This window comes from Solirubrobacter deserti, assembly GCF_027587175.1.
GTDB lineage: Bacteria > Actinomycetota > Thermoleophilia > Solirubrobacterales > Solirubrobacteraceae > Solirubrobacter > Solirubrobacter deserti.
Map to the genome: position 1 here is coordinate 1 of NZ_JAPCID010000042.1, position 54,689 is coordinate 54,689.

A 54,689-nucleotide genomic window follows, 5' to 3' on the forward strand; every position below is an offset into this window, starting at 1 on the left:
GGCGCGGTGAGCCCGTGCGGCGGCGCGGTGAGCCCGTGCGGCGGCGCGGCGAGCCCGTGCGGAGCGGGCGCGCGCCGAGGGCGGCGCTGACGTGTTCGCGCCGGCGGGCGCCCATCACGGGCGTGACCCGGGACGGCGGCTCGCGCCGCGCCGCGTGACGGCCGCTCCCGCGGCCCTGCCGGTGCTCGTGCGCGAGATGGTCGAGCCGCGCTGGCCGGCGTTCCGGCTCGCGCCGCCGACACTGGACGGGCTCACGCGCCGGCACGGCAACGGGCTCGTGCGGCTGCTGCACGTGGACGGCGCGCCGGTCGTCGTGGCCGTCTCCGGCACCGTGTTCGCGGCGCGCGCCGCCACCGAGGAGGCCGCGCGGGAGGGGATCGCGCGGATGCGCTTCGCCACCGGCATCGACGACGACCTCGCCGGCTTCCACGCGCGGTTCCGCGACGACCCGCTGCTCGGCCGCGCGATCCGCGCCCGCCCGTGGCTGCGTGTGCGCCGCAACCCGACCCCGTTCGAGGCGCTCGCCTGGGCGATCACCGAGCAGCTGATCGAGCTCGTGCGCGCGAAGGCGATCCAGCGCCGCCTGATCGCCGCGCACGGCCCGCGCCACGGCGCGTTGCGGGACGCGCCGGACGCCGCGACCGTGGCCGCGCTCGCGCCCGCCGAGATCGACGCCTGCGGCCTGGCGCCGAAACGCACGATGGCACTGCGCCGCGCCGCCCGCGAGGTGGCGGCGGGACGGGCCGCGCTCGTGCGGGCTGGGTTTTCGACCGCCACGGTGGAAAACCCGTCCCACGGGCGCGACTTCGCCCGGTTACTCGCGATCCCCGAGATCGGGACGTGGACGATCGAGATGCTCGCGCTGTACGGGCTCGGGCGGCTGGACGTGGTGCCCGCCGGCGACCTGGGCTACCTGAAGCTGGTCGGGCGACTCGCGACGGGCAACCCGCGCGCCGTCGCCGATGAGGACGAGGTGCGCGGGTTCTTCGCGCCCTATGCGCCGTACGCGGGGATGGCGGCGCTCTACCTCAGCCGCGCGATCCCTGCCCAAGCCCCTCGCCCGGCAGGAACTCGTTGGTCACCGGGCTCGCCTCGGAGGGCGGCCGCGTGAGCAGGTTCTCCGCGCGCATCCAGCGCTCGTAGGCGGCCCACTCGACCGGCTCCTGCCAGCCCCACGGCAGATCCCCGGTGCGCTGGGGCGCCAGGGACGGCGCGGCGCGGTCCTCGCGCGCCGGGACCGTCGGGAAGAACACGGGCAGCGTGGCCTTGATCTGCGCTTCGAGCAGCTCGGGCTCCAGGCCCTTGTCGGCCTTCACCAGCGCGTCCACGCCCGCCTGCGGGGTCTTGCGCAGCAGGCGATGGCCCGCGGCGGTCGTCGACAAGAAGCGCCGCAGTCGCGAGGCGCCCGCCGCGTCCAGGTCCTGCCGGCGGGCGACGAAGATCAGCTCGTTGTAGGTCGGCACGCCGATCTCCTCCATGCGCAGGATCACCGGCTTCTGGTCGCGGCGCTGCAGGTCGACGCCCTCGACGTTCCAGAACGAGCCCAGTGACGCGTCGGCGCGCTTGGAGAGCATCGCCTGCGTGAGGTTGAAGCCGACGTTGATCGTCTGGACCGCGTTCGCCTCCACGCCCGCCGCCTTCAGGATCGTCTTCAGGTAGGCGTCCTGGTAGGGGATGCCGGCCGTCGCAACGCGCTTGCCCGACAGGTCCTTGGGCGTCCGCACGCCGCCGCTCGGCAGCGCCATCAGCGAAGTGAGCGGCTTCTGGACGAGCGCGCCGACCGACACGATGTTCTCCTCGCCCTGGTCGCGCGCGAGCAGCAGCTCGGGCTGGTAGGAGATCGCGACGTCCGCGCGCCCCGCGGCGAGCAGCCGCAGCGGCGCGGCCGGGTCCGGCGGCGGCTGCAGCTTGACGTCCAGCCCGGCCTGCTCGTAGAGCCCGGCCTCCAGCGCCGCGTACAGCCCGGCGTGGTCGGCGTTGGGCACGTAGTCGAGCATCACCGTGAAGGGCTCGAGCGGTGGGGCCTCGTTCCCCGTCGGCTCGGACTTCTCGCCGCACCCCGCGAGCACCCCCGCGACCACCGCGAGCAACAACAAACGCTTCATGAGACCGTCCTTGGCGACCAGGAGACAACCCGCCGCTCCAGCGCGCTGAACAGCGCGTACAGGACGACGGCTTCGAAGATGAGCAGCGCGGTGGCGGCGAACGCCCGCGCGCTTTCCAGCTGTGCGTTGGCGGTGACGACGAGGTGGCCGAGCCCGGAGGTCGAGCCGGCCCACTCCGCCAGCACCGCGCCGATCACCGCGACCGCGGCGGCGATCTTCAAGCCCGTGAACCCGGACGGCAGCGCGGACGGCGCCTCCAACAAGCGCAGCCGCTGCCAGCGCGAGGCGTGCAGCGACGCGAGCACGCGGCGCGCGTCCGGGTCGGTGTCGCGCAACCCGTCGGCCACGTTGACCACGATCGGGAAAAAGCACACGAGCGCGACGATCAGGATCTTCGGCGCCAGCCCGAACCCGAGCAGCAGCACCACCAGCGGCGCGAGCACGGGGATCGGCACGGCCTGCGAGCCGACCACGAGCGGGCGCAGCGCGTCCTCGACCGCGGGCACGAGGTGCATCGCGACCGCGAGCGCGACCCCGACCACCAGCGCGGCGGCGAGCCCGAGCACCACCTCGTAGCTCGTCACGGCCAGGTCGGGCCCGAGAATCGATCGGTCCTCCCACAGTGTGCGGGCGACATCACTCGGCGCGGGCAGCAGCAGCTCGTTCACGACGCCCGCGCGCACGATCAGCTCCCACGCGCCGCACAGCAGCGCGAGCACGATCAGCGGCGCGATCACGGCTGCAGCCCCAGCGCGGTAAGCGCCCGCTCGCGCAGCTGCACCACGGCGGCGTCCGTGCGTACCCGCGGCCGCGGCAGCGCGACCTCGAGCACGGACACCACCCGCGCCGGCCGCGGCGAGAGCAGCACGATGCGGTCGGCGAGCAGCACCGCCTCTTCCACGTCGTGCGTGACCAGCAGCACCGTGCGCGGGTCCCGCGCGAGCGCCTCGGCCAACCACGTCTGCGCCTGCGCGCGGGTCAGCGCGTCGAGCGCCCCGAACGGCTCATCAAGGCACAGCAGCGGCCGTCCAGCGAGCAGCGTGCGCAGGAACGCGACGCGCTGGCGCATGCCGCCACTCAAGGCCGCCGGTCGCGTCTTCTCGAACCCCTCGAGCCCGAAGCGCACGAAGTGCGAGTGCGCCGCGGCCCGCGCGGCCGCCTTCGACGCGCCACCCACCCGCAGCGCGAGCGCCGCGTTGTCGAGCGCGCTCAGCCACGGCAGCAGCCCGTCGCGCTGCGGCATCAGCGAGGCTTCCGGAGCATCCACGGTTCCCGCGTCCGCCGCGTCCAGCCCGCAGACGATCGACAGCAGCGTGGACTTCCCGCACCCGCTCGGCCCGACCACCGCGACGACCTCACCCGCCGCCGCCCGCAGGTCCACGCCGTCGAGCGCGACGACGTCCCCGTACGCCTTGCGCACACCGGACACGGTCACCCCGGCTTGAACACGAAGAGGCTCCGTCGACGGAGCCTCGACTTCAGTCTGCATCCGCTCCCTCCGCGGGCATTACCCCGACCAGGTTCTAAGGGTCAGCGCCGGTGCGGGGCGCTATCTCAGCCGGGCGATCCTCCCAGCCCCCCTGTTTGACGAAAAACGCCCGCATAGCCTACCGTGGCGCCGATGCTCCCCGACCGGCTCCGAGAAGCGTTCGACTGGATGGAGACCGTGGTCGCGCTGCCGCCCGCGACCGCGGTGGAGGTCGAGTGCCCGCTCGTGCACCGGCTCTACACCACGCGCGAGTGGGAGCAGACGCGCCCGATGCTCGCCGACGACTTCGTCCTCATCGGCCCCAACGGCGGCCGTGCCGGCCTCGACGCGCTGCGCCGCACGAACGAGCTGATGGCCGGCGCCTACGAGGACCTGCACGCCGAGATCGAGACCGTCGTGTCCGACCCGGCCGCGCCGCGCGTGCTCTACGTGCGCGACCACTCGCGCGGTCGCGCGAAGGACTCCGGCGAGCGGCTCGACGTGCGCGCCTGGTCGCGCGTCGTGCTCACCGAGGACGGCACGCAGGTCCGCGAGCTCGGACCATCCAGCGTCATCAACCGCGCATGAGAGATACCGTCCCGGTCCGTGGACTGGGACGCCGAAGGACTCTGCGAAGGGCTCGAGGACGACCGCGCGCGTGAGGCGCGCCGGCGCCTGCTCGACGAGCTGCACGAGCAGGGGATGGACGTCGAGGAGCTGCGGCGCGTCGTGGCCGAGGACAAGCTCGTGCTCGCGCCCGTCGCGCGGGCGCTGAGCTCGGAGGCGCGTTACACCGCGCGCGAGATCGCCGAGCAGGCCGGAATCGAGCTGGAGATGTTCACCGCCAGCCGGCGGGCACTGGGCCTCCCGACCCCCGGCGATGACGAGCGCGTGTACGGCGAGAAGGACCTGGAGGCCGCGCGCCTGGGCACGGCACACCGGCAAGCTGGCTTCGCCGACGAGGACGCCCTCGAGGTCGCGCGCGTGCTCGGCCAGGGCATGGCGCGCTACGCCGAGTCCACCCGCGCGCTGGTCGCCCGCACGTTCCTGGAGCCGGGGCTGGACGAGTACGAGCTCGCGCACCGCTACCGGGTCGTCGCCGAGCAGCTGATGCCGCTCGCCGGCCCGTGGCTGGAGCACGTCTTCGCGCTCCACCTGCAGCAGGTGCTGCGCTCCGACGCGCTCACGCAGGAGCAGCGCCGCTCCGGCCGGCTGGACGACACCCAGCAGGCCGTCGTCGCCTTCGCCGACCTGGTCGGCTTCACCGAGCTCGGCGAGCAGCTGCCGGTCGAGGAGCTGGGCAGCGTCGCGGGGCGGCTCTCACACCTGGCGGGCGAGGCGCTCGAACCGTCCGTCAAGCTCGTGAAGCTGATCGGCGACGCGGTCATGCTCGTCGCGCCCGAGCCGGAGCCGATGCTCGAGAGCACACTCCGGCTCGTGGAGATCGCCGAGCGCGACGAGAACTACCCGCCGCTGCGCGCCGGCGTCGCCTGCGGCCAGGCCGTGCACCGCTGGGGCGACTGGTTCGGCACGCCGGTGAACCTGGCGAGCCGCCTGACCGCCAAGGCGCGCCCGTCCACGGTGCTGGTCTCCGCCGAGATCCGCGACTCCGTCAACGACGGCTTCGAGTTCTCCGACGCGGGCCGCAAGCGCCTCAAGGGCTTCTCGGCGCCGGTGCACGCGTACCGAGCTCGGCGCGTCTGACCTCGTCCATCGAGCCGTAGACGGCGTCCGCCGCCGACAGGTCCTCGGGCGCGTGCGACGTCGTGACGGCGACCACGCGCATCCCGGCGGCCCGCGCCGCCGCGATGCCCGCGGGCGCGTCCTCGATCACGAGGCACGTGTCCGACTCGGCGTTCATCGCCGCCGCGGCCTTCAGGTACGGCTCCGGGTCCGGCTTGCCGCGGGTGATGTCGTCGGCGGAGATCAGCACCTCGGGGATCGGATGGCCGACCGCGCGCAGCCGCCCGAGCGCGAGCTCTCGCCCGCCGGACGTCGCGATCGCCCACCGCGGCGCGGCCTCGATGCACTCGCGCGCGCCCGGGATCGCCCGCAGTGCGCCCTCCTCGGCCATCTCGTAGGCCGTGATGGTCGCGACCTCGGCCTCGACGTCCAGCGCGGGCGCGAACTCGGCGACGAGCTCGCGCCCCGGGCGCCCGTGCAGGACCGGCCGCAGCGCGCCCCAGTCGACGTTCCGCTCACCGGCCCACCGGCGCCATGAGGCCTCGACGACGGGCGCGGACTCGACCAGCACGCCGTCGAGGTCGAAGATCACCACCTCACGCATGCATCGGGCGCGTGAGCGCCTTGACGAAGTCCTCGAGCTGCTTCGTGGTCCAGCACTCGTGCGCTTCGCAGTAGGGCTCGTAGGCGGAGATCACCGAGTCGCCGTAGTTCCAGTACAGGCGCGGCTCCGGGTTCAGCCAGAACGTGCGGCCGGCGCGCTCGGCCACCCGGGCGAAGATGTCCGCGCGCGGGTCGCGGCCGTTGGTGCGCGCGTCGCCGAGCACGATCACCGTCGCGCGCGGGTGCAGGTCGTCCTCGACCTGCTCGAGGAACTCGCGCCACACGCGGCCGTAGTCGGTGTAGCCGGACACGTCGGCCACGCCGGCGTCCTTGGAGATCGCGTCGCTCACGGCCTTGAAGGAGCGCTCGGTGGCGAACACGTCCGTCACCTCCGAGATGCGCTCGACGAACACGAACGAGCGCATGCGCCGGAACGAGTCGTGCAGGGCGTGCAGCACGCTCAGGAAGAACACGCTCGCGCTCGTCACCGAAGTCGACACGTCGCAGAGCACGTACAGCTCGGGCCGGCGCGGGCGCTTGGGCTTGTACTTCAACACGACCGGCACGCCGCCCGTCTCCAGCGAGGCGCGCATGGTCCGGCGCACGTCCACGTGCGCGTGCCGCTTGTTCCCGCGCGCCTGATGACCCTGCGTCGCGAGCCGACGCTTGAGCTGCATGACGACCCGGTGCACGGCCGCGAGGTCCTGCGCGGGCCCACTCGGCAACGCGCGGTCGAGCTCGTTCAGCGGCCGCGCCGCCGGGAGCGTCTGCGTGCGCTCGATCTGCGCACGCTCGAGCTCGCGCCGCAGCAGCGTCTCGAAGCGCCGGATCTGCTCGCGCGTGAGCGGGAACTCGACCGAAGCGCCCTCGCCCTTGGCGAGCTGCCCCGGCTCCGATTTCAGGCCAAGCGCGCGCCGGATCCGCTGGACGTCGACGCCGAGTACGCCCGAGCCCTGCCCCTGACGGCCGAAGGCCGCGATCGCCAGCCGCGCCAGGTCGCGCAGCGCCGCCTCGTCGCCGGCCCGAATCGCCTCCATGATCTGCTCGCGCAGGGCCTCATAGTCGATGCGCTCGGCCCCTTCCTCCGACAGGCCGCCGCCCGGCGCGTCCGCCTCGCGGATGCCGGCCTGCAGCGCGGCGCCCTCGGTCGCGCGGAAGAAGTAGCGCTCGAACACGAGCTCGAACACGCGCCGGTCGTCCGGCGACTTGGCCAGCGTCGCGGCCAGCGCCTCGCGGAACGGGCCAGGGGAGGTCCAGCCGACCTCGCCGAGCGCGGCGAACGCGTCGTTCAATTCCGACGTCCCGATCGCCACGCCCTCGCGGCGCAGCTCGTCGCCGAAGCCGACGAGATGCCGCGGCAGGCTCATCTACGCCGCCAGCCGGACGCCGACCCGCTCCGCGACGGTGTCGAGGTCCGTGCGGTGCTTGACGATGATCGACATCGTCTCGCGGAACATCTGCTGGTCGATGTCCTCGGCGCCGAGCAGCAGCAGCGCGCGCGCCCAGTCGATCGACTCCGCGATCGACGGCGGCTTCTTGAGGTCGAGCTCGCGCACCATCCCGACGACCTCGACCAGCCGCCGCGCGACCGTCTCCGGCAGCTCCGGCGCGTGCATCCGGACGATCTCCAGCTCGCGCTCGGCGTCCGGGTAGTCGAGCCACAGGTACAGGCAGCGGCGCTTCAAAGCCTCGGTCAGCTCTCGCGAGTTGTTGGAGGTGAGCAGCACGACCGGCATCGTGCGCGCCTCGACGCGCCCCAGCTCCGGGATCGTGATCTGGAAGTCGCTCAGCAGCTCGAGCAGCATCGCCTCGAACTCCTGGTCGGTCTTGTCGATCTCGTCGATCAGCAGCACGACCGGCTCCTCGGAGGAGATCGCCTGCAGCAGCGGGCGAGTGAGCAGGAACTCCTCGCCGAAGATGTCGTCCTGCACGGCCTGCCAGCCCGTGCCCTCCGCTTCGGCCTGGATCCGCAGCAGCTGCTTGCGGTAGTTCCACTCGTACAGCGCCTTGGCCTCGTCCAGGCCCTCGTAGCACTGTAGGCGGACCAGGTTGCGGCCGAGGTACTCGGCGAGCTTCTTGGCCAGCTCGGTCTTGCCGACGCCCGCTGGCCCTTCCACGAGCACGGGCTTGCCGAGCCGCGCGGCGAGGTAGGCCACCAGCGCCGTGGACTCGCCCGGGAGGTACCCGGCGGCCTGCAGGCCGCCCGAGACGTCGTCGACGGAGCCGGGAACGATCACCGAACTCAGTCTATGAGGCGCGCGATGAGGTCCTCATACGCGGTGATCAGGGCGTCCAGCGACAGCCCACGGACGTGGCGGTGGTAGATGAACGTCGTCGCGGCGAGCGGAGCCATCAGCACGTCGGCGAGGTAGGGCGCGGAGTCGCCGCAGTCGGCCTCGCGGAGCAGCAGCGTGAGGTGCGTGCGGTAGAGCGTGTAGACCGTGCTGATCAGCCGCACGCTCTCCGTGCCCTCGGCGTGGCGCACGAGCGCGGAGTGGCGCTCGAGGAAGCGCAGATAGGCGATCCCGAACGCGATCAGCCGCTGACGCGCGGGGGCGCCCGGGCCCAGCGGCGGCGCGCCGCGGATCATCTGCTCCTGCATCTCGGCCTCATAGGGGGAGATCACCGCGCGCGCGAGCCCTGCGCGGTCGCCGAAGCGGCGGAAGACCGTGCCCTTGCCGACGCCCGCCGCGGCTGCGACGGCCTCCATCGTCACGCCGTCCGGGTCCTCCTCGAACAACCGCTCGGCCGCCTCCAGCACGCGCTGGCGGTTGCGCGCGGCGTCCGCCCGCTCGGGCGGCTCGGCGTTCAGGACGGGGAGGGCGGTCACGCCTCAACATGATAACTGGACCACGGTCCACTTCCTGTGCTACGCTCCCTCCAACAGAAACGGACCACGGTCCACTTCGAGAGGAACACCATGACCGCCATCGCCACGAATCCCGTCCCCACCAACTCGACCTGGACCGTGGATCCGGTCCACTCGAACGTCGGCTTCGCCGTCAAGCACATGATCGTCTCGACCTTCCGCGGCCGGTTCGAGGACTACGACGCCACGCTCACGGCGGCCGAGGACGGCACGCTGCGACTGACCGGCCGCGTCGCCGCGAGCTCGATCGTCGTCAAGGACCCCAACCTCGCCGCCCACCTGCAGAGCCCCGAGTTCTTCGACACCGAGCGCACGCCGGACATCACGTTCGACTCCACGCTCGTCCGGGCCGAGAACGGCGAGCTGATCGTCGACGGCGAGCTCACCATCAAGGGCGTCACCCGCCCGATCGAGGCGCGCGGCACGATCACCGAGCCGGCCGTCACCTTCGACGACCTCGAGAAGATCGGCGTCGAGCTCGAGGCGATCGTCGACCGCACCGAGTACGGCCTCAACTGGAACGCGCCGCTGCCCAAGGGCGGCTTCGCGCTCGCCAACGAGGTCAAGCTGGTGGCCACCCTCGAGCTCGCACGCGCGTAAGGAAGCCATGAAGGTCCTCGGTCTCTCCGGCAGCCTTCGCGCCGGCTCCCACAACGCCAAGCTCCTCCGGGCGGCAGGCGACCTGCTGCCGCCGGAGGCCGACCTGACCATCTTCGACGGCCTCAAGGCCATCCCGCCCTTCGACGAGGACGACGAGCACACGCGCCCGGACGCCGTTCAGGCGCTCTTCGACGCGATCGCCGAGTCGGACGCCGTGCTCGTCGCCACGCCCGAGTACAACCACTCGATCCCGGGCCAGCTCAAGAACGCGCTCGACTGGCTGTCCCGGCCCCTGGCCGAGTCGCCGCTGCGCAACAAGCCCGCTGCGGTGGTCGGTACCTCGACCGGCCTGTTCGGCGCCGTCTGGGCGCAGGCCGAGGCGCGCAAGGTACTGACCGCGATCGGCGCCCGCGTGCTGGACCGTGAGCTGCCCATCGGCTTCGCCGACGACGCCTTCCACGAGGGAGGCCTGGCCGATCCCGATCAGGCCCTCGCGCTTGCGGGCATCCTCGCCGAGCTCGCCGGCGAGGCCAAGCCGGCCGCTAGGCCAGCTCTAGCTGCTTCGTGAGCTCGGACAGCGCCTCGGACTGGCTCGAGAGCTGCGCCACGGAGGAGACGATCTCCTGCGTCGCCGCGTTGGTCTGCTGCGTCGTCGCCGACATCTGCTCGGCCGACGCAGCGGTCTCCTCGGCGTAGGCGGCGATGTCGGTCGTGAACTGGCTCATGCCACCGAGGCCGAGCGTGATGCGGCCGACGGCGCCGTCGATCTCCTCCAGCGCCGTGCGGGCGCGGTCCGAGGCCTCGGTGCCCGCGTGCGTGCGGTTGGCGGCGTCGCGGACGAGCTCCACGGCGTCGTTGGTCTCGGCCTGGATCCCGGCGATGATCCCACCCGCGTTGGCCGCGGACTGGGCGGCGCGCTCGGCGAGCTGACGCACCTCGTCGGCCACCACGGCGAAGCCCTTGCCGGTCTCACCCGCGCGGGCGGCCTCGATCGCGGCGTTCAGCGCGAGCAGGTTCGTCTGGCGCGCGATCTCCTGGATGGCCTCGACGATCCCGCCGACCTGCTCGGAGCGACCGGCGAGCGCGGTGATCGCCGTCGCGGCCTCCTCGATGCGGCCACGCGCGTCGTTGAGGGAGGCGGTCGCCTCCATCGCGGCGTCGATGCCGTTGCGCGAGAGATCGGTGGCGCCGGTCGCGGCCGCGGAGGCCTCGTCGACGGCCTGGCGACCCTGCTGGGCGATGTCGGCCTGGCGCGCCGCGCCCTCGGCGACCCGCTGCGCACTCAGCGCGAGCTCGTTGACGGCCTGGCCCGTCTCGCCCAGCGAGCGGTCCATGCCCGAGCACATCTCCTGCACGACGAACGTGGAGTCGTTGAAGCTCTTGAGGGTGTCGTGCATGGTGTTGCGCACGTGGGCGAACAGGTCGGAGATGTCGCGCCCCGGGCCCGCCTCGCCCATCGTCTTGAGGTTCACGCCCATCGCGGTGAACGTGTCGTAGTAAAAGGACTCGACGATCGCCTGCGAGTCGTAGTTGAAGACCCGGCTGACGGCGCGCTCGATGTCGGCGATGACCTTGTAGTCGACGCTTTCCGAGCTGCGGCCGAAGCTCTTCTTGCTCACGCGCGCGGGCTCGGGCACGTCGGCCAGCATCGCCTCGTGGACAAGGTCCACGAACACGGGGTAGGTGCCGAGGAACCACTTCAGCGGCAGGTTGATGCGGCTGTGCAGCGCACCGACGCCCAGCAGACCTTCGAAGTAGGCGACGCCGAAGCCGCCCGGCTTGCCCGCCTCGCTGAAGATGGCCTTGAAGTGGCCGGCCTGCGCCGCGCCCCAGCCGCGCTGGAGGTCGGACACGCGCATGCCCTTGCCGTTGGCGTAGTCGGTCAGGAACTGGCCGGAGGAGCTGTGGCCGAAGGTGTGCTCGGCGAGCTTGGCGCCGATGGCGTCGGCGTTGCGGGCCGCCCACGCCTGCATCCCGGAGAGCAACTCGAGCTCGGCGGCGGTCATGCCCATGTAGGTGCGGCGCAGCTCGAGCCCACGCTCGTCGATCTGGTACAGGGTGGCGGAAAGGTTCATCTCGCTCCCCTCATCGGCAGATCGGCGTGAGGTTTGAAGCCCTAATGTTCGGTTTCGTCCTCCCAGAGACGTTCGGTGACCTCCGGGCGGCGTTCGCGGCGTGTCGGCGCTTCGGAGGGATCCTCGGGCAGGCGCGTGGTCGGCGCGTCGTCCAGGCGGGTGGTGCGCTCGTCGCCGAGGCGGGTGGTCGGCGCGTCGCCGATGTCGCCCTCCCACGAGGGACGGTCGCGCAGGAACTCGGTGACGGCGGTCGCGTCACGCGGCTTGCGGTCCGGCGTGCGCGGACGCTCGCGGCGCGGAGGTGCGACCCAGCCGGCGTCGTCGGCCGCCGGGTTCGGCGGCTCGGGCGCGTCGATCGCCTTCACGCGCAGGCCGGCGGCGATCAGCAGGCCGGCGGCGGCCATCGCCCCGAAGATGCCCCACTGGATGCCCATCGTCGCACCCACGCCCTCGATGTCCGGCTTGTCGAACAGGCGGTAGACGAGCAGGAGCATGGCCCAGCCGCCGGCGAGGACGATCGCGACGCCGTCACCGCCCGGCAGGTGGAAGCCGCGCTTGCGCAGGCGCGCGTAGACGAGGAAGCCGATCGCGACGGCGACGAGCAGGATCGCGGCCTCCACGAACGTGAACGCCCCGAGCGCGGACACGTTGCTCTGCACGAACTGGCTGTTCTCCGCGACCGACTTCTGGTACCAGGGCAGGATGAAGCTCAGGACCAGCAGGCCCGCCGCGGCGGCGGCGAGCTGCAGCTCCTTCGGCAGGCGGAACTCCTCCCGGCGCGGGCTCATGTGATCGGGATGTCCTCCACGTCGCGTGGCTCGGGCACGGGCCGTTCGAGCTTCTCGATCGAGTGGTCGAGCACGGCGCGCAGCGCGATCAGCAGCTCGCGCAGCGCGTCCGCGACCTGGCGCAGCAGCTCCGGTGGCAGCGTGCCCTTGGCGGCGTCCAGCAGCGCGAACAGCGCGGTGAAGTCCGGCGTGTTGGTGGCGGCGGTCGCGGCCCAGCCGTTCGCCGGCGCGGCGGCGGCAGCGGCGCGCGCGGCCTCCTCGGCCTTGGCGTGCGCCTCGCGCACGAGCCGCTCGGCGGCTTCGTAGGCCTCGCGCTCAGACATAACTGGAGGTCGGATGATCGGGGTGGGGTGGAGGGGCTGCGTTGCCTTCGAATTGGACGGTCAACGCGCCTTCTTCGAGTGTGGCACTCGTCGGCTTGTACCCCGCGAGCGCGCCCGGGAGGACGATCGTGCGCTTGTGCGCGTCCACGCGGACGATCAGCTCCAGCCCGATCTTCTTGAGCTGGATGTCGCCCTTGGTCGCGAACGGGAGATCCAGCTCGAGCGTCGCGTGGCCGTTGTTGACCGACAGCCGCTGCGCGAGGCGATCGTGCAGGACGGCGGCGGGCTCGTGCTGGGTGAAGAGCGCATCGGCGAGCTCGTCGAGGCGGGCGGTGCCGATCACCTCGTGCGCGAAGTACGGCGCGTGCAGCACCGGGACGGGGGAGAAGCCCGCGCCGACACGCTCCAGCTGATCGCGCTGGGCGGCGTGCCAGGCGCCGAAGTAGCCCTCGGCCAGCTCGTCCGGGAAGACGCGGTTGACGATCACGGCGTCCGTCAGGTACCCGTACAGGTTCAGGTAGGTGAAGGTGCGCATGGCCTCGGCGACGACCATGCGGTCCGGCGTCATCACCAGCCGCATGGACACGCGCGTGGTGTCCCGCAGCAGCTCGTGCATCGCGACGAGATTGCCGACCAGCCGCTGGACCTCGGCGATGACCTTCTCGTCGGGCAGCTGGACGTCCAGGAACATGCGCGCGAGCGGGCGGGCGGCGTTGAGCATCGTCTGCTCCTTGCCGAGCACCTTGTCCAGCCACCAGCGGGCGGCGTCCGGGAAGCTCAGCAGGCGCAGCGTCTCGCCGGTGGGCGCGCAGTCGACGACGATCACGTCGTACTCGCCGGACTCGACGTGCCCCTTGAGCACGAGCAGGCTGAACAGCTCGTCGCCGCCGGGCGGGACGGTCAGCTCCTCGGCGGCGATCCGGTCGGTCCCACGCTCCATCAGCAGCGTGCCGAACCAGTCGCTGACGGCGCTCCAGTGCGCCTCCATCTCGTCCTGGGCCTGCACCTGCTGGGCGTGCAGGTGCGGCGCGACCGCGGTGGGCCGGCGCTCGACGGGCGCGTCCAGGACGTCCGCGAGCGAGTGGGCGGGGTCGGTGGAGACGACGAGCGTCCGGGCGCCCGCGGCCGCGCACCGGCGGGCGGTGGCGGCCGCGACCGAGGTCTTGCCCACCCCGCCCTTGCCTGTGTAGAGGATTGTCCGCGGCCGCATCCGGACGTCTACTCTACGGCGAGCATGCCGACCGGCTGCGCCCGTGGCGATGGTCGCTTTGGAATCGCTTCGCGGATTCTCTAGCCCCGCTTCTTGACGGTGATCACTCCGGTCGTGGTGGCGGCGTTGTTGTTGAGGTCGGTGGCGCTGATGGTCACGTCGTAGTCGCCCGACTCCTTCGGGGCGGTCCAGCGCACGGACTTGGTCCCGCGGTACAGGACGCCCGGGCTGAGCACGGCGATCTGCTTGCCGCCCTTGGTGATCCGGAGCGTGACGCGCGAGATCTTGTCCAACTTGAAGCGCACGTTGCCGGCCTTGCGGGCGGTGATGGTGCTCGTCAGCGACTGGAGCGTGGGCGGCGTGGCCAGGTACTCGCTGAAGTGCTGCTCGGCGGCGCAGTACTCGACCGCGGTCGTGCGCTTGCACAGCTGCGTCAGGAAGTCGCGCAGAAGCTTGTGGTAGCCGAGGTCGGACTCCTTGGTGACGGGCGCGCCGCGGCTGTAGAGGCTCCAGGCGCCGGTGTCGAACGTGGCGATCTCGGCGCGGCCGGCGCGGTCGCCGTCCTCGAACAGGGACTGGGCGGTCGGGTCGCCGGTCAGCTGGGCGAGGTCGAACAGGCCGTTGAGCGACTGGATGAAGCCGTTGGCGACCTTGAACTTCGGCAGGCCGGAGTACTGCAGGTAGTGCGCCCCGGTGCCGGAGGGGATCCGCACCCCGGCGGGCGGCTCGGTCTTGAAGATGCCGAGGCCGGCGAGCGCGACCGGGAAGACGTCGGCCTGGCGGTTCAGGCGCGTCGCGGAGCGGGCCATGGCCTGCAGGCCGGTGCCCTGGGCGAGGGAGGAGACCCACGGCGGCTGCTGGCCGTCGAACGGGAACAGGTACTCCCACGCGAGCCCGCCCGCGCGCTCGGCCGCCAGGCCCTTGATCTCGTCGAGGAGGGAGGAGGCGCGGGCGTCGAAGCGCTTGCCGCCGCTCCAGTAGCCGTTGAGCTTGCCGAACGTGCCGAGCCACTGGATCTGGATGCCGTGGCCGGGATAGTGCTGGAAGACGAGCTCGGAGCCGCCGAAGCCGACGCGCTCACCGCTTGAGAGGAGGCGCTGCGTCGTCCACCACTCCACGTTGCGCTGGAGCGTGAGGAAGAGGCTCGGGAGCCTTGAAGCCGTGAGCTGGCGCCGCGCCGCCATCCCCTCCAGGTCGGTGACGACGCCGCCGAGCTCGACCTTGCGCGCGCCGGTCAGCCGCTTCACGCGCGCGCGAGCGTCGGTGTAGGTGGCGCGGTAGGTGCCGATCGCCGCCGGATCGACGCCTTCGGCCTGTAGACGCTCGAGCTCCTGCGTGACGGTCGGCTTCTTCTGCGCGTGCGCGGCCGGCGCCGCCAGCGCGAAGAGGCTGCACAGAATCGGCACAAAAACTGAACAAAGTGGGCGTCTCACGCGGAATCTCCAGTGGTAACTTCGTCGCATGCGTTTCCTCGGTGTTCTGCTTGCAACCGCTCTGGTCCTCGTGGGTTGCGGTTCTGATGGATCTGAGCGTGCGAGTGCAACGTCCGATGCGCGTCAGCTGCTGAGCGCGACGGTCGACAACTTCGCGCAGCTGCGTTCCGCCACCCTCGACGCCTCGGTGCAGGCCACGGCGGGCGCCGAGCAGTCCACCGTCAAGCTGCGCGGCCCGTTCGAGGTCGGCGAGAAGGGCGAGGCGCCGCGCTTCGCGCTGTCCGCGGACATGACCGCTGAGGGCCGTACCGAGTCCGCCGGCGTCGTCTACACGGGCGAGAGCGCGTTCGCGACGCTCGACGGCACCACCTACGAGGTCCCGTCCCTGCTGGCCGGCCAGGTCACCGCCGGGATCGAGCAGGCTTTGGCCAAGGGCGGCCCGCTCGTCGGCATCGACCTCAAGCGCTGGGTCCCGAACCCGACCAACGCCGGCACGGCGAACGTCGCGGGCACCGAGACGATCAAGCTCACCGGCCAGGCCGACGTCAAGCGCGTCATCACCGACATCAACCTGCTCGCCGGCCAGCTGGGGACCATGCAGGTCCCGGGCATGAGCGGCGCGCCGAAGCAGATCCCCGCCGACGCGGCCGACCACGTCAAGGATCTGACGGTCTCGATCTACACCGGTGCGGACGACCAGATGCTCCGCCGCCTTGTCGTCGACGGCACCGTCGCCGAGGGCGCGCAGTCCGGCAACGCGCTGCTGGACCTCACCCTGACGAAGGTCGGCGAGGACCAGGACATCGAGGCCCCGGCCGGCGCACGGCCGTTCAACGAGCTGCTGCAGCAGTTCCAGACCCGCTAGCCGCGGGAACGGCGAGCACACCGTCTGACGGCGCGCTCCTGGGCTGGCCAGGCCGTGCGCGCCGGGGTGGTCGACGCTAGTCGCGCATAGCGAGAGTTTCGTCCTCCACCCCCACCTTGCCCGTCGTCGTTCACGGCGCTCGTGGTCAGACGATCTCTCACCCAAGTCTCATCTGGCACAAGACTCCTAAGCTGCCGCTCCAATGAGCGCGACGGCGGAGCCCTTCAACCTGCGGCGGTTCCTGTTCAGCGGCTCCGGGTGGCCGTATCTGCTGGTCCCGTTCATCGCGATCGCGGTCGTCCTGGACCTGCTCGAAGCCGACGCGATCCTCGTGTTCTTCGCGTCCGCGCTGGGCGTCGTGCCCACCGCGGCGCTCATGGGGCGCGCCACCGAGGAGCTCTCGCACCGGGCCGGGCCGGGCATCGGCGGGCTGCTGAACGTCACGTTCGGCAACGCGCCGGAGCTGATCATCGCGCTGTTCGCGCTCAACGCAGGGCTGCACGAGGTGGTGAAGGCGTCGATCGTCGGCTCGATCCTCGGCAACCTGCTGCTGGTGATGGGCGCGGCGTTCCTGATCGGCGGGTGGGGGCGGGAGCGCAACCGGTTCGTGGCCGAGGCGGCTTCGGCGCAGGCGTCGATGTTGCTGCTGGCGGTGGTGGCGATGGTGCTGCCCGCGATGTTCCTGCTCGCGCGCGGCGACGAGCTGCCGGCGCTGGGCGAGGAGGCGACGAACTTCCCGGCGAGCGTCGAGCACATGTCGTTCGCGGTCGCGATCGTGCTGCTGCTCTCCTACTTCGCGGGGCTGTGGTTCTCGCTGCGCACGCACCACGACGTGTTCAATCCCGACACCGAGGAGGAGGCGCCGGAGGGCGCGTGGAGCGTCCGGCGCTCCGTGCTGATGCTGGCGGGCGCGGGTGTCGCCGTGGGCCTCATGTCGGAGATCCTCGTGGGGTCGATCGAGGAAGCGTCGGAGGGGATCGGGCTGTCGCCGTTCTTCGTGTCGCTGATCATCGTCGCCGTGGTGGGCAACGCGGCCGAGCACTGGGTGGCCGTGTACTTCGCGGCGCGCAACAAGATGGACATCGCGATCTCGATCGCGATCGGGTCCAGCGCACAGATCGCGCTGTTCGTGATGCCGGTGCTGGTGCTCGTCAGCTTCCTGATCGGGCCGTTCCCGCTCGCGATGGAGTTCAGCTCGATCGAGATCGGGGCCGTGCTGCTCGCGGTGCTGATCGCGTCCCACGTCTCCCAGGACGGCGAGTCGACGTGGTTCGAGGGCGTGCAGCTGCTCGCCGTCTACGTCGTGCTCGGCATCGTCTTCTACTTCGTCTGAGCGCGTTCGAGCGCGCCCAGGATCAGGTCCAGCCCGAAGGCGAACTCGGTCGCGTAGTCGTAGCCGGCGCGCGCCATCTCGGTGAAGACCTCGACCAGGTACGGGAACGGCGTCAGGTCCGGGACCGCCGCCTGCTTGGCCTCGACGACCTCCGCATGATCCTGCGCGGTGTCGAACGGCAGGCTTGCCTCCTGCAGCGCGAAGCCGTAGATGTAGGCGTCCAGCAGCGAGGAGGCGTGCACGGCCGCGCGGAACGCGAAGCCGGCCTCGCGCAGGCACCCCATGACCGCGTTGTGGCTGCGCAGGTTCGCCGGCCCGGGCCGCATCCGTGACTCCATCAGCCCGACCGCCCAGCGGTGGCGGTTGAGCACCTCGCGCACCGACACCGCCCGCCGGCGCATCTCGCCCTTCCAGTCGGGCGCGCCCGGCACCGGGAGGTCGATCTCCGCGAACACCAGGTCCACGAGCCCGTCGACCAGGTCCTCCTTGTTCGCGACGTGGTTGTAGAGCGACATCGCCTCCACGCCCAGCGCGGTCGCGACCTTGCGCATCGACAGTGACTCGAGCCCGCCGGCGTCGGCGAGCTCGAGCGCGGCGGCTAGCACGCGCTCGCGGGTGAGTGGCGCACGTCTCATCGCTTGACAACCTTACGGCGTAAGCGTACCTTACGCCGTAAGCATACAGCGTAAGTCAGGAGCCGCCATGACCTCTCCGAAATCCACCGGGCGCCTCGTCGGGGTGCTCTTCGCCCTCACGTTCGTCACCGGGATCGCCGCCGTCGTGCTCTACACGGACGACCCGCGCGGGGTGTCGGACACCCGCCTCGCGTTCGGCGCCGTGATCGAGGTGCTGCTGATCGCGGCCAACCTCGGCACCGCGCTGGCGCTGTTCCCGCTGCTGCGCCGCCGGCAGGAGGCGCTGGCGCTGAGCTACGTCGCGGCGCGCGTGGTCGAGTGCACGTTCATCGCGGTCGGGCTGCTCGCGCTGCTCGCGATGACCGACGCGCGCGGGGACGGCGCGGTCGCCGACGCGCTGGTCGCGATCAAGGACTGGACGTTCCTGCTCGGCCCGAACTTCGTCGTCGGCCTCGGCAACGGCCTGCTGCTCGGAGTCCTGCTCTATCGCTCCGGCCTCGTGCCGCGGCAGATGGCGCTGGTCGGCATCTTCGGCGGCCCCGTCCTCACGCTCGCGGCCGCGGCGACCGTCGTCGGCGTGTTCGACAGCATGCCGTCGATCGCGGCCGCGCCCGAGATCGTGTGGGAGGGCTTCCTGGCGATCTACCTGACCGTCAACGGCTTCAAGGCCGCTGCGGTCGCGAGCGACCGGGCTCCGATGGTCCCGGCCGTCGCCGTCTAGTACTCGTCGTCGTCCGGATCGGGCTCGAGGTCGTCTTCCTCGTCGACCTCGTCCTCGTCCGGATCCTCGCGGGCGGAGGATCGGGCGCGACGGGTCTCGAACGCCTCGACGATCTCGTCGCGCTTGTGTTCATCGATGGCCGGGTCGTCACCGAGGAGAATCCACTCGGCGCCGTCCTCTTCTTCCTCGAGCAGCTCGAGGTCGACATGAGCCGAGTCGTCCACGATCAGGACGATCTCGGTCTCCGGGTTGAAGTAGGTCCCCGGGCGGGTGAGGAGCTCATCCACGTCGAAGCGGCGCAGGGCTGGCATGCGCGGGAGGCTACCCGTCTCGGCGATCTAGGCGCAGCTCGACCTCGGCCTCGACGTCCAGCGGCGGCTGGCCGCGCGCGATCCGGCGCTCGTTGGCGGCTTCCACGAAAGCCCGGACTTCGGCGCGTAGGTCGTTCGTCGACCGCTCCGCCTCGTGGTCGAACGTGATGTCCGAGCGTCCGATCTGGTCGTAGGTGCCGCGCGCGGTGAACGCCAGCGCGACGGCGACCACCCCGGCGAGGAGGACGACGGCCACGGTCACGATCGGCAGCAGATCCTGCACGAAGGTCGATTGTGCCAATCGCCTCCAGACCGGCTAACCTAATCCCGTGTTGACTGACCAGTCAATCTGGACGCTTGGCAAGGAGTTCCGATGGTCGATTTCACGCTGACCGACGAGCAGATCGCTCTCCGCGAGATGGCCCACGACTTCGCGGAGAAAGAGATCCGCCCGGTCGCCTGGGAGTTCGACAAGGACGGCACGTGGCCGGCCGCGATCCTCGAGAAGGCCTGGGAGCTCGGCCTGATGAACTCCCATGTCCCCGAGGAGTACGGCGGACCTGGCGTCTCCTACCTCGAGGGTTGTCTGATCGAGGAGGAACTGTGCTGGGGCTGCTCGGGCATCGGCACGTCGATCGGGGCCAACGGCCTGGCGACGGCGCCGCTCGCCCTCGGCGGGTCCGAGGCGCTCAAGCAGAAGTACTTCGGCATGCTGACCGAGGAGCCGCTGTTCGCCTCGTTCTGCCTCACCGAGCCGGACGCCGGCTCAGACGTGTCGGGCATGCGCACGACCGCCACGCGCAAGGGCGACAAGTGGGTGATCAACGGCTCCAAGTGCTTCATCACCAACGGCAGCCACGCGTCGTTCTTCACCGTCTACGCCAAGACGGACAAGGAGAAGGGCCACCGCGGCATCTCGGCGTTCATCGTCCCCAAGGACGACACGGTCACGGTGGACAAGAAGGAAGACAAGATGGGCCAGCGGGCGTCCGACACCGCGACCATCACCTTCAACGACACCGAGATCCCGCTCGATCACCTGATCGGCGAGGAGAACAAGGGCTTCAAGCTCGCGATGATGACCCTCGACCGCACACGCCCCGGCGTGGCGGCGATGGCCACCGGCATCTCCCGCGCCGCGTTCGAGTTCGCGACCAACTACTCCAAGGAGCGCGTCCAGTTCGGCGTGCCGATCGCGATGCACCAGGGCATCCAGTTCATGATCGCCGACATGGCGACCAAGGTGCACCTGTCGCGTCTCGCCGCCTGGCACTCGGCCGTCCTGCTCGACCAGGGTCGCCGCAACACGCTCGAGTCCTCGCACGCCAAGCGCTTCGCGGCCGACTCCGCGATGGAGGTCACCACGGACGCCGTCCAGGTGTACGGCGGCTACGGCTTCATCAAGGACTACCCGGTCGAGAAGCTGATGCGCGACGCGAAGATCATGCAGCTCTACGAAGGCACGTCGCAGATCCAGCGCCTGGTGATCGCGCGCGAGACGCTGCTCCCGCGCCGCATCGAAGAGCCGACCGCGGTCTAGTCCAGTAGCTCGAACTCAGGCCACGACCGCGGCGGTCAGTCGCTGCGGTCGTGTGAGCACGGGCATGTCCTCGTGGTGGCGTCCCGCGCGCCGCGAGGCCAGGGTGAAGCGCTGGCGCAGGTCGGGATCGGGGACGCGGCGGTCCTCGATCGTCAGCGCCCGGCCGAGCCGGCGCTCGGCCGCCTCCGCCGTCCGCTCGGCCGCGCGGCGCGCCGCGACGACGGCTTCGGCCAACAGCGTCTCCATCAACGGCCCGGCCTCCGGATAGAGCAGCGCCGGACCCGCCAGCTCGTCCGCGCCGGCCTGGAGGGCGGCCGTGGCCAGCGCGCCGGCGTCCGCGATCGGCGCGATCGCGCTCACGGACCCGCTGGCCGCGCGGCGGCCGGTCATCTTGCCGGAACGGTCGTCGTATTCCTCGCCGACCTCCACGGCACCGGTCGCGACGTCCGCCGTGTCGAGAGCGGCGGTGAGCGCGGCCAGCCGGTCGGCGCAGCGGCCGAACGCGTTGCGCGCGTCGCGGTCGACGGCGTGCACGGTCAGCGTCCACAGCACGCGGTCCGGCTCGAGCTCGCCGCTCGCTTCGCCCAGGACGGTCAGGGTCATCCGCGTCATCCTGTCAGCCATGAAGCCGGTGCGCGCCCAGTTCGTCGTGGAGGCGCCCGGCGTGGAGGCCGAGCAGCTGTGGCACGACCGGTCGCGCTGGGCGTCGTGGATCGACGGGTTCACGCACCTGGAAAAGCTCGAGGGCGAGTGGCCGCTGGAGGGCGCGCGGCGCGTGTACTCCTCGCGCGTGACGGGGCGGGCGCTCGTATCCGAGCGGGTGTTGCGCTACACCGCTGGCGACGGGCTCACGTTGATGGTCGAGGACGAGCGCACGACCGCCACGCAGCGCGTGCGCTTCGAGACCGACGGCGTGCGCACGCGGATCACGGTCGAGGTCGAGGCCGAGCCGAAGGAGAAGATGCCGCCCGGGCAGCGCTGGTGGTGGCGGCGCAAGCGCGGAGAATCGCTGCAGCGGACGCTTCAGCGCTTCTCCTACGAGCTGGCGGCCGAGCGCTAGGGTCGAGGCCATGTTCGTCTTCAAAGCGGCGGTGGTGGGGACCGGCGAGCTGGGCGAGGAGATCGCGGGCGCGATCCGTGCCGCCGGGGTCGAGGTCGTGCACACCGACGGCTTCGACGGGCTGGGCGACGTCGACTTCGCGATCGAGGCCACGGGCGGCGACCTGGACGCGGCCCACGAGGTGTTCGCCGCGCTGGACGCCGCGACGCCCGGGCACTCGGTGCTGGCGACGGCCACGTCCTCGCTGTCGATCACCGAGATCGGCGAGATCACGCTGCGGCCGGACAAGGTCGTCGGCTTCCACTGGATCGCGGGAACGCGGCTGGTCGAGGTCGTCGAGGGCGACGACACCTCCGCGGAGACCGTCCAGTGCGCGCTGACCTTCGCCCAGGCGCTCCGCAAGAGCGCCGTGCGCTGCGCCGACGCGCCCGGGTTCATCGTGCAGCGCGTGACCGCCGCGGACGATCCGCTCGTCGAGGCGTGCCTGGTGCTCGAGGACGGGGTCGCCGGCCTGCGCGAGATCGACCTGGCGCTCGCGCTCGGCGCGGGGATGAAGCCGGGCCCGTTCGCCGCGGCCGACCGCGAAGGGCTTGGAGCCGTCCTGGCGCGCGTCGGCGACCCGCCGGTCACGCTGCGCCGGCTCGTCGCCTCGGGGCGCACGGGCGTGCAGGCCGGGCAGGGCTTCTACCCGTACCCGCAGCCGGAGCCGGGCTACGAGGACGCGGCCGTCAAGCTCGACCTGCGCGGCCGGGTCGCGGTCGTGTGGCTGCAGAACCCGCCGGCGAACTCGCTCTCGCCGGCCGTCATCGCAGGGCTGCGGCGGGCGTGGGAGGAGTTACAGGGCCGCGCGCGGGCGATGGTGCTCGCGTCGGCCAACCCGGCGCTGTTCTGCGCGGGCGCCGACATCAAGGCGTTCACCGAGTGGGACGCCGAGTCCGGGCGCGCGCACCTGGAGGACATCCACGCGCTGGCGCGCGAGTGGGAGCGCTCGCCGATCGTGACGATCGCGGCCATCAACGGGCTCGCGTTCGGCGGCGGCTGCGAGATCGCGATGGCGTGCGACCTCCGGCTCGCCGCGGGCTCCGCTTCGTTCGGCCAGCCCGAGATCAACCTCGGCATCATCCCCGGCTTCGGCGGCACCCAGCGGCTGCCAAGGCTCGTCGGCGCCGCGAAGGCGCTGGAGATGAACCTGCTCGGCGAGCCGATCTCCGCCACCGAGGCGTACGAGTGCGGGCTCGTCAATCGGGTCGTCGACGACCAGGACCTGTTCGACGCGGCGCTCGCCTACGGGCGCAAGGCCGCCGGGCAGGCGCCGATCGCGCTCGAGCAAATCAAGCGCGTGAGCGGGCAGGCGGACCTCGACGAGGGCCTCGCGGTGGAGGTCGCCGGCTTCCTCGACGCGTTCACGTCCGAGGACGGGGAAGAGGGCATCCGCGCCTTCATCGAGAAGCGCGCGCCGGAGTTCAAGGGCCGGTGACCGGCGCCGAGCGCCTGGCGGAGCTGATTCGGACCAGCGGCCCGGTCGTCGTGCTCACGGGCGCCGGCGTCTCCGTGCCGTCCGGCATCCCGGACTTCCGGACGCCGATGACCGGCATCTGGGAGAACGTCGACCCGATGGAGGTCGCGCACATCTCCGTCTGGCGCCGCGATCCTGCACGGTTCTGGTCCTTCTACGGTCAGCGCTTCGCGGCCCTCGAAGGCAAGGCGCCCAACGGCGCCCACCGCGCGATCGTCGAGCTCGAGCGGCGCGGGCTGGTGACCGGCGTGATCACGCAGAACATCGACGGCCTCCACGCCCGCGCGGGCACCGAGGACCCGATCGAGGTCCACGGCTCCATCCGCACCGCCTCCTGCCTGCGCTGCGGCGCCTCCTACCCGCTCCAGGAGACGCGCCGGCGGCTCGGCGAGGAGGCCGACGGCGTCCCGCGTTGCGACTGCGGCGCGCCGCTGAAGCCCGACGTCGTGCTGTTCGGCGAGCTGCTGCCCGAGGACGCGATCAACCGCGCGACCGCGCTCGCCGCGACCGCCGGCCTGATGCTCGCCATCGGTTCGTCGCTGGAGGTCCACCCGGTGGCCGGGCTGCCGCAGGACACGCTGCTCAACGGCGGCCAGCTGGCGCTCGTGACCATGGGCCCGACGCCGTACGACGCCCACGCCGCCGTCAAGCTCTCCGGCGACGTCGTCGAGGAGCTAGACGCCGTCCTCGCGGCCCTCGGCTGAGTAGATCGCGCGGGCCCGCAGCGCCGCTTCAAGCGTCTCGAGCGCGCGCGTCAGCGCTGGGAGCGTCTCGGGCTCGAGCCGGCCCTCCCGCGCCGCAGCCGCCGCTGCGGCGACTATGTCGGCGCAACCCTCAAGCTCAACTAGACGCTGAGCAAGGTCGCCGAAGGACCCCCAGGCCGCGAGCTCGGCGCGGGCGGTGGCGAGCGCGGCCTCCAGCTGGATCGCCGCCTCGCGAGCGCGCGAGCGGTCGAGGTCGAGCCGGGCGCGCAACGTCAGCTCCTCGCTCGCCAGGATCGCGTCACGGGCCGACAGCAGCGCGACCAGGCGGTCGGTCCGGCGCTGCTCGGCGCGGCGCTCCTGAGGCGAGACGGTCAGCGGCGGGAGCTCACGCGCCTCGGTCCACTCGCCCTCGGCCACCTGCTCGCCGCTGCCGTAGCCGATGCGCGTCCGCCACGCGCGGGCGACGTCCACATCGGCGAGCAGCGGGTCCGCGGACGCGACGCGGAACGCCGCCACGAGGCGGTCGAGAACGGCGGTGAAGCCGGGCGTGACGTCGGCGGTACGCAACCACTCGCCGGCGGTCGCGTCGTCGGTGAGCGGCTCCGCGTCGATGATCGTGATGCGCGTCACCGGGACGGTGTCGCGCGGCTCACGGCGCCGGACGCGGCGCGGGGCGACGCCCTCTCCGATCACCACGACCGACTGCGCGTCGTCCCCGGCGTAGCGGCGGACGACGTAGCGGCCGGGCGGCGGGCCGAGCCGGCCCGGAAGCTCCCATTGGACGAAGCGGAAGCGCTGCTCGGACGTCAGTCGGTGCCGGTCGGGTCGGTGACGCGCAGCGCGGACTTCGACGGGTTCAGCGGGACGATCGGGTTGTCGATCTCGCCCAGACGCTGGATCAGGCGGTCCCACTGATCGGGCTTGAGGACCGCGGACAGCTGCTCGGACGCCTCGGCGTTCTCGCCGTACTGCGGCTTGAAGCCGACGTGGATGTGATCGTCGTGATCGCCCATCGCCAGCGTGTTGTCCGCGCCCTTGAACTTCATCAGCGAGATGATCTGGTCGGGCTTCATGTTGCCCTGCAGCGTGAGCAGCGACTGGATGACCTGCTCGGTGATCGAGCCCTTGCCCTGCGTGGAGGGCGAGATGATCTCGCCGTTGACGGCCGCGATGTCCACCGCGCTGCCGACCGAGTGCTGGGAGACGTTGCCCGACGCGGTCAGGTAGGAGTGGCCGCACTGCAGGGACGAGATCGTCGGGTTGAAGCCGTTGGCGACCAGGAACTCGAGCATCGCGAGCACGCGGCGGTCGATCTGGCCGGCCTGGATGTCCTGCCGGCCGCAGCCGTAGATCTCGATGCGCGGGTTGTTCAGGACGCGCTGGATCAGCGTGTCCTTGTCCATCAGCAGGATCTGGCCGACGGTCGCGGCGGCGTCGGCGGCGACGAACGGGTTCGCGCCCTGCGCGCGGTAGATCGCGGTCGACTCGAGCAGCTTCCAACCGTCGAGGATCGGCTTCGGGTCGATGCGCGGGGCGCCGGAGCCGGCGGGGCGGACCTCGAAGCGCACGTGCGGGTGCTTCTTCGAGGACGCGGTGCCGATGCGGCCGAGCACCGTGCCGGCCGGGACCTGCGAGCCCTCGCGCAGCTTCTTGATGACGATCTGGTCGCGCGCGAGGCCGAGCGCCAGGCCGGGGGTGAGCGCGCCGTCGACGCGGCCCGTGCGCAGGAACTCCTGCTGGGCGCCGCCGGCGGCGGCCGCGTTGGCGCGCTTCGGGTTCGCGAACAGGCGCTGCTTGACCGGCACGCCGGCCGCGGCCGCGGCCGCGGTCGTCGCCGGCGTGGCGTCCGGCGTCGCCTCGACCGTGGTCGACTTGGGCGCGGGACGGTCGGTGCTGGACGCGGCGCGCGTCGGCTTCTTGTCCTTGGGCGCCTCGGCGACCATGCGCTTGACCTCGGCCGGGTCGACCTTCTGCGGCTTGGGCGCGGCGTACTGCTGCGAGATCTTCGCGAGGCGGCCGTAGGTGTACGTGTTGCCGTACGCGTCCTGCACGCGGATGAAGCGGCCGAGGCGCTCGCTGACGCCGATCTTGGTCACCTTCACGTCGCTGACCGCGATCACGGGCGCACCCGCGTCCGCGTAGACCGACACGCCGGTGCGGTTGGCGTCGCCCTCGACCGTCAGGTTCTTGGCCTTCTTACGCTTGCCGCTCAGGTCGCGCGTGGACACCTCGTCGGCGTAGGTGGCCTTGGCGGCGACCGGGAAGCGGCCCTCGGTGAGGCCGGTCAGCGACGACACCAGGCTCGTCGGCATGCCGCCGATCACCTGGGCGCGCATGATCACCGAGTCCACGTACCAGTCGGCGTGGTTGTAGGCCCAGATCGCGGCGCGCAGGTCCTTGTCGGCACCGGCGGCCTTCAGGTAGCGCGCAGCGGAGAAGATCGCGTCGACCGGGTTGTACGGGTCGGCGAGGCCGTCCTTGTTGCCGTCCACGCCGTAGGCCTTCCACGTCGCGGGCATGAACTGCATCCAGCCCTGCGCGCCGGCGCTCGAGGTGACGTTGTTGAGCCGGCCGTAGTTGGTCTCGATCTCGTTGATCGCGGCCAGGATCTCCCAGCGGATGCCGTACTCGGTGCCCGCCGCCTGGTAGATCGGCAACAGGAACGGCGGGATCTTGAACCGGTCGATGAAGAAGTTCGGGACGCCGGCCTTCGCGGGGCCGGGCTCGGCCAGCGAGAACGTCGGATCGTCCTGCGAGGGCGGGTCGACCTGCGAGTCCGGGACGGGTGTCGGCGTGGGGGTCGGCGTCGCGACCTTGCCCGTCAGCGACTCGGTGTTGGCGTCGCCCGAGGCCTTGTTGGCGTTCTCCTGCTCCTCGGCGGCCTGCTGCGTGTCCTCGGTGACCGGGTCCTCGGCGGGCTTGTCCTTGGAGTCCTTCTTGGACTCGGTCTTGCCCTTCTTGGAGCCCGGCGTGGCGCTCGGGGTCGGGGTGGGCGTCGCGGTCGCCGTCGGCTGGACGGTCGGGGACGCCGTGGCGGTCGGCGTCGGCGTGCTGTCGGTCGACCCGAGATCCACGATCGAGGCGATCGGGGCCGGCAGGCCCGGGATCTGCAGCTGGTCGAGCGGCGTGCCCGGCGGGATGTCCACCGTGATCGTGAGCTGCTGACCGTTCGTCAGGGTCACGCGCACGTAGTGCGTCTGGGCGTTCGCGTTCGTCACGAAGATGCCCGCATAGAAAGCGGACGCGGCGAGCGCGATGGCGATCGGTCGGCGTGAGGTCATGAACCGGCTTCGGGAGGTTGGCCCTCCCGAGTTGTTGGGCAAGCTAGCGACAGCATCAGTGTGACTGCAACACTTGTGAACGTCACATCGTGACGGCTCTGACGTTCACGCGCCGCAGTTGAATTTGGTCTTTCGTACAGCTCAACCTGCAGTCGAGGTCGAGCTACCTCGTTCCTCGGCGCCTAAGCTACCGTCCGCTACATACAGGTTCGATAAGGAGTTGTGTACGCGATGGCAGACGATGAGGGCGCCGGCCTCCGCGACCGGCTGTCCAAGCAGGGCGAGGAGGCGCTGGGCAAGCTCGCCTCCGACCTGCTCGAGAACCCGCTGATCAACTCCGCGATCGGCCGCGCGTTCACCGCGCGCGAGAAGGCGGTGCAGGCCCAGGAAGCCGCCATGGGCGCGCTCAACCTGCCGTCCGCGGCGGACATCGACCGGCTCACGCGCCGGCTGCGCACGGTCAGCAACCGGCTGGAGGGCATCGAGGAGGCGATCGATCGCCTGCAGGAAGGCGTCGACCGGCTCAGCGCCAAGTTGGGCTCCGACGCCGCGCTCGTGGACCGCCTGGCCGCGCTCGAGGGCCAGTTGGCCAAGCTCACGCACGACGTCTCGCACGTGTCAGACGCGATTGACGCGGTGCCGCCGCCCGTGCCGCGCGAGCAGGAGCGGCTGGCCGTCGACGAGACCCCGGCCCCGAGACCCGCGCGCAAGCGCGCGGCAGCGAAGAAGAAGTCCTAATAAGGTTCGCTCGTCATGGCCAAGAAGGACAAGGACAAGAAGAAGAAGAAGGACGACAAGGGCGCCGACGATCCCGTCGCTGCTCTGCGTGCCGCGGTGGAGGGCACCCTGCGCGCGTCCGCCGAAGGCGCCTCCGCCACACGCGAGCGCACGCGCGAGATCGTCGACGAGATCGCCGCGGCGGCCGGGCGCTTGCGGCACACGCTCGAGGACATGCGTGTCCTCGACGAGGTCAAGCGCCTGCGCAGCGAGGTCGAGGGCCTGGCGGCGCGTGTCGCTTCGCTCGAGCTCAAGCCGGGCGGCGCCAAGCCCGCGGCGGCCGAGCCCGCTGCGCCCGCGCCCGCGGTGAAGAAGCCGGCGGCGCGCAAGCGCTCGGCGGCCAAGAAGCCGGTCGCGAAGGCCCCGGCGGCGACGCCCACCGTCGCGGCCAAGAAGGTCGCGGCGCGCAAGCCGGGTGCGGCCAAGAAGCCGCCGGCGCCCAAGCCCGCGATCGCCAACAAGCCGGCGGCGGCGAAGAAGTCGGCCGCGAGGAAGCCGTCCGCGGTGGCGAAGAAGGCCGCGGCCAAGAACCCGGCGGCGCCGAAGCCCGCCGTGACCAAGCCGGCGGCGGAGTCCGCGAAGCCGGCGGCCGAGGCCCCGAAGCCGAAGCCGACGCCGTAGCGATGGGCGCCTCGTTCGAATCCGCGAAGGAGCTGCGTGAGGTCATCGACGCCGTCTTCTCGATGATGGACGCGGACTCGGAGATGGGGCCCAAGCTGCGTGACGCCGACACGCCACAGCGCTTCGAGTTCAGCGACTTCGACGTGGTGGTCAACATCCGCGCGGCGGGCCAGGACGAGGAGGGCAACCTCCACTGGGAGTGGTCCGACGACGTCGACTGGAAGTCCAAGGTCCAGATGACGATGTCGTCGGAGGTCGCCAACCGCTACTTCCAGGGCAAGGAGAACGTCCCGATGGCCGTCGCGCGGCGGCGGATCAAGACCGGCGGCGACATGAAGGCCGCCCTCGCGCTGATCCCGATCACGAAGCCGATCTACGAGCAGTACCGGCAGTACCTCGAGCGGGAGAAGCCGCACCTGCTCGTCTAGCTTGGGGCGCGCCATGGCGGACTCGCTGACCGACGTCGCCCGCGCGCTCTCCGTCTCGCCCGCCACCCTGCGCCGCTGGGTGGCGGAGGGGATCGTGCCGCTGCGCGACGGGCGGTGGACACCGGCGGCGCTTGCCCAGGCGCGGATCGTCGCGCGCATGCGCTCGCGCGGGCACTCGCTCGAGCAGGTGCGCACTGCGGCCAAGACCGGCCGGCTCGCCTACGGGTACCTCGAGCACCTGTTCCCGGACCGCGGCGGCGCGGCGCGGACGCTCGAGCAGGCGGTCGACGAGACCGGGATGGAGGCCGAGCTGATCCGCCGCATCTGGGCCGCGGCGGGGTTCCCGGCCGCGTCGCTGGCCGCGCTCAGCGAGGACGACGTCGAGCTGCTGCGGCGCTTCGGCGCGGTGCTGGACGCCGGGCTCCCGCTGGTCGCCTTCCTGCAGATCGTGCGCGTGTACGGGCAGGCGCTCGCCCAGATCGCCGACGCCGAGGTCAAGCTCGTGCACCTGTACGTGCACGAGCCGATGATCCGCGACGGAGCGCCCGTGCTCGACATGGCGGAGGAGCTGTCGGACCTCGCGAGCGAGCTGCTGCCGCTGGCGGGGCCGATCATGGAGTCCGTCCACACGCGGCTGCTGCACCACTTCATCGAGCAGGACGTCGTCGGGCACCTCGAGGTGGTCGCGGACGAGGCGGCGCTGGGACGCATGCGAGTGGCGATCGCGTTCGCCGACCTGGCCGGCTACACGCGGCTGACCGAGGAGGTGGGCGAGGAGGAGGCGCTGGAGGTCGTCGAGCGCTTCGTCGAGCTCGTGACCGAGACGCTCCCCGACGACGCGCGCGTGATTAAGACGATCGGCGACGAGGTGATGGTCGTCGGCACCGACCTGGGCGCGCTGGCCGACTGGGCCGTCGGGTTCCAGACGATGCAGACCGAGCGGCCGCTGCCACGGATCGGCCTGCACGCCGGGTCGGTGCTCTACCGCGACGGCGACTACTACGGGCGGGCCGTGAACCTCGCCTCCCGAGTGGCGGCGCGCGCGACCGGCGGCGAGGTCCTGGTCACGCGCGAGGTGCGCTCGGCCGCCGGGCGTCACCTGGTGTTCCAGCCGATCGGCGAGGTCAAGCTCAAGGGGTTCGACGAGGCGACCGAGCTGTTCCTGGCGGCGCAGCGATGACCGACGTCGCGGCACGGGTCGCGGCGGGCGGGTTGCTGGCCGGGCCGGTGGTGGTGCTGCTCTCGGGCGGGCGCGACTCGGTCTGCCTGCTCGACCTCGCGGTGCGGCTGGCCGGGCCGGTGGTGGCGCTGCACGTCAACTACGGGTTGAGGGAAGCGGCCGGCGCTGACGAGGCCCACTGCCGCGCGCTGTGCTCGCGCCTCGGCGTGCCGCTCGAGGTCGTGCGCGCGGGCGACCCGGAGGGCAACGTCCAGGCGTGGGCGCGCGAGGTGCGCTACGCGGCGGCCGAGCGGCTGGAGGGGGCGATCGCCGTCGGGCACACCGCGACCGACCAGGCCGAGACCGTGCTCTACCGGCTCGTCGCTTCGCCGGGCCGGCGGGCGCTGCTCGGGATGCCGGCGCGCGCGGGTCGCGTGATCCGGCCGTTGCTGGAGCTCACGCGCGCGGAGACGACCGCGTACTGCGAGGTGCGGGGGCTCCCGTGGCGCGAGGACGCGAGCAACGCGGCGTCGGCGCGCGGTCGGCTCCGCGAGGTGCTCGCGCTGCACCCGGCCGCGGAGGCGAACGTCGCGCGCACGCTCGCGCAGCTGCGCGACGAGGCGGCAGTGCTGGACGCGCTGATCGACGTGGACGCCGACCTGACGACGCTCCCGCCCGCGCTGGCGCGGCTGACGGTCCAGCGGATCGCCGAGCCCGCCCCGGTCGCCGAGCACATTGACGCGATCCTGGCGCTCGCCGCGCGAGGAGGGACGGGGCACGTCGACCTGCCCGGCGGGCTCCGCGTGACCGTGGAGTACGGCCGCGCGCGGGTCGCACGCCGCGAGGGCGCGGTGGCCCCCTCCGTGCGGCTCGGAGTGCCCGGGCGGGTGGCGTGGGGCGAGGGCGAGGTCTCCTGCGAGGTGGGCGCGTTCGCGATCGCGGACGGGACGCTCGACGCGGCGGCGCTCGCCGCCGACCTGGAGGTGCGCCCGTGGCGGCCCGGCGACCGGATGCGGCCGCTCGGCCTTGGCGGCTCCAAGTCCCTGCAGGACCTGTTCACCGATCGAAAGATCCCGCGGGAGGAGCGCCACCGGCTGCCCGTGGTGGTCTCCGACGGGGACATCGCATGGGTTCCGGGCGTCGCGACGGGTGAACGATTCCGTGCGCGCGGCGACGGGCCGCGCGTGCGACTCACGTGGTGCCTAGACTCCGCGGCCGATGAGCGAAGAGATCGGCGAGATCCTCGTCCAGGCGGACGACCTCCAGCACAAGATCAAGGAGATGGGTGAGCAGATCACCCGCGACTACGAAGGCAAGAGCCTGCTCCTCGTCGGCGTCCTCAAGGGCGCCGTGCTGTTTCTGGCCGACCTCATGCGCCACCTGGACGTGACGTGCGAGATCGACTTCATGGCGGTCTCGTCGTACGGGTCGTCGACCGAGTCCAGCGGCGTGGTCCGGATCCTCAAGGACCTCGACGCGCCGCTCGAGGGGCGTCACGTCCTGGTCGTCGAGGACATTGTGGACAGCGGTCTGACACTCCAGTACCTGCTGCGCACGCTCGAGGCGCGCGGGCCGGCGAGCCTGGAGGTGTGCGCGCTGCTGACCAAGCCGAGCCGCCGCACCGTGGACCTCCCGGTCCGTTACACCGGATTCGAGATCCCCGACAAATTCGCCATCGGCTACGGGTTGGACTATGCCGAGCGCTACCGGGGTCTGCCGTACGTGGCCACGCTGACCCTCACCGACGACTAGCTGAACGTTCGATTAGCCGCGCCATAGGAAGGCGCACCACACTGCGCCAACCCCCTTAGGACCCGCGATTCCCCTGGTAGCCTTGATTCCCTTGACTCGCCGTGCCACCCCCGCGCGCTGGATGCGCGCTCATTCATGAGTCGTTTCTTCAAGAGCGCGGCCTTCCCGATCTTGATCGTGATCGTGTTGGCCTTCTTCGCCTCCAAGCTCATCCAGAGCGGCAACGAGGCGCCCAAGACGCCGTACAGCGAGTTCATCACGCAGATCGACTCCGGCGCGATCCAGACCGTCACGCTGCGTACGAAGGACTACTCGGCGGAGGTGACCCTCAAGGGCGCCGACCCGAAGAAGTACACGACGGGCTACGTCCCCGAGAACGGCGACGAGCTGATCGCCCGGCTCTCGAGGGCGAAGGCGGACGGCAACATCGCCGACTTCGACATCAAGCCGGCCCGTTCGAACGTGCTGCTGTCGCTGCTCACGTACGTCTTCCCGATCCTCATCTTCATCGGCTTCTGGATCTTCCTGATGAACCAGGTCCAGGGCGGTGGGTCGAAGGTCATGTCGTTCGGCAAGTCGCGCGCCAAGCGCATGAGCGTGGACTCGCCGAAGATCACGTTCCGCGACGTGGCCGGTGCGGACGAGGCCGTCGAGGAGCTGCACGAGATCAAGGAGTTCCTCGAGAACCCGAAGAAGTTCCAGGCGCTCGGCGCGCGCATCCCGAAGGGCGTGCTGCTCTACGGGCCTCCGGGCACCGGCAAGACGCTGCTCGCGCGGGCCGTCGCGGGTGAGGCGGGCGTGCCGTTCTTCTCGATCTCCGGCTCGGACTTCGTCGAGATGTTCGTCGGCGTCGGCGCCAGCCGCGTCCGCGACCTCTTCGAGCAGGCCAAGCAGAACTCGCCCTGCATCATCTTCATGGACGAGATCGACGCCGTCGGCCGTCACCGCGGCGCCGGCATGGGCGGCGGCCACGACGAGCGCGAGCAGACGCTCAACCAGCTCCTGGTGGAGATGGACGGCTTCGAGGCCAAGGACAACATCATCATGATCGCGGCCACCAACCGGCCCGACATCCTTGACCCCGCGCTGCTGCGCCCCGGCCGCTTCGACCGTCAGATCACCGTGGACCGCCCGGACCGCAAGGGCCGCGCGAAGATCCTCGAGGTTCACACGCGCGGCAAGCCGCTGGCCAAGAACATCGACGTGGACACGCTCGCGGGCCAGACGCCGGGCTTCACCGGCGCCGACCTGGCGAACCTCGTCAACGAGGCCGCCCTCCTCGCCGCCCGCACGGGCAAGAAGGAGATCACGCAGACCGAGCTCGAAGAGGGCATCATGCGCGTGGTCGCCGGCCCGGAGAAGAAGACCCGGGTCATGGGCGAGAAGGAGCGCCTGGTCACCGCGTACCACGAGATGGGCCACGCGATCGTCGGCCACTTCCTCGAGCACTCCGACCCGGTCCACAAGATCTCGATCATCGGCCGCGGCCAGGCGCTGGGCTACACGATCAGCATGCCGAGCGAGGACAAGTTCCTCACGACACGCGCCGAGCTGCTGGACACGATGGCGATGACGCTCGGCGGGCGCGCCGCGGAGGAGATCATCTTCCAGGAGATCACGACCGGCGCGTCCAACGACCTCGAGAAGGTCACCGCGACGGCCAAGCAGATGGTCATGCGCTTCGGCATGAGCGAGAAGCTCGGCCCGCGCGTGTTCGGTCACGACCACGGTCAGCCGTTCCTGGGTCGCGAGTTCAACTCCGAGCCGGACTACTCGGACGAGATCGCGCGCGAGATCGACGACGAGATCCGCCGCATCGTGGAGTCCGCGCACCAGGTCGCGCGCAACATCCTCGAGCAGCATCGCGAGCACCTGGAGTCGATCTCCGAGCTGCTGCTCAAGCGCGAGACGATCGAGTCGCACGAGTTCCAGGCGCTGCTGGAAGGCGCGACCGAGCTCGAGGTCTGGGGCGAGGAGGCCGAGGAGCTTCCGGCCGGCCCGGAGCGTCCCGAGATCCCCGGCACGGTCACGCGTGACCGTGAGCAGGCCAAGCGCCCGGGGCTGCGCCCCGGCCTGGCCGGCGGCGCCGCGGAATACCGCGCGCATCCGGAGAAACCGGATCTCGCCTAGCACTGAAAGGGCCGCTGCTAGCGGCCCTTTCTTGTTCTAACCCCAGTTGCGGCCACTGAGTTCACCGCGGAAGGTGGCGATCTCGGTGACGGCGGCGCCGACGAACGCCGCGTGCGAGCGGGCGATGTCGGCTTCCAGGTCGGCCATGTAGGAAGCGATGTGCGCCACGCCGGTCTCCTCGGCGAGCGCGCGCTCGGCGCGAAGCTCGAGCAGCTGGTTGTGGAGGTCGTAAGCGGTCATCGTGGGATAGAGCATCGCGCCCGGCCCCGTGATACGGCAGGGGGCGACCCCGCGTCTTCACGCGGAGCGACCCCACTCGCCAGGTGTGGCTAGCGCTACTTGACCAGCAGCTGCTGCGCGGCGGCAGACAGCTGGAGGACGACGTCCGCGTGCTGCGCCGGCGTCGTGGCGTGGGCCTGCTGCGCCTGGGCGGACGCCATCGTCTGGCGGACCGCGTCCAGGCTGTTGGCCTGGATCATGAGAGCGGCGCTGGCTTGGATCTCCATGCCCTGAAGATCGGCGGCGGCGCTACGACGCTCGACGCGATTGGACGGATGTAGCACGCAGCGGCAGCGGCGATGAAGGCTTGATCTCGCCGAGTCGCAGCAGCGTGATCAGCCGCTGCGCGCCTGCGCGCGTGGACAGCCGGGAGAGCACGACCTGGAGCTCGGCGACGTCGCGCGCGGCGATCATCAGCAGCGCGTCCGTCTCGCCGGCCACCCCGTCCGCAGCGATGATGTTGTCGATCGCTGCCACTTCGCGGTTGAAGCGGTTCTCGGCCGCTTCGTCGTGACGGGCGAGCGTGACCATCACGTAGACCTGCAGCGTGAACCCGGCCGCGGCCGAATCCAGCCGCGCCGCGATCTTGCGGATCACGCCCGACTCCTTCAGCCGCCGCACGCGGTTGAGCGTCGCCGCGGGCGAGAGCCCGACGATGCGCGCCAGCTCCACGTTGGGCCGGTCGGCGTCCGCCTCCAGCTCCCTGAGCAGTCGGACGTCGATTTCGTCAAGTTGGACCGCCATGTCACCAAAGGATATTTCGTCTAAGCGGGTATCCAAGTGATCCACACAAGTCGCAAGCGCTTGGCGCCGATAATCGGCTTGTCATGAAGCTGGTCCGCCGTCATTCCGCGCTTTTCGCGCTCATCGCCGCCGGGCTCCTGTGGGGGCTCACCGTTCCGCTGTCCAAGCTCGCCCTCGAGTGGCTTCCGGGTGGCTGGTTGACGGTTGTGCGGTTCGCGCTGGCCGCGCCGCTGCTCGCGGTCGTCGCGCGCAAGGACCTGCGCCGGGCCGTCACGCCCCAGATCCTGTTCGCGGGCGCCGTCGGCTACGGCATCGTCATCCTGCTGCAGAACGCCGGCATCCACGCGACGAGCGTGAGCCACGCGGCGCTGATCGTCGGCGCCGTGCCGGCGCTGGTCGCGCTGATCGCGGCGGCGACCGGCAAGGGCTCGACGGGTCCGGCCGCGTGGGTGGGCTTCGCGCTCGCGCTCACGGGCGTCGGGATCGTCGCGGGAGGCGGTGGGGGCGGATCCACGCTGGGCGGGGACGCGCTCGTGTTCGCGTCCGTGACGCTCAGCGCCACCTTCGTCGTCGTCCAGCCGCGGCTGCTGCGTGGGCAGAACCCCATGGCCGTGACCGCCGTGCAGATGGTCGCGGGCGCGCTGATCGCGATCCCGAACGCGGCGCTGGAGGGCATCCCGGCCGCGCCGGCGACGCTCACGCCGGTGGTCGCGCTGGTCGCGCTCATCCTCGCGGGCACGCTGCTCCCGTTCGCCCTGTTCGCCTACGGGCAGTCGCGGGTGTCGCCGGAGCTCGCGGGCGCCTTCCTGAACCTGGAGCCGCTCGTCGGCGCCGCCGCGGGGGCGCTCGCATTCGGTGACCCGTTCGGCCCGGTGCAGCTGCTGGGCGGCGCGGTGATCATCGCGGGCATCGCGCTCAGCACCGCGCCGCCGCGGCGCACGGTCACGCCCGTCACGGACCGCCGGCACGCGGGCCGTACCCACCGGGTGCGGAGAGCCGCACCGCGGGACGCCAGGCAACACCCTCACACGGAGGGGCCCAGGAGCGGAGACTACGTATCAAGCAGCACCCCTCCTCACTCCTCACACTCATGACCCTCCTCCTCCCCCGAACCTCCCGCAGCCTGACTCCCCACACCTATGCGGTCCCCGTGGTTCGGGAACTCCCCTCCTCCTCCAACCCGGCTACCGGAACCTCCTCCTCCGTCTGGTAGCCGCTCCCCGAAACCCGCAAGACCCGCTCCGGCCACCCATTGGGTGGCCGGTAGCGTTTAAGCGCGTGGAGTTCTCGATCATGGGCGTCGTCAACGTCACGCCCGACTCGTTCTCGGACGGCGGGCAGTTCGACGACGCGGCGCAGGCGGTCGCGCACGGTCGCCGGCTCGCCGCCGAGGGGGCCACGATCCTCGACGTGGGCGGTGAGTCCACGCGGCCCGGCGCGGACCCGGTCCCCGCGGGGGAGGAGCTTGCTCGCGTGGTGCCGGTGGTGGAAGGGCTGAGCGGGGTCGCGCAGGTCTCGATCGACACGATGAAGCTGGACGTGGCGCGCGCGGCCGTGGACGCGGGCGCGAGCTACGTCAACGACGTCAGCGCGTTCCGGCACGATCCCGAGCTGGCCGGCTTCGTCGCGGACCGCGGGCTCGACTGCTGCCTGATGCACATGCTCGGCGAGCCGCGGACCATGCAGAAGAACCCGCGCTACGACGACGTCGTCTCGGAGGTCAAGGCGTTCCTGGTCGAGCGCATGGAGGCGGCGGTGGCTGCGGGCGTGCCCGAGGAGCGGATCCAGCTCGACCCCGGGATCGGCTTCGGCAAGACGCTCGAGCACAACCTGGAGCTGCTCGCGCGGCTGGACGAGCTGGCCGAGCTCGGGCGCCCGCTCGTGATCGGGACCTCGCGCAAGACGTTCATCGGGCGGCTCACCGGGCGGGACGTGACCGAGCGCGTGCACGGCACGGTCGCGACCTGCGTGATCGCGCTGGAGCGCGGCGCGCGCGTGTTCCGCGTGCACGACGTCGCGGCGGTCGCAGACGCGCTGAAGGTCGCGAGTGCTACTTTCGCCGCATGGCCGACGAGCCCGAAGACGAGTACGAAGACGACGATCTAGACGAGGACGACGACGAGGAAGGCCTCGAGGTCGGCGTCACGATCGAGATCACCGGGCTCTCGCTCTACACCCACCACGGCGTCACCGCCGAGGAGCGCAAGGTCGGCCAGCGGATCCTGCTGGACGTGCGCTTCGACGCGGGCGAGCCCGACGCGCTGATCACGGACCGCGTCGAGGACACGATCGATTACGGAGAGGTCTGCCAGGTGATCGCGCTGATCGCCCAGCAGCAGTCCTACCGGACGCTGGAGCGGCTGTGCGCGGTGATCGCCGACCGGCTCGCCTCCCAGTTCGGCGCCGAGAGCGTGACGGTGAAGGCCTCCAAGCCCGAGCCGCCGATCCCGCTGCCGGTCGAAGAGGTGTCGGTCGAAGTCTGGCGGGAAGAACGTTAGTGGTCACTAACATCTAGGGCGCATGGCCCGGATGTCAGCTGAGGAGCGGCGTGCCGAGGTTGTCGGCATCGCGTTCCGCCACTTCGCCGAGGGCGGGTACGACGGCACCTCGACCGAGGCCATCGCGCGCGAGGCCGAGGTGTCCCAGCCGTACCTGTTCCGCCTCTTCAAGACCAAGCGCGGGCTCTATGAGGCGTGCGTGGACCAGTGCTTCGCGCGGGTCGAGGGCGTGTTCACCGCCGCGGCCGCCGGCGACACGCCGGAGGAGCGGTTCGCGACGATGGGGCTCGCGTACGGTCAGGAGCTGTTACCCGACCGGCACGCCTTGCTCTTCCAGATGCGCGCCTACGCGGTCGCGGACCCGGAGATCCGCGCGTACGTACGGCGGAAGTTCGAGCACCTGCGCCAGACGGTCGCCGACCTCGCGGGCGTAGCCCCCGTCGAGACGTGGAACTTCTTCGGGGAGGGCATGCTGCTCAACGTCGTCGCGATGCTCGACTTCGAGTGGTGATCTTCCGCCGGCGCAAGCCGATCCTGCTCGGCTCGCTGATCATGGTGCTGGTCGCGGCGGTGTTCGCGCTGCCCGTCTTCGGCGAGCTCGGCAACGAGAACGACTTCGACGACCCGTCGGCGGAGGCGGTGGTCGCGCGGGACGCCGTCGTGGCGGCGACGGGGACGTACGCGGCGCCGCAGCTGGTCGCGCTGGTCCGGCTCGACGCTCCGGCCTCGAGCGCCGCGGGACAGGCGCGCATCCGCGCGGTCGCGCGGGAACTGCGGCACCCCGGCGTGGCGGCGGTCACGGCCTACGAGCCGGGCGGAGACGAACGGCTCGTCTCCCGCGACGGGCGCTCCACCTACCTGCTCGCCACCTACAAGGAGGACCCGCGCGGCGCGACGGAGGCGATCGAGGACCGGATGCGCGCGTTCCCATGGGTGACGCTCGGCGGCGGCGCGATCGCGGCGCCGCAGGTGGGCGACCAGGTGTCGGCGGACATCCTGCGCGCGGAGATCATCGCCTTCCCGCTGCTGTTCCTGCTCTCGCTGCTCGTGTTCCGGAGCGCGGTGAGCGCGCTGCTGCCGCTGGCCGTGGGTGGCGCGACGATCCTGCTCAGCTTTCTCGCGATCCGGCTGATCAACGCGCACGTGAACCCGATGTCGGTCTACGCCCTGAACCTGATCAACGGACTCGGGCTCGGGCTGGCGATCGACTACTCGCTGTTCATGGTCTCGCGCTTCCGGGAGGAGCTGGCCGCGGGCCGGTCGCGCGAGGAGGCCCTGCGCGTGACGCTGCGCACGGCGGGGCACGTCGTGTTCTTCAGCGCCGTGACCGTGGCGTGCGCGCTGGCTGCGCTGATCGTGTTCCGCCAGCGGTTCCTGTACTCGATGGGCATCGGCGGTGCGTTGTGCGCGCTGATCGCCGCGGGCGTCTCCTTGACGCTGCTGCCGGCCTTGCTGGGCGCGCTGGGCGAGCGCGTGAACGCGGGCGGGCCGCGACGCTGGAAGGACGCCATCGCGCGCGAGGCGGCCGGCGAGCGGTCGGGCTTCTGGTACCGGCACTCCCGGCGGGTGATGCGCCGGCCGGTGCCGTACTCGGTCGCCGCGGGCGTGCTGCTCGTCGCGATGGGGCTGCCGTTTCTGCGGATCGAGTTCACCGGCGTGGACGCTTCGGTGCTGCCGAAGGAGCAGAGCGCGCGGGTCGTCGACGACGCGATCAAGCAGAAGTTCCCGCCGAGCGAGACGTCGCCGGTGTACGTCGCGGTGCCGCCGGGGACGCCGGCCGCGGAGCTGCGCGCGTTCGCGGCGCGACTGCCGGCGCCGGTCGCGCCGCCGCGGGTGGGTGAGGGGCGGATCGACCTGATCGCGCCCGGTCAGCCGCTGGGGGAGGCGGCGAAGGACTTCGTGGCCGACGTGCGCGCGGTGGACGCGCCGTTCGAGTTCTGGGTGGGCGGACAGACCGCGGGGTTCGTCGACCAGCAGGCCTCCTTGCGCGACCACCTGCCGCTCGCGCTGGCGATCCTGTGCGCGACCACCCTGATCATCCTGTTCGTGATGCTGCGGTCGGTCGTGCTGCCCATCAAGGCGCTCGTGATGAACCTGCTCACGCTGAGCGCGGCGTTCGGGCTGATGGTGCTCGTCTTCCAGGACGGCCACCTCGACTGGCTGTTCCGGTTCGACTCGCAGGGGGCGATCGAGTCCAGCCAGCCCGTGCTGCTGTTCGCGGTCGCGTTCGGCTTGTCCACGGACTACGGCGTCTTCCTGCTCGGGCGCATCAAGGAGCTGCACGACTCCGGGCTCTCCAACGAGGAGGCCGTGGCGCTGGGGCTGCAGCGGACGGGGCGGATCGTCACGTTCGCCGCGGCGCTGATGGTGGTCGCGCTGGGGTGCTTCGTGACGGCGTCGGTGATCTTCATCAAGCAGCTCGGGTTCGGCGTCGCGGTCGCCGTGCTGATCGACGCGACGATCGTCCGCGCGCTGCTCGTTCCGGCGTTGATGCGCATGTTGGGCGATTGGAACTGGTGGGTTCCGCGCCGGATCGCCAGACTCTTGCCGGCGTGAACGAGATCGCGTACCTCGGACTGGGCTCCAACGTCGGCGACCGGCGGGTGAACCTGCAGGCCACCGTGGAGTGCCTGTGGGCGCACGACGTGGTGGTGCTGGCGTCCTCGTCGGTGTACGAGACCGAGCCCGTCGGCGAGGTCCTGGATCAGCGCGCGTTCTTCAACGCCGTGCTGCGCGTGGAGACCGCGCTCGGGCCGGAGCAGCTGCTGGACGCGTGCAAGGCCGTCGAGCGCGCGTTCGGCCGCACCCTGGCCGGCGAGGACGGCTACGTCAAGCACGGCCCGCGGCCGATCGACGTCGACCTGCTGCTGCTGGGTGAGCTCGAGTATTCCTCCGAGCGCCTCGTCCTGCCGCATCGCGAGGTCACTTCCCGGCGGTTCGTGCTCGTGCCGCTGCTCGAGCTCGCGCCGGGGCTGATGGTCCCGGGGCGCGGGCCCGCTGCGGACGCCTTGGCACGCATCGACGGCCAGGACGTGGTGGTCGCCGGCCCGCCGCTGGAGGTCGGGCCGTGAGGCTGCTGGTCGTCGACGTGGGGAACACGCAGACCCACCTCGGCGTCTACGACGCGGGCGAGCTCGTGCACGACTGGCGCTTCGCGACCGTCCGCACCTCCACCTCGGACGAGCTCGGCGCCGTGCTGCGCGCGCTGCTGGGCCTGCGCGGCCTGACGTTCGCGGACGTCGACGCCTCGATCGTGTCTTCCACCGTGCCGTCCCTGCGTCCCCAGTGGACCGGGATGGCCGAGCGCTACCTCGGGCACGAGATGCTGCTGGTCGGCCCGGGCCTGCGCACCGGCATGCCGATCCGCTACGACAACCCGCGCGAGATCGGGCCGGACCGGCTCGTCAACGCGGTCGCCGGCTACGAGCGCGTGGGCGGCGCGTGCGTCATCGTCGACTTCGGCACCGCCGTGACGCACGACGTCGTGAGCGCGGGCGGCGAGTACCTGGGCGGCGTGATCTTCCCGGGCGTCGAGATCTCGCTCGAAGCCTTGAGCGCGCGGGCCGCGGCGTTGCCGGCCATCGACCTGACGCCGCCGCGCGCGCTGATCGGCAAGTCCACCGTGGACGCGATCCGCGCGGGCGTCTTGTACGGGTTCGCCGGGATGGTGGACGGGATCATCTCGCGCCTGCACGACGAGCTCGGCGAGTTCCAGACGCTGGCCACCGGCGGCCTGGCGGGCGCGGTCGTCCCCCACTGCACGACGATCGACATCGCGGACGAGCTGTTGACGCTGACGGGGCTGAGGATCATTTGGGAGCGCAATTCCTAGCCTCGGTTGAGGACCTCCGCGCGGCGCTCGCGGCTGATCCGTCGTTGGCGACCGCGCGTCCGGACGGCGCGCGGACGCTCCTGCACTCACTGGTCGACTGGCCGGGGCACCGAGACCGAGCCGTGGAGCTCCTGGCGCTGCTGGTGGAGGCAGGCGCCGATGTGAACGCTCGGTTCGGTGGGCCTGAGCACGACGAGACGCCGCTGCACTGGGCCGCGAGCAACGACGACGTCTTGATGGTCGACGCCTTGTTGGACGCGGGCGCGGACATCGACGCCCGCGGCGGCGTGATCGGCGGTGGAACACCTTTGGACGACGCGTGGGCCTTTGGCCAGTGGCGCGCGGCCCGCCGCCTGGTCGAGCGAGGCGCGACTCCGTCGTTCCTGGCCGCGTGCGCGCTGGGCCTCCCGCTCGGCGAGGGCGACGCCACCCAGGGTCTGTGGGCCGCAGCCCACGGCGGCTCGCGCGAGAACGCCGAGCTGCTGCTCGCGCGGGGAGCGGACCCGCAGTGGGTCGGCTGGGACGACCTCACGCCGGAAGCGGCGGCGCGCCGGTCGGGCTTCACCGAACTGGCCGACTTCCTGCGCGAACCGACCAAGACCGACCACGCCTAGTCCCGGGCGCAAAGGGGGTGGTCGACGAAAGTATCGCTATGCGCGAGTTTCGTCGACCACCCCCTTGCGGCCCGCCGATAAACGATCACGCCCCGAGCGCAGGCGCCGCGCCAGCCGGTGTGCTCGCCGTTCACGAACGCTCGTACCCTTGACCACGTGCGCTCTTTGACCGACCCCTGGCAGATCGGCGACGTCACCATCACCAACCGGGTGATGCTCGCCCCCCTCGCCGGGATCGGCAACTGGTTCGTGCGCCTCCAGGCCAAGCGCTTCGGCGCCGGCCTCGCCGTCTCGGAGATGGTCTCCTCCTTCGCGATCCACTACGGGAACGAGAAGACCCACAAGGAGCTGCTGCGCGTCCACCCGGACGAGGGCCCGCTGGCGATCCAGCTGTTCGGTCACGACCCGGACGTCATGCGCTCGGCCGCGGCCGAGGTCGCCCGTGTCGGCGCGGACATCCTCGACCTGAACATGGGCTGCCCCGTGCCGAAGGTGATGAAGACGGGCGCGGGCGCGGCCATGATCAACGACCCGGACTCCGCGGTCGCGATCGCCAAGGCCGCGCGCGAGGGCTCCGGCCTGCCGGTCACCGTCAAGCTGCGCGCGTCGGTCAAGAAGGGCGGTGTCGAGGGCCTCGAGCTGGCTCGCAGGCTCGTCGACGAGGCCGGCGTCGCCGGCATCACCTTCCACCCGCGCTCCGCGGCGGTGCGCCACAAGGGCACGCCGGACTACGACCTGGCCAAGCAGCTCGTCGAGGAGCTCCCCGTCCCCGTGATCGTCTCCGGCGGGATGGAGGGCGCGGAGCACATCCGCTGGGTGTTCGAGCACACCGGCTGCGCCGCGGTCATGCTCGCCCGTGGCGCGCTCGGCAACCCGTGGCTGTTCGCGCAGGTGCTCGGCGAGCGCACGGAGGATCCGACGCCGGACGAGATCCTGGCCGAGTGGCACTGGGTGATCGACCGGGCCGAGGAACACCTCGGGCCGGAGCGAGCCGCCCGCTACCTGAAGAAGTTCCACCCGTGGTACATCGAGCGGCTCGGGGCGCCCAAGTCGGTCCAGGACGCGCTCCAGCGCGCAGACACCCTTGAGCAACAGCGCTCGGTGCTGTTGCTATCCTGCGCGCCCTCCACGGCCGTATAGGTGTGGAGTCACCGGTCCGCCTGACGAGCGGGCCGTTTCCATCTTCAGCCCCGCAGAAGGACTGACGCAGCATGCAGAAGGACGTCATCCTCACCCCAGAAGGCCTCGAGAACCTCAAGAAGGAGATCGAGCACCTCTCTACGACGAAGCGTCGCGAGGTGGCCGAGCGCATCAAGGAAGCGCGTGAGTTCGGCGACATCTCCGAGAACTCGGAGTACGACGACGCCAAGAACGAGCAGGCGATGCTGGAGTCCCGCATCGCGAGCCTCGAGGACAAGCTGCGCTCGGCGTCCGTGATCGATGCTTCCGAGCTGGACGCCGATGTCGTCCGGGTCGGCTCGCAGGTGCACGTCACCGACGACAAGGGCAAGTCCGCCGCCTACACGATCGTCGGCTCCACCGAGGCGAACCCGTCGGAGAACAAGCTCTCCAACGAGTCGCCGGTGGGCAAGGCGCTGATCGGCCGCAAGAAGGGCGACAGCGTCAAGGTCGTCCTGCCCTCGGGCAAGCAGCGCGAGCTCAAGGTCGACAAGATCGAAGTCGCGTAACGGTGTCGGAAGAGGAGACTTCCGAGCTCCTCGCTGTCCGCCGCCGCAAGCTCGAGAGCCTGCGCGAGGCGGGCATCGAGCCGTTCCCGCACGCCTTCGCGGGCGTCACGCCGATCGCCGAGGCCAAGGCGCCGCACGAGGGCCTCGCCGACGGCGAGGAGACCGACGTGCGCGTCCGCGTCGCCGGGCGCCTGCACGCGCGCCGCGGCCAGGGCAAGATGGCGTTCCTGGATCTGGACGACCGCACGGGCCGCATCCAGCTGCAGGCGCGCCGCGATGTGCTCGGCGACGAAGCGTTCGAGCGCCTGCTCACGATGGATCTCGGCGACCTGATCGGCGCCGACGGCACGATCTTCAAGACCCGCCGCGGCGAGCTGTCGGTCCTGCTCTCCGGCTGGACGCTGCTGGCCAAGTCGCTGCGCCCGCCGCCCGAGAAGCACCACGGGCTCACGGACACCGAGACGCGCTTCCGCCACCGGGAGCTGGATCTGATGTCCAATCCGGAGACGCGCGAGGTCTTCGTCACGCGCGCCAAGATCGTGTCCGCGATCCGCCGCTTTCTCGACGACGAGGGCTTCATCGAGGTCGAGACGCCGGTCCTGCAGCCGATCTACGGCGGCGCGCTCGCGCGGCCGTTCACGACGCACTTCAACGCGCTCGAGAAGACGATGTACCTGCGCATCGCGACCGAGCTCTACCTCAAGCGCCTGATCGTGGGCGGGCTCGAGCGCGTCTACGAGCTCGGCAAGGACTTCCGCAACGAGGGCCTGAGCCCGAAGCACAACCCCGAGTTCACGATGCTCGAGTGGTACGAGGCGTACGCGGACTGGGAGGTCGTCGCCGAGCGGGCGGAGCGGCTGGTGCGTGCGGTCGGCGAGGCGGTCGGCTCCGAGAAGTTCGCACAGCCCTGGAAGCGCGAGACGCTGGCCGGCTCGGTGCACTCCCGAACCGGCATCGACGTGCTCGCCAACCGCAGCCTGGAGTCCCTTCAGGGCGCGATGCGCGAGGCCGGCATGGAGGTCCCGGACGAGCCCAACTGGGCGGCGCTCGTGGACTACCTGGTGTCCAAGCACGTCGAGCCGACCCTGATCGAGCCGACGATGCTGCACGACTACCCGGTCGAGCTCTCACCGTTCGCGAAAAGACACCGGGAGCACGACGGCCTGGTCGAGCGGTTCGAGGCCTTTGCGGACGGCATGGAGTTCGCCAACGCCTTCTCCGAGCTCAACGATCCGGACGATCAGCGAGCCCGATTCGAGGAGCAGGTCCGGCACGCCGCGGCGGGTGACGAGAGCGCTCCGCCGTTCGACACCGACTACATCTTCTCCCTGGAACACGGCATGCCGCCGACCGGCGGGATCGGCATCGGCATCGACCGTCTGACCATGCTCCTCACCGGTCAGCGGACCATCAGGGAAGTGGTCCTCTTCCCCGCCCTGAAGTAGCCGCGGTTTCGACCGTTCGTCCAGCAGAGATCACGGCCTCTCCCCGTTGGTAGACTGGGGTATGGCCAAAGACGTGCCCCGAGCCCTGATCCGGACCGGCGTGACCGCCGCATACCCGGATGAGAGCCGGGGTATTTTCGTCTTCCGGGCCTTCCGTCACTGCCCTCCCACAAACCATTTTCGAGACCACCAGAACGACCGAGCGCTAGGCGAGCACTAGTAGGAAGGAAGCTCCCCAACCCATGTTCGAGCGATTCACAGAGCGAGCACGTCAGGTGGTCGTCCTCGCCCAGGAGGAGGCGCGGACGCTCAAGCACAACTACATCGGGACCGAACACATCCTCCTTGGTCTCCTCCGAGAGGAGGAGGGCCTCGCCGCGCGCGTTCTCGAGTCCCTGGACATCACCGTGGAGCGCGTTCGCGCCCAGGTTGTCCGCATCGTCGGTTCCGGCGAAGAAGTGACCTCTGGCCAGATCCCCTTTACGCCGCGCGCGAAGAAGGTGCTGGAGCTGGCTCTCCGCGAGGCGCTGAGCCTCGGCCACAACTACATCGGCACCGAGCACATCCTGCTCGGCCTCGTCCGCGAGAACGAGGGCGTCGCCGCGCGCATCCTGCTCGACTTCGACGCGGATTCGGAGAAGATCCGCAACGAGGTCATCAGGATGCTGTCGGGCCCGGGTGGGCGCCGTCCTTCGGGCGGTGGCCAGGGCCAGCAGCAGGCGGGTGCCGGCGGTCAGACGGCCGAGGGCAAGAAGTCCTCGAAGCTGCTGGACCAGTTCGGTCGCAATCTGACCAAGCTGGCGGCCGACGGCAAGCTGGACCCCGTCGTCGGGCGTGAGACGGAGATCGAGCGGATCATGCAGATCCTCTCGCGGCGCACCAAGAACAACCCCGTGCTCGTCGGTGAGCCGGGCGTCGGCAAGACCGCCGTGGTCGAGGGCCTGGCCCAGCGGATCACGAACGGCGACGTGCCGGAGCTGCTCAAGAACAAGCAGATCTACACGCTCGACCTTGCCGCCCTGGTCGCGGGCTCCAAGTATCGCGGCGAGTTCGAGGAGCGCCTCAAGAAGGTGATGAAGGAGATCACCCAGCGCGGCGACATCATCCTGTTCATCGACGAGCTCCACAACCTCGTCGGCGCAGGTGCCGCGGAGGGCGCGATCGACGCCGCCTCGATCCTCAAGCCGGCCCTCGCCCGTGGCGAGCTGCAGACGGTGGGCGCGACGACGCTGGACGAGTACCGCAAGTACCTGGAGCGGGACTCGGCGCTGGAGCGTCGCTTCCAGAAGATCACCGTCGACCAGCCGTCGCTCGAGGAGTGCGTGCAGATCCTCAAGGGCCTGCGCGACCGCTACGAGGCGCACCACAAGGTCAACATCACCGACGAGGCCCTCGAGGCGTCGGCGGAGCTGGCCGACCGGTACATCTCCGACCGCTTCCTGCCGGACAAGGCGATCGACCTCATCGACGAGGCCGCCTCGCGCATGCGCATCAAGTCGATGTCCTCCCCGCCCGTGTACCGGGAGCTCGAGGAGGAGATCGAGACGACGCGGCGCGACAAGGAGGCCGCGATCGAGAACCAGGAGTTCGAGAAGGCCGCGCACCTTCGCGATCGCGAGCGTCAGCTCACGAACAAGAAGCGCGACCTCGAGGACGCCTGGGAGTCCGGCGAAGGTGGGGAGCGTCCGTCGATCGGCGAGGAAGAGATCGCCGACATCGTCTCGATGTGGACGGGCATCCCGGTCTTCAAGCTCACCGAGGCCGAGACGCAGAAGCTGATGCGCATGGAGGAAGAGCTCCATAAGCGCGTCATCGGTCAGCACCAGGCGATCGAGGTCGTCGCGAAGGCGATCCGCCGCTCGCGTGCCGGCCTCAAGGACCCGAAGCGGCCGACCGGCTCGTTCATCTTCCTGGGCCCGTCGGGCGTGGGCAAGACGGAGCTGGCGCGCACGCTCGCGGAGTTCCTGTTCGGTGACGAGGACGCGATGGTCCGCATCGACATGTCCGAGTACATGGAGAAGCACGCGGTCTCCCGTCTGGTCGGCTCGCCTCCGGGCTACGTCGGCTACGACGAGGGCGGCCAGCTGACGGAGGCGGTCCGCCGCAAGCCGTACAGCGTGCTGCTGCTGGACGAGATCGAGAAGGCCCACCCGGACGTCTTCAACATCCTCCTGCAGATCCTCGAGGACGGTCGCCTGACCGACTCGCAGGGCCGCACGGTGGACTTCCGCCACGCGATCGTGATCATGACCTCGAACATCGGGGCGGGCGAGATCGCGCGCAACACGCCGCTCGGCTTCGCCGTGTCGGACGACGAGACCGGTATCTCGTACGACGACATGAAGGGCCGCATCATGGGCGAGCTCAAGAAGGTCTTCCGGCCTGAGTTCCTCAACCGCATCGACGACGTGATCGTCTTCCACAAGCTCACCAAGGAAGAGATCAAGTCGATCGTCGAGCTGCTGCTGCGTCGCATCCGGACGTCTCTGGCCGAGCGGGAGCTGCAGCTCGAGCTCACCGAGGAGGCCGAGGACTACCTGGTCGAGAAGGGCTGGGACCCGGCCATGGGTGCCCGTCCGCTGCGCCGGGCGATCCAGCGCTACATCGAGGATCCGCTCGCGGACTTCGTGCTGCGCTCCGAGCTCGTGCCGGGTGGCACCGTGATGGTCGATAAGGCGCCCGAGGGCTCCGACGAAGAGGTCACCCTCAACATCGTCAAGCCCGTCGAGCAGCCGGCCCCGGTCGGCGTGGGCGGCCGCAAGGAGGGCGACGAGCCCGAGGCGGTCGACGACACCGGCGCGTTGGACACGCCGCCGGTCCCACCGAGCGACACCGAGTAAGAACCATCGGGGGGCTGCCGTCCCCCGAGTCCCCCCGCTTCACGAGAGGGCGCCCAAGTGGCGCCCTCTCTTATGTTGTGGGTGTGGATTCGGATCTCACTGAATGGCTCGCCCGCGGGAACGAGGCGCATCTCGCCGGTGACGAGCAGGCCGCCGAGGCGGCCTACCGCCGTGCGCTCGAAGAGGGCGAGGAGGACGCCGGGTACTACCTCGGCGACCTGCTGGTGCAGCTCAACCGGGCCGCGGAGGCCGAGCCGCTGCTGCGCGAGGTGATCGCGAGCGGCGATCCCGACGGGCACGTCCCGCTCGGCAACGCGCTGTGGGACCTCGAGCGCCCGGAGGAGGCCGAGGCCGAGTTCCGCGCCGCCGCGGCCGCGGGCCAGCGGATCGGCAACCTCAACCTCGGCATGCTGCTGCGCGAGCAGGAGCGCTTCGAGGAGGCGGCCAAGGAGCTGCGGGTCGCGGCCGAGGAGGAGCCGGAGGCGCTCGTCGAGCTCGCGATCCTCTACATCGAGGACCTCGACGGCAACGAGGAGGAAGCCGAGACGCTGCTGCGCCAGGCGATCGAGCAGGGCGAGGACGACGGCGCCGTCGTGCTCGGCACGCTGCTGGTCGAGCAGGAGCGCGACGACGAGGCCGAGGAGGTGCTCCGGGCCGCCGTCGAGCGTGGGTCGGTGTCGGCCATGATCGACCTCGCCAACCTGCTCAGTGAGTACGAGGACGGCGAGGAGGAGGCCGAGGCGCTCTACCGCCAGGCGCTCGCGGCCGGCGACCTGGACGCGGAGAACAACCTCGCGGTGCTGCTGCGCGACCTGGGGCGGCTCGATGAGGCGCGCGAGCTGCTGCAGCGGGCCGCCGCGCGCGGCGACGAGCTCGCGGCCGAGAACCTCGCCAAGCTCGATGAGGAGCCTTAAGGAAGAAGGCGCCTGAACACGCCTTCGAGCGTCTGCTTGCCCGCGGCGTGGGAGCCGTTGTCCGCGGTGAGGACCGCGATCGCGATCCGCTCCTCGCCGCGGACGAGCAGCGCCACCTGGTGGTCGACGGCGCCGGTGCCCGACCCCCAGCCGCCCTTGAAGTAGACGCGCCAGTCGGGCAGCGCGAGCCGGCCGACGCCCCAGCGCTGGCTCGGGACGACCGTGCGCAGGAGCCTGAGCCCGTAGGCGCGGTGGCGGGCCGGGAGCAGCGCGTCGATGCGCAGGAAGAAGCGCGTCTGGTCGCGCGCGGTGATCCGGGAATTGCCCCAGATCGGGCTGACCGGGGTGAAGCGAGCCATGCCGGCGGTCTTGGCCAGGCGGGCGAGGCCGCCCGTGCCGACGCGGCTGAAGATGACGTTCGTCGCGGCGTTGTGGGAGCGGCGGACCATCGGGTCGAGCAGCCGCTTCTCGTCGGCGCGTAGCGGCCGGTCGCGCGCCGAGCGGGTGTAGGCGACGAGCAGCATCGCCTTCAGGACGCTCGCGCTCGGGAAGACGCGGTCCGCCTCGACGCCCTCGAACGTCGTGGGCGTGCGCACGGCGAACGCGACGGTGCCGGGCCGGGACGCCGCGTAGTCGCGGGCGGCCTCCACGTTCGGAGAGGCGAGGAGCGCCGCGGAAGCGGCGAGTTCGACGAGCATCGCGGTATAGCGTGCCGCACCATGTCCAGGACCGTCGCTCTCGCGGCGGTGACGTTCGCCCTGGCGGCCGCACCAGCAGCCGCCGACGACTACGCCGCCGTCGCGCGCAACATCATTGCCTCGGGTCAGTACGGGTCGGCGCCACCGCCGCCCGGGGCGGAGGAGCAGGCGCTGATGTACGACGCGCTGACGCCGCTCTTCGATCAGGTCACCAATGACGACCTGATGACGAAGTTCAAGTCCGCGGGGTTCGGCGTTGGGCCGGACGGGCCGGCGCGGCCGGAACCACTGCCGCGCGCCGGCGTGACGGTCGTGCGCGACCGCTTCAACGTCCCGCACATCACGGGCCGCTCGCGCGACGACGTCACATGGGCGATGGGCTGGCTGCTCCAGCAGGACCGTGGGCTGCTGCTCGCGCAGGCGCGCGACGCCGCCAAGCTCGCGGCGCTCGACGCACCCAACGTCTATGCGTTCGGCCTGGTGATCAACCTGCGCCAGTACAAGCCGACGCCCGAGGTCGACCGCATCATCGAGCGCAACGGCCTGCGGGCGCTGCGGGAGGCCGGTGCGGCGGGCCGGGCGGTGCTGCACGACGTCGACGTCTACCTGCAGGGCATCAACGCGCGCCTGCGCGCGGAAGGCAGCACAGCGAGGCCGTGGCGGCGCGCGGACGTGTTCGCCGCCAACGCCGTGATCGGCGAGATCTTCGGCGAGGGCGGCGGCGACGAGGCGCGGCGCTCGCAGTTCCTCTCCGCGCTGCGCCGCGAGTACGGCACCGCGCGCGGCAACCGGATGTTCGAGGACTTCACCTCCTTCGACGACCGCGACGCGCCGACGACGATGACCCGCACGTTCCGCTACGGGACCGAGAACCTCGACGGCCCCGGCAACGTCGTCCTCGACGCGGGCTCGTTCAAGCCGACCGGCCCGCGGGGGCTCGCGAGCGCGGCCAACGTGCCCCAGTGGGCGAGCAACTTCCTGCTGGTCTCCGGGCGGCGGTCGGCCACCGGGCACCCGCTGTTCGTCGCCGGCCCGCAGATCGGCTACACGTACCCCGGTCTCACGCTCGAGGCCGACATCAGCTGGCCCGGCGGGCAGGCGCGCGGCGCGACCGCTCCGGGCTTCGCCGGCAACATCCTGATCGGACGCGGGCAGGACTACGCGTGGTCGCTCACCAGCGCCGGCTCGGACGTGGTCGACACCTACGTGGAGACGCTGTGCGGCGGCTCGCGCACCAAGTACCGCTACAAGGGTCGCTGCCGCACGATGGGCCGCGTGGACGCGGGGACGGTCACCGGCTTCGGCCGGATCGCCTACCGCACGACCGTCCACGGGCCGGTGACCGGGTACGCGAAGGTCAACGGCCGCACAGTCGCGATCTCGCGCAAGCGGGCCAGCTTCGGGCAGGACATCCTGTGGCAGCTCGGCTTCCGCGACCTCACGACCGGGAAGGTGCGCTCGAAGGGGACGTTCCGGGCGGCGATGGCGAGCTCGCCGTTCACGTTCAACGTCGGCTACGCCGACGACCAGGACATCGCCATGTACTCGGCGGGCCGGCTGCCGGTGCGGCCCAGGTCCGTCGACCCGCGGCTGCCGGTGAAGGGCACCGGCGAGTACGAGTGGCGCGGCTTCTTGGCGCAGTCGCGGCGCCCGTACCAGGCCAACCCGCCTTCCGGGGCGCTCGTGAACTGGAACAACCGTCCCGCACCGGGCTGGGGCGCCGCGGACGACAACTGGAGCTACGGCGCGACCCAGCGCGTGCGGATGCTCGACGAAGGGCTCGCGCGGCGCGGCGTGCACGACCTCGCGTCGGTGACGGGCGCGATGAACGCGGCCGCCACGCAGGACCTGCGCAGCGTCGCGCTCACGCCGGTGATCGAGAAGCTGTTGCGCGCGCACCCCGCGGGCGCCACGCCCCGCGCGTCGCGGATGCTGGAGCTGCTCGTCGCCTGGCGCGCCGCGGGCTCCTCGCGCCTGGATCGCGAGCCCGACGGCGTGATGGACGCCGGCCCTGGCCCCGCGATCTGGGACGCGTTCTACCCGCGGCTGTGGGCGGCAGCGATGCCGGTCAAGGGCCTCCAGGACTTCGTCGGGACCAACTCCGGCCCGGCCAGCGGCTTCACCGGCGGTGGCTTCTGGTACCTCGAGAAGGACCTCGGCCGGCTGACCGGGACCCGGTGGAAGAGCCCGTTCAAGGAGCGCTACTGCGGCGGCGGCGACGCCGCCCGGTGCGCCGCCGCGGTATGGAAGGCACTGGACGCGGTGCCGGGCGACCCGGACGCGCTGCGCGCGGACGCGAACGCGGAGCGGATCGCGTTCCGGCCCGGCCTGCTGCCGACCACCATCCGCTACACGAACCGGCCGAGCGGGATCCAGCAGGTGATCTCGTTCGGTGGAGGCCGGAGATAGACCGGGGGGACTGCCGTCCCCCCGAGACCTCCCTGCTCAAGGCAGGATCTGCATCACCACACCGAAGACGCCACACACGGCCGCGGGTGTGCCGCGGCCGTCCTGGCGCACGCCGCCCTGGATGATCGCGTTCTGGCCGGCGAACTCGATGTGGAACACGAACGTGTTCGAGCCGCCGACGCTCAGCGACGTCGCCGTCTGGTTGGCCGCGAGCGTGAGCGCGCCGTCGCCGTTGCCGACCCGGCGTGCGATGTTGATCGTCTGGCCGGACGTGTTGTTGAACGTGATGACCGAGATCGGGTCCTCGTTGCCGGGCGCCGCGTTCTGGTCGTTGCAGGTGGCGGTGAGGGTGCCAAGGCCGCGGATCGACTGGATCAGCTGCGGCGCGCCAGGAGCGTTGTCGGCGACCTCATAGCCCTTGCTGAAGGACTGCGTGCGCGCCACGTCGGCGACGAACTTGCCGGGGATGCGGCCCGCGTCCGTGCCGCCGCTGTTGGTGGCCACGAGCTTCCCACGGGCGTCCGAGAGGCTCGCGCCGGCATAGACCGCGCTCTTGCCGTCGACGGACCCGGCCCGCGCTGCGTAGTTGACCGCCGCGATGCTCGTGCCGCCCAGCGACACGAACAGGGCGATGCTCGCCACCACCATCGACGGTGAAGGTCGAGAGATCTTCATGGACTTGCCCCCTTGGTGAGGATCGATCGGTTGACCATTCCCGGAAACCCCGAGCCCAACCCGAAGGTTCGCAAACGACGAACGGCCCGCCGGGGAAGGCGGGCCGTTCGTGATGCTGAGAAGCGGTAGGCCGGGGGTCAATCGGCGTCCGCCTCGAGGCGCCGGCTGGAGGGTTGTGCCGGTGCCGTATGGAGGAGGGAATCGTGGGTCAAACGATCCCTTGTGCATGGCGAGAGAGCTGCCGAGCCAAAGTCAGCTCCCCGCCTATGTCAGTTCGACGTCCATGTCGCCGCGGCTCCCGGGGGGTCAGTCCGTCGGCCGCTGAGCGAATGATGCGCTTCTCGCGTTGCTTAAACCTTGGAGAAACCTTGGCGAGCCGATAGCTTGCCGCTCACACGGTGGTCGAAGGCTGGGACATCCGCTTGTGCGGGCCCGTTCTCGTCGAGGCGAATGGGCGTCGACTCGACGCAGGGCTCCCAGGGCGCCAGGGGCGTCTGCTGTTCGCGTACCTGGTCCTCAACCGTAGCCGCGGCTGCCCGCGCGACGAGCTGATCGACGCCCTGTGGCCCGAAGGGCCGCCCGCCGCCGCCGACTCGGCGCTCAGCGCGCTGTTGTCGAAGCTGCGCCGCGCGCTGGGTGAAGGCGTGCTGACGGGCCGCGGCGAGCTGCGCCTGCGGCTTGAGGGCTCGGTCAGCGTGGACATCGAGAGCTCGCGGATCGCGATCGCCGAGGCCGAGGCGGCGATGGAGGCCGGCGACCACGCGTTGGCGGCGGTACGGGCGCGCGACGCGCTGCTCACCGACCTGCAGACGTTCCTGCCCGACGCCGAGGGCGGCTGGGCGGCCGAACAGCGGCGCGAGCTGGAGACGCTGCGCCTGCGCGGCCTGGAGACGCTGGCCGAGGCCGGGCTGCGGGCGGGCGGGCGTGAGCTGGGCTCGGCCGAGCAGGCGGCGCGGGCGGCGATCGCGGCGGCGCCGTTCCGCGAGTCCGCGCACCGGCTGCTGATGGAGGTCCACGAGGCCGCGGGCAACCCGGCGGAGGCGCTGCGGGCGTTCGAGGAGCTGCGGTCGCTGCTGCGCGAGGAGCTCGGCACGACGCCCGGGCCGGCCGCGATGACGGTCTTCGAGCGCGTGCTGCGCGGCGAGCCGCCTCCCACCTACCGCGGTCCGGCGCCGGTCGTCGCCTCCCCCGTCGCGCTCGAGCCCGCGCCCTGGCCCGCGCCGCTCGCGGCGGCGGTGGACCGGCACGCGCTGATCGGCCGCCGCGTCGAGCTCGCCTTCCTGGAGCGCTGCTGGCGTGAGGGCGCCGACGGGCAGCGGGCGCTCGTGCTGCTGGCCGGCGACGCCGGGATCGGGAAGACGCGGCTCGCGGCGGAACTTGCTCGCACCGCGCACGAGGACGGCGCCGCCGTGCTCTACGGGCGCTTCGACGAGGAGACCCTGACGCCGTACCAGCCCGTGGTCGAGATGCTGCGCGGCTGGTCGGCGGGCGCGCCGCTGGACGCGCTGCGCGACCGACTCGGCCCGCGCGCGGCCGAGTTGGCGATCCTGCTGCCGGAGTTCGGCCCGCCGCCCGCCGATCACGTGGGCGGCAGCGGCGTGAGCGGGGCCGAGGCCGACGCGCAGCGTTTCCGGTTCTTCGACGCCGTCGCCGCGCTGTTGGGCGAGATCGGGTCCGAGGCGCCGGTCGTGCTCGTGTTCGACGACCTCCAGTGGGCGGACCGGCCGACGCTCCAGCTGCTGCGGCACCTGGTGCGCTCGCCCGCGCCGCGGCGCGTGCTGTTCCTCGGCACCTACCGCGAGAGCGAGATCTCCGACCGCCATCCGCTGCACGAGCTGATCGGCGACCTGCGGCGCGAGGGCACGCTGCGGCGCCTGGAGCTCGGCGGGCTCGCGGAGCTCGAGGTGGGTGAGCTGGTGGCCGAGCTCGCGCACGCGCCGGCTTCGGAGTCGTTCGTGCACGCGCTCGCGGGCGAGACCGAGGGCAACCCGTTCTTCATCGAGGAGGTCGTGCGCCACGTCCGCGAGACCGCGGGCGCGTTGAGCGAGGAGGTGACGCTGGAG

General features: G+C 71.2%; 57 protein-coding genes and 1 riboswitch (1 of these 58 running past the window's edge). Of the genes, 34 read left to right on the forward strand and 23 right to left on the reverse strand.

Annotated features, from left to right (window positions below; genetic code table 11):
• Nucleotides 1–154 precede the first annotated feature (154 nt).
• A complete protein-coding gene (locus OJ962_RS23925) occupies nt 155–1,111 on the forward strand; it encodes a DNA-3-methyladenine glycosylase family protein (protein WP_270006657.1) in 957 nt (318 codons plus the stop codon).
• On the opposite strand, the gene OJ962_RS23930 is transcribed toward OJ962_RS23925, so the two are convergent.
• The 3 genes from OJ962_RS23930 to OJ962_RS23940 are packed head-to-tail and all read right to left on the reverse strand — an operon-like array spanning nt 1,029 to nt 3,525.
• Entirely contained in the window at nt 1,029–2,105 is a 1,077-nt protein-coding gene (locus OJ962_RS23930; protein WP_202955847.1) for an ABC transporter substrate-binding protein, read from the reverse strand. The genes OJ962_RS23925 and OJ962_RS23930 overlap by 83 nt on opposite strands.
• A complete protein-coding gene (locus tag OJ962_RS23935) occupies nt 2,102–2,842 on the reverse strand; it encodes an ABC transporter permease (RefSeq protein ID WP_202955848.1) in 741 nt (246 codons plus the stop codon). The genes OJ962_RS23930 and OJ962_RS23935 overlap by 4 nt, the downstream gene beginning before the upstream one ends.
• Nucleotides 2,839–3,525: an ABC transporter ATP-binding protein gene (locus OJ962_RS23940; protein ID WP_270006658.1), complete on the reverse strand. Its 687-nt coding sequence runs from the start codon at nt 3,523–3,525 to the stop codon at nt 2,839–2,841. The genes OJ962_RS23935 and OJ962_RS23940 overlap by 4 nt, the downstream gene beginning before the upstream one ends.
• 56 nt (nt 3,526–3,581) lie before the next feature.
• Nucleotides 3,582–3,697, reverse strand: a riboswitch (TPP riboswitch).
• 29 nt (nt 3,698–3,726) lie between these two features.
• Here OJ962_RS23940 and OJ962_RS23945 point away from each other — a divergent pair.
• On the forward strand, nt 3,727–4,161 hold the full coding sequence (locus OJ962_RS23945) for a nuclear transport factor 2 family protein (protein ID WP_202955850.1): 435 nt from the start codon (nt 3,727–3,729) through the stop codon (nt 4,159–4,161).
• An 18-nt stretch (nt 4,162–4,179) separates the two neighbouring features.
• Nucleotides 4,180–5,277 carry an adenylate/guanylate cyclase domain-containing protein gene (locus OJ962_RS23950; RefSeq protein ID WP_202955851.1) on the forward strand — a complete coding sequence of 366 codons (1,098 nt, stop codon included), beginning with the start codon at nt 4,180–4,182 and terminating at the stop codon, nt 5,275–5,277.
• Here OJ962_RS23950 and OJ962_RS23955 read toward each other — a convergent pair.
• From OJ962_RS23955 to OJ962_RS23970, 4 genes are read right to left on the reverse strand one after another with little or no spacing between them, the layout of a single operon-like run.
• The gene (locus OJ962_RS23955; RefSeq protein ID WP_202955852.1) at nt 5,228–5,860 is read right to left on the reverse strand and encodes an HAD-IA family hydrolase; all 633 of its coding nucleotides are present in this window, start codon (nt 5,858–5,860) and stop codon (nt 5,228–5,230) included. The two genes, OJ962_RS23950 and OJ962_RS23955, sit on opposite strands and share 50 nt — an antisense overlap.
• Entirely contained in the window at nt 5,853–7,226 is a 1,374-nt protein-coding gene (locus OJ962_RS23960) for a vWA domain-containing protein (RefSeq protein WP_202955853.1), read from the reverse strand. Before OJ962_RS23960 ends, OJ962_RS23955 begins: the two co-directional genes overlap by 8 nt.
• On the reverse strand, nt 7,227–8,096 hold the full coding sequence (locus OJ962_RS23965; RefSeq protein WP_202955854.1) for an AAA family ATPase: 870 nt from the start codon (nt 8,094–8,096) through the stop codon (nt 7,227–7,229).
• A 5-nt stretch (nt 8,097–8,101) separates the two neighbouring features.
• Nucleotides 8,102–8,689 carry a TetR/AcrR family transcriptional regulator gene (locus OJ962_RS23970; protein ID WP_202955855.1) on the reverse strand — a complete coding sequence of 196 codons (588 nt, stop codon included), beginning with the start codon at nt 8,687–8,689 and terminating at the stop codon, nt 8,102–8,104.
• Nucleotides 8,690–8,779: 90 nt separating this feature from the next.
• Between OJ962_RS23970 and OJ962_RS23975 the strand changes: the two genes are divergently transcribed.
• Together OJ962_RS23975 and OJ962_RS23980 are read left to right on the forward strand one after the other, a co-directional pair.
• The gene (locus tag OJ962_RS23975) at nt 8,780–9,328 is read left to right on the forward strand and encodes a YceI family protein (RefSeq protein WP_202955856.1); all 549 of its coding nucleotides are present in this window, start codon (nt 8,780–8,782) and stop codon (nt 9,326–9,328) included.
• Between the two features lie 7 nt (nt 9,329–9,335).
• Nucleotides 9,336–9,896 carry an NADPH-dependent FMN reductase gene (locus tag OJ962_RS23980; RefSeq protein ID WP_202955857.1) on the forward strand — a complete coding sequence of 187 codons (561 nt, stop codon included), beginning with the start codon at nt 9,336–9,338 and terminating at the stop codon, nt 9,894–9,896.
• Here OJ962_RS23980 and OJ962_RS23985 read toward each other — a convergent pair.
• The 5 genes from OJ962_RS23985 to OJ962_RS24005 form a co-directional block, all read right to left on the reverse strand.
• Nucleotides 9,871–11,403, reverse strand: coding sequence for a globin-coupled sensor protein (locus OJ962_RS23985; RefSeq protein ID WP_202955858.1), 1,533 nt, complete (start codon nt 11,401–11,403; stop codon nt 9,871–9,873). The two genes, OJ962_RS23980 and OJ962_RS23985, sit on opposite strands and share 26 nt — an antisense overlap.
• A 41-nt stretch (nt 11,404–11,444) precedes the next feature.
• Nucleotides 11,445–12,191, reverse strand: a complete 747-nt coding sequence (locus OJ962_RS23990; RefSeq protein ID WP_202955859.1) for a hypothetical protein — start codon at nt 12,189–12,191, stop codon at nt 11,445–11,447.
• Complete coding sequence (locus OJ962_RS23995) at nt 12,188–12,514, reverse strand: hypothetical protein (protein WP_202955860.1); 327 nt, start codon at nt 12,512–12,514, stop codon at nt 12,188–12,190. Before OJ962_RS23995 ends, OJ962_RS23990 begins: the two co-directional genes overlap by 4 nt.
• Nucleotides 12,507–13,724: an ArsA family ATPase gene (locus OJ962_RS24000; protein WP_202955861.1), complete on the reverse strand. Its 1,218-nt coding sequence runs from the start codon at nt 13,722–13,724 to the stop codon at nt 12,507–12,509. The genes OJ962_RS23995 and OJ962_RS24000 overlap by 8 nt, the downstream gene beginning before the upstream one ends.
• Before the next feature lie 80 nt (nt 13,725–13,804).
• Nucleotides 13,805–15,130 carry a D-glucuronyl C5-epimerase family protein gene (locus OJ962_RS24005; RefSeq protein WP_202955862.1) on the reverse strand — a complete coding sequence of 442 codons (1,326 nt, stop codon included), beginning with the start codon at nt 15,128–15,130 and terminating at the stop codon, nt 13,805–13,807.
• Between the two features lie 214 nt (nt 15,131–15,344).
• On the opposite strand from OJ962_RS24005, the gene OJ962_RS24010 reads away from it, so the two are divergent.
• Nucleotides 15,345–16,022 carry a hypothetical protein gene (locus OJ962_RS24010; RefSeq protein ID WP_270006659.1) on the forward strand — a complete coding sequence of 226 codons (678 nt, stop codon included), beginning with the start codon at nt 15,345–15,347 and terminating at the stop codon, nt 16,020–16,022.
• A 202-nt stretch (nt 16,023–16,224) separates the two neighbouring features.
• Nucleotides 16,225–17,355, forward strand: a complete 1,131-nt coding sequence (gene cax / locus OJ962_RS24015; RefSeq protein WP_202955864.1) for a calcium/proton exchanger — start codon at nt 16,225–16,227, stop codon at nt 17,353–17,355.
• On the opposite strand, the gene OJ962_RS24020 is transcribed toward cax, so the two are convergent.
• Nucleotides 17,343–17,990, reverse strand: a complete 648-nt coding sequence (locus OJ962_RS24020) for a TetR/AcrR family transcriptional regulator C-terminal domain-containing protein (protein WP_202955865.1) — start codon at nt 17,988–17,990, stop codon at nt 17,343–17,345. The genes cax and OJ962_RS24020 overlap by 13 nt on opposite strands.
• A 67-nt stretch (nt 17,991–18,057) precedes the next feature.
• On the opposite strand from OJ962_RS24020, the gene OJ962_RS24025 reads away from it, so the two are divergent.
• Complete coding sequence (locus tag OJ962_RS24025) at nt 18,058–18,711, forward strand: DUF4386 domain-containing protein (RefSeq protein ID WP_202955866.1); 654 nt, start codon at nt 18,058–18,060, stop codon at nt 18,709–18,711.
• Here OJ962_RS24025 and OJ962_RS24030 read toward each other — a convergent pair.
• Both OJ962_RS24030 and OJ962_RS24035 read right to left on the reverse strand, forming a co-directional pair.
• Nucleotides 18,708–19,022, reverse strand: a complete 315-nt coding sequence (locus OJ962_RS24030) for a hypothetical protein (RefSeq protein WP_202955867.1) — start codon at nt 19,020–19,022, stop codon at nt 18,708–18,710. The genes OJ962_RS24025 and OJ962_RS24030 overlap by 4 nt on opposite strands.
• A 10-nt stretch (nt 19,023–19,032) precedes the next feature.
• Complete coding sequence (locus OJ962_RS24035) at nt 19,033–19,305, reverse strand: hypothetical protein (RefSeq protein WP_202955868.1); 273 nt, start codon at nt 19,303–19,305, stop codon at nt 19,033–19,035.
• Between the two features lie 90 nt (nt 19,306–19,395).
• Between OJ962_RS24035 and OJ962_RS24040 the strand changes: the two genes are divergently transcribed.
• Nucleotides 19,396–20,562, forward strand: a complete 1,167-nt coding sequence (locus OJ962_RS24040) for an acyl-CoA dehydrogenase family protein (protein ID WP_202955869.1) — start codon at nt 19,396–19,398, stop codon at nt 20,560–20,562.
• Between the two features lie 15 nt (nt 20,563–20,577).
• Here OJ962_RS24040 and OJ962_RS24045 read toward each other — a convergent pair whose 3' ends face one another.
• A complete protein-coding gene (locus OJ962_RS24045; protein ID WP_202955870.1) occupies nt 20,578–21,165 on the reverse strand; it encodes an SIMPL domain-containing protein in 588 nt (195 codons plus the stop codon).
• A gap of 19 nt (nt 21,166–21,184) precedes the next feature.
• On the opposite strand from OJ962_RS24045, the gene OJ962_RS24050 reads away from it, so the two are divergent.
• From OJ962_RS24050 to OJ962_RS24060, 3 genes are read left to right on the forward strand one after another with little or no spacing between them, the layout of a single operon-like run.
• Nucleotides 21,185–21,622 (forward strand): SRPBCC family protein, encoded by a 438-nt coding sequence (locus OJ962_RS24050; RefSeq protein ID WP_202955871.1) that lies wholly within the window; start codon nt 21,185–21,187, stop codon nt 21,620–21,622.
• A 10-nt stretch (nt 21,623–21,632) separates the two neighbouring features.
• Complete coding sequence (locus tag OJ962_RS24055) at nt 21,633–23,099, forward strand: 3-hydroxyacyl-CoA dehydrogenase/enoyl-CoA hydratase family protein (RefSeq protein ID WP_202955872.1); 1,467 nt, start codon at nt 21,633–21,635, stop codon at nt 23,097–23,099.
• Entirely contained in the window at nt 23,096–23,842 is a 747-nt protein-coding gene (locus OJ962_RS24060; protein WP_202955873.1) for an SIR2 family NAD-dependent protein deacylase, read from the forward strand. Before OJ962_RS24055 ends, OJ962_RS24060 begins: the two co-directional genes overlap by 4 nt.
• Here the strand turns inward: OJ962_RS24060 and OJ962_RS24065 are convergent.
• Together OJ962_RS24065 and OJ962_RS24070 are read right to left on the reverse strand one after the other, a co-directional pair.
• A complete protein-coding gene (locus OJ962_RS24065) occupies nt 23,813–24,538 on the reverse strand; it encodes a hypothetical protein (RefSeq protein WP_270006660.1) in 726 nt (241 codons plus the stop codon). The two genes, OJ962_RS24060 and OJ962_RS24065, sit on opposite strands and share 30 nt — an antisense overlap.
• A 110-nt stretch (nt 24,539–24,648) precedes the next feature.
• Complete coding sequence (locus OJ962_RS24070; RefSeq protein WP_202955875.1) at nt 24,649–27,123, reverse strand: lytic murein transglycosylase; 2,475 nt, start codon at nt 27,121–27,123, stop codon at nt 24,649–24,651.
• Between the two features lie 231 nt (nt 27,124–27,354).
• Here OJ962_RS24070 and OJ962_RS24075 point away from each other — a divergent pair, with 231 nt between their 5' ends.
• From OJ962_RS24075 to ftsH, 7 genes are all read left to right on the forward strand, one after another.
• Nucleotides 27,355–27,861: a hypothetical protein gene (locus OJ962_RS24075; RefSeq protein WP_202955876.1), complete on the forward strand. Its 507-nt coding sequence runs from the start codon at nt 27,355–27,357 to the stop codon at nt 27,859–27,861.
• 15 nt (nt 27,862–27,876) lie between these two features.
• On the forward strand, nt 27,877–28,521 hold the full coding sequence (locus tag OJ962_RS24080; protein WP_202955877.1) for a hypothetical protein: 645 nt from the start codon (nt 27,877–27,879) through the stop codon (nt 28,519–28,521).
• 2 nt (nt 28,522–28,523) lie between these two features.
• Complete coding sequence (locus OJ962_RS24085; protein ID WP_202955878.1) at nt 28,524–28,949, forward strand: SCP2 sterol-binding domain-containing protein; 426 nt, start codon at nt 28,524–28,526, stop codon at nt 28,947–28,949.
• Between the two features lie 13 nt (nt 28,950–28,962).
• Complete coding sequence (locus tag OJ962_RS24090; protein WP_202955879.1) at nt 28,963–30,129, forward strand: adenylate/guanylate cyclase domain-containing protein; 1,167 nt, start codon at nt 28,963–28,965, stop codon at nt 30,127–30,129.
• Nucleotides 30,126–31,397, forward strand: a complete 1,272-nt coding sequence (gene tilS, locus OJ962_RS24095; RefSeq protein ID WP_202955880.1) for a tRNA lysidine(34) synthetase TilS — start codon at nt 30,126–30,128, stop codon at nt 31,395–31,397. Before OJ962_RS24090 ends, tilS begins: the two co-directional genes overlap by 4 nt.
• Entirely contained in the window at nt 31,327–31,860 is a 534-nt protein-coding gene (gene hpt / locus OJ962_RS24100; protein WP_202955881.1) for a hypoxanthine phosphoribosyltransferase, read from the forward strand. Before tilS ends, hpt begins: the two co-directional genes overlap by 71 nt.
• A 135-nt stretch (nt 31,861–31,995) precedes the next feature.
• Nucleotides 31,996–33,990: an ATP-dependent zinc metalloprotease FtsH gene (ftsH, locus tag OJ962_RS24105; RefSeq protein WP_202955882.1), complete on the forward strand. Its 1,995-nt coding sequence runs from the start codon at nt 31,996–31,998 to the stop codon at nt 33,988–33,990.
• 36 nt (nt 33,991–34,026) lie between these two features.
• Here the strand turns inward: ftsH and OJ962_RS24110 are convergent, their stop codons facing one another.
• From OJ962_RS24110 to OJ962_RS24120, 3 genes are all read right to left on the reverse strand, one after another.
• Nucleotides 34,027–34,230: a hypothetical protein gene (locus tag OJ962_RS24110; RefSeq protein ID WP_202955883.1), complete on the reverse strand. Its 204-nt coding sequence runs from the start codon at nt 34,228–34,230 to the stop codon at nt 34,027–34,029.
• A gap of 95 nt (nt 34,231–34,325) precedes the next feature.
• Complete coding sequence (locus OJ962_RS24115; protein ID WP_202955884.1) at nt 34,326–34,496, reverse strand: hypothetical protein; 171 nt, start codon at nt 34,494–34,496, stop codon at nt 34,326–34,328.
• A 22-nt stretch (nt 34,497–34,518) separates the two neighbouring features.
• A complete protein-coding gene (locus OJ962_RS24120; RefSeq protein WP_202955885.1) occupies nt 34,519–35,013 on the reverse strand; it encodes an Lrp/AsnC family transcriptional regulator in 495 nt (164 codons plus the stop codon).
• An 83-nt stretch (nt 35,014–35,096) separates the two neighbouring features.
• Between OJ962_RS24120 and OJ962_RS24125 the strand changes: the two genes are divergently transcribed.
• The 13 genes from OJ962_RS24125 to OJ962_RS24185 all read left to right on the forward strand — a co-directional run bounded on the left by OJ962_RS24125 (nt 35,097) and on the right by OJ962_RS24185 (nt 48,844).
• Complete coding sequence (locus tag OJ962_RS24125; RefSeq protein ID WP_202955886.1) at nt 35,097–36,107, forward strand: DMT family transporter; 1,011 nt, start codon at nt 35,097–35,099, stop codon at nt 36,105–36,107.
• A 184-nt stretch (nt 36,108–36,291) separates the two neighbouring features.
• Complete coding sequence (gene folP, locus OJ962_RS24130; RefSeq protein ID WP_270006661.1) at nt 36,292–37,119, forward strand: dihydropteroate synthase; 828 nt, start codon at nt 36,292–36,294, stop codon at nt 37,117–37,119.
• Nucleotides 37,077–37,511 carry a dihydroneopterin aldolase gene (gene folB, locus OJ962_RS24135; protein WP_202955887.1) on the forward strand — a complete coding sequence of 145 codons (435 nt, stop codon included), beginning with the start codon at nt 37,077–37,079 and terminating at the stop codon, nt 37,509–37,511. Before folP ends, folB begins: the two co-directional genes overlap by 43 nt.
• A gap of 22 nt (nt 37,512–37,533) precedes the next feature.
• Nucleotides 37,534–38,022 carry a TetR/AcrR family transcriptional regulator gene (locus tag OJ962_RS24140; RefSeq protein WP_202955888.1) on the forward strand — a complete coding sequence of 163 codons (489 nt, stop codon included), beginning with the start codon at nt 37,534–37,536 and terminating at the stop codon, nt 38,020–38,022.
• Nucleotides 38,019–40,067, forward strand: coding sequence for an MMPL family transporter (locus OJ962_RS24145; protein ID WP_202955889.1), 2,049 nt, complete (start codon nt 38,019–38,021; stop codon nt 40,065–40,067). The genes OJ962_RS24140 and OJ962_RS24145 overlap by 4 nt, the downstream gene beginning before the upstream one ends.
• Nucleotides 40,064–40,582, forward strand: coding sequence for a 2-amino-4-hydroxy-6-hydroxymethyldihydropteridine diphosphokinase (gene folK / locus OJ962_RS24150; protein WP_202955890.1), 519 nt, complete (start codon nt 40,064–40,066; stop codon nt 40,580–40,582). The genes OJ962_RS24145 and folK overlap by 4 nt, the downstream gene beginning before the upstream one ends.
• On the forward strand, nt 40,579–41,343 hold the full coding sequence (locus OJ962_RS24155) for a type III pantothenate kinase (protein ID WP_270006662.1): 765 nt from the start codon (nt 40,579–40,581) through the stop codon (nt 41,341–41,343). Before folK ends, OJ962_RS24155 begins: the two co-directional genes overlap by 4 nt.
• A 44-nt stretch (nt 41,344–41,387) precedes the next feature.
• The gene (locus OJ962_RS24160; protein WP_202955891.1) at nt 41,388–41,957 is read left to right on the forward strand and encodes an ankyrin repeat domain-containing protein; all 570 of its coding nucleotides are present in this window, start codon (nt 41,388–41,390) and stop codon (nt 41,955–41,957) included.
• Nucleotides 41,958–42,113: 156 nt separating this feature from the next.
• Nucleotides 42,114–43,097, forward strand: coding sequence for a tRNA dihydrouridine synthase (locus OJ962_RS24165; RefSeq protein WP_270006663.1), 984 nt, complete (start codon nt 42,114–42,116; stop codon nt 43,095–43,097).
• Nucleotides 43,098–43,168: 71 nt separating this feature from the next.
• Nucleotides 43,169–43,645, forward strand: a complete 477-nt coding sequence (greA, locus tag OJ962_RS24170) for a transcription elongation factor GreA (RefSeq protein ID WP_202955892.1) — start codon at nt 43,169–43,171, stop codon at nt 43,643–43,645.
• Between the two features lie 2 nt (nt 43,646–43,647).
• Nucleotides 43,648–45,090, forward strand: coding sequence for a lysine--tRNA ligase (lysS, locus tag OJ962_RS24175; RefSeq protein WP_202955893.1), 1,443 nt, complete (start codon nt 43,648–43,650; stop codon nt 45,088–45,090).
• Nucleotides 45,091–45,332: 242 nt separating this feature from the next.
• Nucleotides 45,333–47,930, forward strand: a complete 2,598-nt coding sequence (locus OJ962_RS24180; protein ID WP_238931840.1) for an ATP-dependent Clp protease ATP-binding subunit — start codon at nt 45,333–45,335, stop codon at nt 47,928–47,930.
• 83 nt (nt 47,931–48,013) lie between these two features.
• On the forward strand, nt 48,014–48,844 hold the full coding sequence (locus OJ962_RS24185) for a tetratricopeptide repeat protein (protein WP_202955894.1): 831 nt from the start codon (nt 48,014–48,016) through the stop codon (nt 48,842–48,844).
• Here OJ962_RS24185 and OJ962_RS24190 read toward each other — a convergent pair.
• Nucleotides 48,841–49,542 (reverse strand): serine hydrolase, encoded by a 702-nt coding sequence (locus tag OJ962_RS24190; protein WP_202955895.1) that lies wholly within the window; start codon nt 49,540–49,542, stop codon nt 48,841–48,843. The genes OJ962_RS24185 and OJ962_RS24190 overlap by 4 nt on opposite strands.
• A 21-nt stretch (nt 49,543–49,563) precedes the next feature.
• Here OJ962_RS24190 and OJ962_RS24195 point away from each other — a divergent pair, with 21 nt between their 5' ends.
• A complete protein-coding gene (locus OJ962_RS24195) occupies nt 49,564–51,951 on the forward strand; it encodes a penicillin acylase family protein (protein WP_202955896.1) in 2,388 nt (795 codons plus the stop codon).
• A gap of 36 nt (nt 51,952–51,987) precedes the next feature.
• On the opposite strand, the gene OJ962_RS24200 is transcribed toward OJ962_RS24195, so the two are convergent.
• Nucleotides 51,988–52,626, reverse strand: coding sequence for a hypothetical protein (locus OJ962_RS24200; protein WP_202955897.1), 639 nt, complete (start codon nt 52,624–52,626; stop codon nt 51,988–51,990).
• A 398-nt stretch (nt 52,627–53,024) separates the two neighbouring features.
• Between OJ962_RS24200 and OJ962_RS24205 the strand changes: the two genes are divergently transcribed.
• Nucleotides 53,025–54,689, forward strand: the start of a protein-coding gene (locus OJ962_RS24205; protein ID WP_202955898.1) for an ATP-binding protein. The gene runs 1,893 nt beyond the window's last position; only the first 1,665 of its 3,558 coding nucleotides appear in the window; the start codon lies at nt 53,025–53,027; its stop codon lies off the right edge, out of view.

What these genes read in the sequence shown, in the direction of transcription:
- hpt (WP_202955881.1), top strand. Translation starts at nt 31,327, where the DNA reads ATGAGCGAAGAGATCGGCGAGATCCTCGTCCAGGCGGACGACCTCCAG.
- OJ962_RS24200 (WP_202955897.1), bottom strand. Translation starts at nt 52,626, where the DNA reads ATGAAGATCTCTCGACCTTCACCGTCGATGGTGGTGGCGAGCATCGCC.
- OJ962_RS24110 (WP_202955883.1), bottom strand. Translation starts at nt 34,230, where the DNA reads ATGACCGCTTACGACCTCCACAACCAGCTGCTCGAGCTTCGCGCCGAG.
- OJ962_RS24055 (WP_202955872.1), top strand. Translation starts at nt 21,633, where the DNA reads ATGTTCGTCTTCAAAGCGGCGGTGGTGGGGACCGGCGAGCTGGGCGAG.
- OJ962_RS24075 (WP_202955876.1), top strand. Translation starts at nt 27,355, where the DNA reads ATGGCAGACGATGAGGGCGCCGGCCTCCGCGACCGGCTGTCCAAGCAG.
- OJ962_RS24085 (WP_202955878.1), top strand. Translation starts at nt 28,524, where the DNA reads ATGGGCGCCTCGTTCGAATCCGCGAAGGAGCTGCGTGAGGTCATCGAC.
- OJ962_RS24180 (WP_238931840.1), top strand. Translation starts at nt 45,333, where the DNA reads ATGTTCGAGCGATTCACAGAGCGAGCACGTCAGGTGGTCGTCCTCGCC.
- OJ962_RS24195 (WP_202955896.1), top strand. Translation starts at nt 49,564, where the DNA reads ATGTCCAGGACCGTCGCTCTCGCGGCGGTGACGTTCGCCCTGGCGGCC.
- OJ962_RS24190 (WP_202955895.1), bottom strand. Translation starts at nt 49,542, where the DNA reads ATGCTCGTCGAACTCGCCGCTTCCGCGGCGCTCCTCGCCTCTCCGAAC.
- OJ962_RS23985 (WP_202955858.1), bottom strand. Translation starts at nt 11,403, where the DNA reads ATGAACCTTTCCGCCACCCTGTACCAGATCGACGAGCGTGGGCTCGAG.
- OJ962_RS23980 (WP_202955857.1), top strand. Translation starts at nt 9,336, where the DNA reads ATGAAGGTCCTCGGTCTCTCCGGCAGCCTTCGCGCCGGCTCCCACAAC.
- OJ962_RS23945 (WP_202955850.1), top strand. Translation starts at nt 3,727, where the DNA reads ATGCTCCCCGACCGGCTCCGAGAAGCGTTCGACTGGATGGAGACCGTG.
- tilS (WP_202955880.1), top strand. Translation starts at nt 30,126, where the DNA reads ATGACCGACGTCGCGGCACGGGTCGCGGCGGGCGGGTTGCTGGCCGGG.
- OJ962_RS23975 (WP_202955856.1), top strand. Translation starts at nt 8,780, where the DNA reads ATGACCGCCATCGCCACGAATCCCGTCCCCACCAACTCGACCTGGACC.
- cax (WP_202955864.1), top strand. Translation starts at nt 16,225, where the DNA reads ATGAGCGCGACGGCGGAGCCCTTCAACCTGCGGCGGTTCCTGTTCAGC.
- OJ962_RS24040 (WP_202955869.1), top strand. Translation starts at nt 19,396, where the DNA reads ATGGTCGATTTCACGCTGACCGACGAGCAGATCGCTCTCCGCGAGATG.
- OJ962_RS23955 (WP_202955852.1), bottom strand. Translation starts at nt 5,860, where the DNA reads ATGCGTGAGGTGGTGATCTTCGACCTCGACGGCGTGCTGGTCGAGTCC.
- OJ962_RS24125 (WP_202955886.1), top strand. Translation starts at nt 35,097, where the DNA reads ATGAAGCTGGTCCGCCGTCATTCCGCGCTTTTCGCGCTCATCGCCGCC.
- OJ962_RS24090 (WP_202955879.1), top strand. Translation starts at nt 28,963, where the DNA reads ATGGCGGACTCGCTGACCGACGTCGCCCGCGCGCTCTCCGTCTCGCCC.
- OJ962_RS24025 (WP_202955866.1), top strand. Translation starts at nt 18,058, where the DNA reads ATGACCTCTCCGAAATCCACCGGGCGCCTCGTCGGGGTGCTCTTCGCC.
- OJ962_RS24030 (WP_202955867.1), bottom strand. Translation starts at nt 19,022, where the DNA reads ATGCCAGCCCTGCGCCGCTTCGACGTGGATGAGCTCCTCACCCGCCCG.
- OJ962_RS24000 (WP_202955861.1), bottom strand. Translation starts at nt 13,724, where the DNA reads ATGCGGCCGCGGACAATCCTCTACACAGGCAAGGGCGGGGTGGGCAAG.
- OJ962_RS23995 (WP_202955860.1), bottom strand. Translation starts at nt 12,514, where the DNA reads ATGTCTGAGCGCGAGGCCTACGAAGCCGCCGAGCGGCTCGTGCGCGAG.
- OJ962_RS23930 (WP_202955847.1), bottom strand. Translation starts at nt 2,105, where the DNA reads ATGAAGCGTTTGTTGTTGCTCGCGGTGGTCGCGGGGGTGCTCGCGGGG.
- greA (WP_202955892.1), top strand. Translation starts at nt 43,169, where the DNA reads ATGCAGAAGGACGTCATCCTCACCCCAGAAGGCCTCGAGAACCTCAAG.
- OJ962_RS24045 (WP_202955870.1), bottom strand. Translation starts at nt 21,165, where the DNA reads ATGACCCTGACCGTCCTGGGCGAAGCGAGCGGCGAGCTCGAGCCGGAC.
- OJ962_RS23990 (WP_202955859.1), bottom strand. Translation starts at nt 12,191, where the DNA reads ATGAGCCCGCGCCGGGAGGAGTTCCGCCTGCCGAAGGAGCTGCAGCTC.
- folB (WP_202955887.1), top strand. Translation starts at nt 37,077, where the DNA reads ATGGCCGACGAGCCCGAAGACGAGTACGAAGACGACGATCTAGACGAG.
- ftsH (WP_202955882.1), top strand. Translation starts at nt 31,996, where the DNA reads ATGAGTCGTTTCTTCAAGAGCGCGGCCTTCCCGATCTTGATCGTGATC.
- OJ962_RS24080 (WP_202955877.1), top strand. Translation starts at nt 27,877, where the DNA reads ATGGCCAAGAAGGACAAGGACAAGAAGAAGAAGAAGGACGACAAGGGC.
- OJ962_RS24120 (WP_202955885.1), bottom strand. Translation starts at nt 35,013, where the DNA reads ATGGCGGTCCAACTTGACGAAATCGACGTCCGACTGCTCAGGGAGCTG.
- OJ962_RS24115 (WP_202955884.1), bottom strand. Translation starts at nt 34,496, where the DNA reads ATGGAGATCCAAGCCAGCGCCGCTCTCATGATCCAGGCCAACAGCCTG.
- OJ962_RS24070 (WP_202955875.1), bottom strand. Translation starts at nt 27,123, where the DNA reads ATGACCTCACGCCGACCGATCGCCATCGCGCTCGCCGCGTCCGCTTTC.
- OJ962_RS23960 (WP_202955853.1), bottom strand. Translation starts at nt 7,226, where the DNA reads ATGAGCCTGCCGCGGCATCTCGTCGGCTTCGGCGACGAGCTGCGCCGC.
- OJ962_RS24050 (WP_202955871.1), top strand. Translation starts at nt 21,185, where the DNA reads ATGAAGCCGGTGCGCGCCCAGTTCGTCGTGGAGGCGCCCGGCGTGGAG.
- OJ962_RS24140 (WP_202955888.1), top strand. Translation starts at nt 37,534, where the DNA reads ATGGCCCGGATGTCAGCTGAGGAGCGGCGTGCCGAGGTTGTCGGCATC.
- OJ962_RS24020 (WP_202955865.1), bottom strand. Translation starts at nt 17,990, where the DNA reads ATGAGACGTGCGCCACTCACCCGCGAGCGCGTGCTAGCCGCCGCGCTC.